Annotated in this window: 43 protein-coding genes (1 of these 43 running past the window's edge); 32 read left to right on the top strand and 11 right to left on the bottom strand. The window is 51.8% G+C overall.

Translation table 11 applies throughout. The annotated features are described in order from the left end of the window. From BMY09_RS15295 to BMY09_RS15270, 6 genes are all read right to left on the bottom strand, one after another. Positions 1–245 (bottom strand): helix-turn-helix domain-containing protein (locus BMY09_RS15295; protein WP_139203200.1); only part of this gene is annotated, 245 nt, incomplete at its 3' end. 175 nt (positions 246–420) lie between these two features. Continuing rightward, on the bottom strand, positions 421–1602 hold the full coding sequence (purT, locus tag BMY09_RS15290; RefSeq protein ID WP_091360073.1) for a formate-dependent phosphoribosylglycinamide formyltransferase: 1182 nt from the start codon (positions 1600–1602) through the stop codon (positions 421–423). 80 nt (positions 1603–1682) lie between these two features. Further along, positions 1683–2417, bottom strand: coding sequence for a sulfite exporter TauE/SafE family protein (locus BMY09_RS15285; RefSeq protein WP_091360071.1), 735 nt, complete (start codon positions 2415–2417; stop codon positions 1683–1685). Between the two features lie 178 nt (positions 2418–2595). Then, positions 2596–3345 carry a DUF3726 domain-containing protein gene (locus BMY09_RS15280; RefSeq protein ID WP_091360069.1) on the bottom strand — a complete coding sequence of 250 codons (750 nt, stop codon included), beginning with the start codon at positions 3343–3345 and terminating at the stop codon, positions 2596–2598. Continuing rightward, positions 3345–5066 (bottom strand): hypothetical protein, encoded by a 1722-nt coding sequence (locus BMY09_RS15275; protein WP_091360068.1) that lies wholly within the window; start codon positions 5064–5066, stop codon positions 3345–3347. The genes BMY09_RS15280 and BMY09_RS15275 overlap by 1 nt, the downstream gene beginning before the upstream one ends. Positions 5067–5401: 335 nt before the next feature. Continuing rightward, positions 5402–6298 carry a LysR family transcriptional regulator gene (locus BMY09_RS15270; RefSeq protein ID WP_091360066.1) on the bottom strand — a complete coding sequence of 299 codons (897 nt, stop codon included), beginning with the start codon at positions 6296–6298 and terminating at the stop codon, positions 5402–5404. A gap of 134 nt (positions 6299–6432) precedes the next feature. On the opposite strand from BMY09_RS15270, the gene BMY09_RS15265 reads away from it, so the two are divergent. From BMY09_RS15265 to BMY09_RS15250, 4 genes are all read left to right on the top strand, one after another. Further along, complete coding sequence (locus BMY09_RS15265; protein WP_091360064.1) at positions 6433–7878, top strand: aldehyde dehydrogenase family protein; 1446 nt, start codon at positions 6433–6435, stop codon at positions 7876–7878. Positions 7879–7923: 45 nt separating this feature from the next. Continuing rightward, entirely contained in the window at positions 7924–8919 is a 996-nt protein-coding gene (locus BMY09_RS15260) for a dipeptidase (RefSeq protein ID WP_175483559.1), read from the top strand. 89 nt (positions 8920–9008) lie between these two features. Further along, on the top strand, positions 9009–10589 hold the full coding sequence (locus BMY09_RS15255; protein WP_091360062.1) for a BCCT family transporter: 1581 nt from the start codon (positions 9009–9011) through the stop codon (positions 10587–10589). A 169-nt stretch (positions 10590–10758) separates the two neighbouring features. Next, positions 10759–11139, top strand: coding sequence for a RidA family protein (locus BMY09_RS15250; RefSeq protein ID WP_091360061.1), 381 nt, complete (start codon positions 10759–10761; stop codon positions 11137–11139). Between the two features lie 79 nt (positions 11140–11218). Here BMY09_RS15250 and BMY09_RS15245 read toward each other — a convergent pair whose 3' ends face one another. Continuing rightward, positions 11219–11758, bottom strand: a complete 540-nt coding sequence (locus tag BMY09_RS15245; protein ID WP_091360059.1) for a VF530 family protein — start codon at positions 11756–11758, stop codon at positions 11219–11221. A 261-nt stretch (positions 11759–12019) separates the two neighbouring features. Between BMY09_RS15245 and folX the strand changes: the two genes are divergently transcribed. Continuing rightward, complete coding sequence (gene folX / locus BMY09_RS15240) at positions 12020–12388, top strand: dihydroneopterin triphosphate 2'-epimerase (RefSeq protein WP_091360057.1); 369 nt, start codon at positions 12020–12022, stop codon at positions 12386–12388. Between the two features lie 12 nt (positions 12389–12400). On the opposite strand, the gene BMY09_RS15235 is transcribed toward folX, so the two are convergent. Next, a complete protein-coding gene (locus BMY09_RS15235) occupies positions 12401–13405 on the bottom strand; it encodes an AraC family transcriptional regulator (RefSeq protein ID WP_217647453.1) in 1005 nt (334 codons plus the stop codon). A 318-nt stretch (positions 13406–13723) separates the two neighbouring features. Here BMY09_RS15235 and BMY09_RS15230 point away from each other — a divergent pair, with 318 nt between their 5' ends. The 12 genes from BMY09_RS15230 to BMY09_RS15175 all read left to right on the top strand — a co-directional run bounded on the left by BMY09_RS15230 (position 13724) and on the right by BMY09_RS15175 (position 24788). Then, positions 13724–14974 carry a dienelactone hydrolase family protein gene (locus BMY09_RS15230; protein ID WP_091360056.1) on the top strand — a complete coding sequence of 417 codons (1251 nt, stop codon included), beginning with the start codon at positions 13724–13726 and terminating at the stop codon, positions 14972–14974. Continuing rightward, positions 14971–15759: an SDR family oxidoreductase gene (locus BMY09_RS15225; RefSeq protein ID WP_091360054.1), complete on the top strand. Its 789-nt coding sequence runs from the start codon at positions 14971–14973 to the stop codon at positions 15757–15759. Before BMY09_RS15230 ends, BMY09_RS15225 begins: the two co-directional genes overlap by 4 nt. A gap of 34 nt (positions 15760–15793) precedes the next feature. After that, the gene (locus BMY09_RS15220) at positions 15794–17035 is read left to right on the top strand and encodes a styrene monooxygenase/indole monooxygenase family protein (RefSeq protein ID WP_091360053.1); all 1242 of its coding nucleotides are present in this window, start codon (positions 15794–15796) and stop codon (positions 17033–17035) included. Between the two features lies 1 nt (position 17036). Next, positions 17037–17567, top strand: a complete 531-nt coding sequence (locus tag BMY09_RS15215) for a flavin reductase family protein (protein WP_091360051.1) — start codon at positions 17037–17039, stop codon at positions 17565–17567. A 66-nt stretch (positions 17568–17633) separates the two neighbouring features. Beyond that, a complete protein-coding gene (locus BMY09_RS15210; RefSeq protein WP_091360049.1) occupies positions 17634–18524 on the top strand; it encodes a SphA family protein in 891 nt (296 codons plus the stop codon). 29 nt (positions 18525–18553) lie between these two features. Further along, entirely contained in the window at positions 18554–19948 is a 1395-nt protein-coding gene (antA, locus tag BMY09_RS15205; protein WP_091360048.1) for an anthranilate 1,2-dioxygenase large subunit, read from the top strand. Then, positions 19948–20451, top strand: a complete 504-nt coding sequence (gene antB, locus BMY09_RS15200) for an anthranilate 1,2-dioxygenase small subunit (RefSeq protein WP_091360046.1) — start codon at positions 19948–19950, stop codon at positions 20449–20451. Before antA ends, antB begins: the two co-directional genes overlap by 1 nt. A gap of 135 nt (positions 20452–20586) precedes the next feature. Next, positions 20587–21606: an anthranilate 1,2-dioxygenase electron transfer component AntC gene (gene antC, locus BMY09_RS15195; RefSeq protein ID WP_091360044.1), complete on the top strand. Its 1020-nt coding sequence runs from the start codon at positions 20587–20589 to the stop codon at positions 21604–21606. A gap of 301 nt (positions 21607–21907) precedes the next feature. Continuing rightward, positions 21908–22489, top strand: a complete 582-nt coding sequence (locus BMY09_RS15190; RefSeq protein ID WP_091360042.1) for an aminodeoxychorismate/anthranilate synthase component II — start codon at positions 21908–21910, stop codon at positions 22487–22489. Positions 22490–22499: 10 nt separating this feature from the next. Next, positions 22500–23534: an anthranilate phosphoribosyltransferase gene (gene trpD / locus BMY09_RS15185; protein WP_091360039.1), complete on the top strand. Its 1035-nt coding sequence runs from the start codon at positions 22500–22502 to the stop codon at positions 23532–23534. Between the two features lie 6 nt (positions 23535–23540). Continuing rightward, positions 23541–24353, top strand: coding sequence for an indole-3-glycerol phosphate synthase TrpC (gene trpC, locus BMY09_RS15180; protein WP_091360037.1), 813 nt, complete (start codon positions 23541–23543; stop codon positions 24351–24353). Positions 24354–24380: 27 nt separating this feature from the next. Then, positions 24381–24788: an OsmC family protein gene (locus tag BMY09_RS15175; RefSeq protein ID WP_091360036.1), complete on the top strand. Its 408-nt coding sequence runs from the start codon at positions 24381–24383 to the stop codon at positions 24786–24788. Positions 24789–24950: 162 nt separating this feature from the next. On the opposite strand, the gene BMY09_RS15170 is transcribed toward BMY09_RS15175, so the two are convergent. Further along, positions 24951–25517: a cysteine hydrolase family protein gene (locus BMY09_RS15170; protein WP_091360034.1), complete on the bottom strand. Its 567-nt coding sequence runs from the start codon at positions 25515–25517 to the stop codon at positions 24951–24953. 129 nt (positions 25518–25646) lie between these two features. Here BMY09_RS15170 and BMY09_RS15165 point away from each other — a divergent pair, with 129 nt between their 5' ends. The 6 genes from BMY09_RS15165 to dnaB all read left to right on the top strand — a co-directional run bounded on the left by BMY09_RS15165 (position 25647) and on the right by dnaB (position 30168). Then, positions 25647–26588: a GlxA family transcriptional regulator gene (locus BMY09_RS15165; protein WP_091360033.1), complete on the top strand. Its 942-nt coding sequence runs from the start codon at positions 25647–25649 to the stop codon at positions 26586–26588. Positions 26589–26724: 136 nt separating this feature from the next. Then, positions 26725–27201: a hypothetical protein gene (locus tag BMY09_RS15160; RefSeq protein ID WP_091360030.1), complete on the top strand. Its 477-nt coding sequence runs from the start codon at positions 26725–26727 to the stop codon at positions 27199–27201. 175 nt (positions 27202–27376) lie between these two features. Next, on the top strand, positions 27377–27820 hold the full coding sequence (rpsF, locus tag BMY09_RS15155) for a 30S ribosomal protein S6 (protein ID WP_091360029.1): 444 nt from the start codon (positions 27377–27379) through the stop codon (positions 27818–27820). Between the two features lie 32 nt (positions 27821–27852). Then, on the top strand, positions 27853–28080 hold the full coding sequence (gene rpsR / locus BMY09_RS15150; protein WP_019622438.1) for a 30S ribosomal protein S18: 228 nt from the start codon (positions 27853–27855) through the stop codon (positions 28078–28080). Positions 28081–28199: 119 nt separating this feature from the next. Beyond that, positions 28200–28646: a 50S ribosomal protein L9 gene (gene rplI / locus BMY09_RS15145; protein ID WP_091360027.1), complete on the top strand. Its 447-nt coding sequence runs from the start codon at positions 28200–28202 to the stop codon at positions 28644–28646. Positions 28647–28785: 139 nt separating this feature from the next. Then, positions 28786–30168 carry a replicative DNA helicase gene (dnaB, locus tag BMY09_RS15140; protein WP_091360025.1) on the top strand — a complete coding sequence of 461 codons (1383 nt, stop codon included), beginning with the start codon at positions 28786–28788 and terminating at the stop codon, positions 30166–30168. 122 nt (positions 30169–30290) lie between these two features. Here the strand turns inward: dnaB and dauA are convergent, their stop codons facing one another. After that, a complete protein-coding gene (dauA, locus tag BMY09_RS15135) occupies positions 30291–32039 on the bottom strand; it encodes a C4-dicarboxylic acid transporter DauA (protein ID WP_091360022.1) in 1749 nt (582 codons plus the stop codon). Positions 32040–32205: 166 nt separating this feature from the next. Between dauA and BMY09_RS15130 the strand changes: the two genes are divergently transcribed. Continuing rightward, entirely contained in the window at positions 32206–32400 is a 195-nt protein-coding gene (locus BMY09_RS15130; RefSeq protein WP_091360020.1) for a CopG family transcriptional regulator, read from the top strand. 220 nt (positions 32401–32620) lie between these two features. Here the strand turns inward: BMY09_RS15130 and BMY09_RS15125 are convergent, their stop codons facing one another. Further along, on the bottom strand, positions 32621–33052 hold the full coding sequence (locus tag BMY09_RS15125; protein ID WP_091360017.1) for an acyl-CoA thioesterase: 432 nt from the start codon (positions 33050–33052) through the stop codon (positions 32621–32623). Between the two features lie 67 nt (positions 33053–33119). Here BMY09_RS15125 and BMY09_RS15120 point away from each other — a divergent pair, with 67 nt between their 5' ends. The 8 genes from BMY09_RS15120 to rlmB form a co-directional block, all read left to right on the top strand. Then, positions 33120–33761: a class I SAM-dependent methyltransferase gene (locus BMY09_RS15120; protein WP_091360014.1), complete on the top strand. Its 642-nt coding sequence runs from the start codon at positions 33120–33122 to the stop codon at positions 33759–33761. Positions 33762–34043: 282 nt separating this feature from the next. Then, positions 34044–36299 carry a GTP diphosphokinase gene (gene relA, locus BMY09_RS15115; RefSeq protein ID WP_091360012.1) on the top strand — a complete coding sequence of 752 codons (2256 nt, stop codon included), beginning with the start codon at positions 34044–34046 and terminating at the stop codon, positions 36297–36299. Then, positions 36299–37111, top strand: a complete 813-nt coding sequence (gene mazG / locus BMY09_RS15110; RefSeq protein ID WP_091360010.1) for a nucleoside triphosphate pyrophosphohydrolase — start codon at positions 36299–36301, stop codon at positions 37109–37111. The genes relA and mazG overlap by 1 nt, the downstream gene beginning before the upstream one ends. Before the next feature lie 23 nt (positions 37112–37134). Further along, complete coding sequence (locus BMY09_RS15105) at positions 37135–37521, top strand: hypothetical protein (RefSeq protein ID WP_091360007.1); 387 nt, start codon at positions 37135–37137, stop codon at positions 37519–37521. A 98-nt stretch (positions 37522–37619) separates the two neighbouring features. Beyond that, complete coding sequence (ppc, locus tag BMY09_RS15100) at positions 37620–40226, top strand: phosphoenolpyruvate carboxylase (protein ID WP_091360004.1); 2607 nt, start codon at positions 37620–37622, stop codon at positions 40224–40226. A 410-nt stretch (positions 40227–40636) separates the two neighbouring features. Next, complete coding sequence (gene adk, locus BMY09_RS15095; RefSeq protein WP_091360001.1) at positions 40637–41293, top strand: adenylate kinase; 657 nt, start codon at positions 40637–40639, stop codon at positions 41291–41293. Positions 41294–41408: 115 nt separating this feature from the next. Continuing rightward, positions 41409–42455 carry a ferrochelatase gene (hemH, locus tag BMY09_RS15090; RefSeq protein WP_091359999.1) on the top strand — a complete coding sequence of 349 codons (1047 nt, stop codon included), beginning with the start codon at positions 41409–41411 and terminating at the stop codon, positions 42453–42455. After that, positions 42445–42861, top strand: partial view of a 23S rRNA (guanosine(2251)-2'-O)-methyltransferase RlmB gene (gene rlmB, locus BMY09_RS15085; protein WP_091359997.1) — the 5' portion only. Its footprint extends 324 nt past the window's final position; only the first 417 of its 741 coding nucleotides appear in the window; it begins with the start codon at positions 42445–42447; its stop codon lies off the right edge, out of view. The genes hemH and rlmB overlap by 11 nt, the downstream gene beginning before the upstream one ends.

Here is a 42861-nt window from a genome sequence, read left to right as displayed (position 1 = left end):
AGGGCCAGAGCTTTTATCGCTTGCTCTTGCCAATAAAGCGTTCGCGATGAGATGCGTTTAGGTCGACTTTTACGATCTCGAAGTCCATTGAGGCCTTCTTGATGATAGCGCCTGATCCAGCGATAGATCAGGCTTTTAGATACCTCGAAAAAGTCAGCCAGGTCGGAGACGGGCACATCTTCTTCAAGATGTTTTTTGACAATTAAAACTCGACTATGGAGGCTAGATTTTGCATTCTTGTGCATGGTTGTTCACTCCTCTGTTTAAAGGGCTATTGATTTCGCAACCAACAGCTTCCTATACAACCGAGTTGTGAACAACCTCTCTGAATTTCACATCTAGCAAGGAAACGAAGTTTCCGTCTAACCACTAGCAAGTCGCGAAGCGGCGTCTGGCGGCTGCTCTTAGGCGAAGCGACGTCTAGTAACTTGTTTTAACAGCCGCCGCGGCGGCTAAAGCCTTTTCCTTAGCATCATCGATATCCGCCCCACGCGCCAGTGCGACGCCCATCCGGCGTGTGCCGTTCACTTCAGGTTTACCAAACAGCCGTAACTGAGTGTCGGGGACGGAGAGGGCAGCTTCCAGATTAGAAAAGCTCAGGTTTTGTGATTCACCTTCGACCAGTATTACGGCAGAGGCGGATGGGCCATGCTGCACAATGTTGGGGATCGGCAGGCCTAAGATAGCACGGGCATGCAGGGCGAACTGGGACAGGTCCTGAGAGATCATAGTGACCATGCCGGTATCATGTGGCCGGGGTGATACTTCGCTGAAGTACACCTCATCACCTTTGATAAACAGCTCAACACCGAAGATCCCCCGGCCGCCGAGTGCGCCGGTGACTTTTTCGGCGATCTCTTTCGCCCGGCTCAGCGCTATCCCGCTCATCGCCTGTGGCTGCCAGGACTCACGATAATCACCATCTTCCTGCCGGTGCCCGATTGGCTGGCAGAAGCTGGTGCCCTGAATATGGCGGATGGTCAGCAGGGTGATCTCATAATCGAAATCGACAAAGCCTTCGACAATCACCCGGCCAGCACCGGCGCGACCGCCTTCCTGAGCGTAGGTCCAGCTGGTTTCAATATCCGCAGCGCTTTTAATGGTGCTCTGTCCTTTGCCGGATGAGCTCATAATCGGTTTCACCACACAGGGCATACCAATCTCGGCAACGGCGTTTTCAAAGTCAGTGAAGTTATCGACAAACTGATAGTGGGAGGTAGGAATGCCCAACTCCTCAGCAGCCAGACGGCGGATACCTTCGCGGTTCATGGTCAGGCGCGCGGCATTAGCGGTAGGTACCACATGAAAACCTTCCTGCTCCAGTTCAACCAGGGTATCGGTTGAGATCGCTTCAATCTCGGGGACGATGTAATCGGGTTTTTCAAGCTCAATCACCCGGCGCAGTTCAGCGCCATCCAGCATTGAAAAGGTATAGGAACGATCCGCTACCTGCATCGCAGGCGCGTTCTCATACCGGTCACAGGCGATCACTTCACAACCGTATCGTTGCAGTTCAATCACCACCTCTTTACCCAGTTCGCCAGAACCGCAGAGTAGAATTTTAGTGGCCGACGAGGAGAAGGGAGTACCGATAGTTGCCATGGGGGAGTCCTGTTGGAAAAGGAGGCATTATATTTCAAGATCGCCATCAGCTCTAATCTTAAAATGACGCGGCCTGGAGATCAGAGCCCCAGCCAGCCGATCATTCCCTTAATGGTCACCATCAATGCCGATGCGCCGGAGACCGCCAGTAGCAGTGGTTTAGCCGAGGTGGTCGTTAGCTTTCCGTCGATCAGGCGTGCCAGGAAAAAGCCTAAAAATAACCCCGGCAGCATTTTCAGGCTGAGGTGAGCTGTATGCCAGTCGAGGCTGCCCTGATGGATCAGCATAATGATAGATACCGGTGTACCGATCAGCAGAAAGGCGGCGATCTCACTGCGGGCGGTAATCCGGTCCTGCTGTTGATACACCAGCGCGATCGGAGGCCCCCCCACGGAGGTGGCGGTACCGGTAACGCCGGACAGAAAACCGGCAATGGTCAGGTTGATCGGTGTGGTGGGAATGCTCAAACGCCACAGACTGAGCAGCACGGCACTGAGTACCGAAAAGCCGAAAAACAGACTCAGGGCATACTGTGGTATTGCGACCAGCAGGGCGGCCCCGCACCAGGCCCCCGGAACTCTGGCAATGATAGCGGGCATTACCCTCTTCCAGCGTAACTCCCGGCGCTCGCGGATCACCATCATCAGCGCCAGTCCGAAACCCACTAACAGAATAGGGCCGGGCACATAGACCGGATCGATCAGATAGAGCAGAGGCGCTGCCACCAAACCATAGCCGATCCCCACGACGGTTTGCAGGGCGATACCGCAGGTTACGATCAGGACGGCCAGCAGTTCCGGCAGGGTATATAGCATGGTTTTGGTGCTGTATCGAGATAAGTGAGTAGCCAGTATGCCAGCGGATGAGATGGAGCGGTATACGTTAATAATGAAAAGATGACCCGGTGGCTGGCGGTGCAACCTGTAACCGGGTCATCGGCAGGGCCAGCCCGATTAACATCAGACTGGCCATACTCTCACAGACATCAAAGAGTTAGCGACCACCCGCTCCCTGCCGGGAACGCTCGCTATTTTCCACCAGAACACCTTCGCCGATTCTATTGATTTCGGCCCACAGAGTTTCATCGATATCGATACCGAAATCGACACTGTGCTCTTTATTGAGCCGGATCTGCTCAGCGCTTATATAACGGGCATTCCGGTTGCCTTTCGATTGCTGCAGTGATGAGGTCAGATCAACCCGTGAACTGCAAACAATCGTCATCGTCTGTTTATCTTCCGCGTTGGCTGGCAGGCTGGTGATCGCTTCACTGTAACTTGGGTAGCGTTCGCCTGCATTAATGGCTGCCGTATGTTCGGTTACCGTCTGATTGCCATTTTTCCAGTAGGCGGCCACACTGATGCCACGGCGACCGCAATCGGTCAGCGCTTTAAGGATAAACATCCGGTTGTGGCAGTTATGCACTGTCACCGTTGCGATGCCGTTTTCCAACGCTTTAGCATGGGCGAGATCGACAGATGCGGCGATACAGTTCAGTGCGCTGCGGCCGTTACTGTCGATAATCGCTGAGGTGCTGTCTTCGTAGATCACAGTACTCAGGGACTTGCTGCTGTCATCGCCAATATAGGGCAGGGCGCGCTGCAACTCATCCAGTCCCTTAAGGCCATGTTTTTCCAGCCAGAGAATCATATTGGCAGCATCCTCATAGTTGCCAACATAGTAACCGGTGGCTTCAAAGCAACGACGCAGGGCGGCTTTCAGCTCAATCATAGATACATGCATCAGAGTTCTCCTTGCTGCGCTGGCGCCAGAGGCATGAACCAGTCATCATTGAATGTGTGACCAATATCTTCCAATAGCGGAGCCCCCTGGAACATGGTATTGCGCACCCATAGTTTTGATCGGGGATCAAACTTACCGACACCAAAAAAGGCCAGTTTAGCTCTTAACAGATGCATGGGGAGTATATCCCGGTCCAGCAGATTAGCCTGTATATCGCCATAGATGCAGCGGTTCATACTCTGAATCCGCCGGACAATACCGCGCAGTTTCGGCTGTGCAACCATAAACCGGGCAGTGGAGTGTTGCGGATGTTCACTGATGTACTGACACAGCTGGTCATAGCATTTGCGTACGGCATAACCCACCCCCAGTGCCATCTGTTTCTCTTTTCCATCCTCCTCCCGGGCATCACCCAGGCGAGGTTCCATTTTTTCTTCAGATCGGTACCAGAAAGTGTCTTTTGCGCCGTCCGCAGAAAAGTCCAGCACCAGCGCCCACTGGTAACGTTGCTCGATGACCTGCTTCAGCTGCTGCAGGGGCATCACCGGGTCCAGATCCAGAAACTCCTCGGCGGTGTGATAATCTTCCAGCTCATCAACCAGTTCTGGGTAGAGTTCCAGCATCACTGACACCAGCATCTCCTGTCCCTGCAGTGAACAGTTTTCTTCACTCCATCTGAGCAGAGCATCCCAGCTGCCGATGCCGTTAGCCGTATGCTCTCGAATCGCTTCCAGATCTTTAAGTACCTGCAGATTATTGGCCGTTTGCCAGGCATCTTCGGTGACGGTTTGTTCCGTATGAATAGCACAGCGTTCCAGTAATTCAGGGAATTGCTGGGTGATACGCTTGTTGATGTTACCCAGCACCCGCACCCTTGCCAGCGCCAGTTCCCGCATCTCTACCCATTGGTTAATCAGTAACGGGTGGTTGATCAGGTAGGGAGCCATACCCAGACCGGTTGAATTGCCGATACCGAAGAAACGTTTAATCTCAGGTAACATCGGATGGTAGGTTTCTGGTGTACGGTGCTGTGCAATATGCTCCGCCTGAAGCAGACTGAAGTTCCGTAGCATCAGACAGACAAACATCTCTGCAGCGAAAGGGCGGTTGAAATCGGGGTGGCGGGTAGACACCTTTTCCCAGTCGGCCATACCCAGCTTACCGCTACCGTAAACCGCAGTGGTTCGATACAGATAGCCTACACGGGCTATCTGGGCGACATCGGGTTGTTTACCACAGGCTAACTGATCAACAACATAGTCGAAATTCCGGGCACTACGATTGGCACGGGAGAGTACGAATACCCGTGCATCGACGCGGCCAGCTTCCTGTTTAGGGACATTCTGGCGCAGTTTTTCCAGGTAGAGATCATCAACCTGGCCATCTACCAGCGCCATGGTCAGATCCCACTTTGTGGCGATCACCCGGTCGTTGCGCTCGTCCGGGGAGAGGTAATCGGAAAACAGAACAAAGCTATAGCACTTATTGGGTGTTGTGATTTCGTAGACGACAGTGCCATAGCCCTGCGGGTCGAGTTCAAAGCGAACCGGTTCGATTTGCCAGCGCTCACGCATGATCCGGCGTACCAGGGTGCGCATAAAACTGAGTCGGCTCTGATGAATAGCGCCCAGACGTTCCAGATCCATAACCTGATCAACCGGGCGCAGTGGCAGTGCATTATCGCCTCTCAGGGAAGCCTGTATTGCAGCAGACGTGGTCATTATTGTTATCCTCATAAATAGCAGCACATCTTTTTATAGTTAACAGCATAGATGTGTCCGAAACCTTCAGGAGTCCAGGCTCCTGTCTGCGCGCTACAGGTTTCGTTTGTAATTATTGTATGCAGGGCGCACTACAGGGAGGAGATAACGGCCATTGTCTGTCATGCCCTGCCTGTATGCGATTTATCATGGGCTATAAAAGGGATCACATACAAATCAGAAGGTTATATCGATTAATAAGCAAAACTTATCAAAATAGCTCAAGCTATTATTTTTTCTATACATCTGAACGATGTTTCAGATGGCAAAGATCTGAAAATTTATTCTGAACCTGCTTACGCCGGGCGACTTCTGGCCAGAATAAAGTCCACCAATGCCTGAGCGGGTGGCGTCAGCGATCTGTTTGTCAGTGTGACGATACCGATTCGCCGCACAACCACCGGCGTACTCAACGGAATAAAGCACAGGGTTTCACTCTCTTTGGGGACCGCATACCGGGGTAGTGTCGTTACGCCAAAACCGGCCTCTAACATGGCGATCAGCGATATCATGTTGGAGATGTAGAATTGCGAGTGCCCGATCAGAGGTCGTGCTTCACTGTCTTCCAGCAGGCGGGAGGTACCGTTACCAATCAATCGATGGTTGCGTAACTCTTTCCAGTGTAACTCTTTGAATTCTGCCAGCGGATGATCCTTTGGACATACCACTCCAATCTGATCTTCCCAGATCGGAATAAAGGTTTTATCGCTGTGTTCCTGTTCATGAAACAGGTGAGCGATACCGAAATCTACCTGTTGATTTTCTACCATCCGGTATACCGCGGAAGAGTTATCGTCAAAGAAACTGATATGCAGATCGGGCGTATTGTTAACAAACTCCAATAACAGCTCGGGTAATACCTGGCTTGCAATGGAAGGCACTGATGCCAGACGCAGATGGCCTGTCTTATGTTCGGCCAGCAGTGTCATATCTTCCGAAATCCGGTCGTGATGTTCGATCAGCTCTTTCGCTTTAGGCAGAAAATACTCGCCAAAGGGTGTCAGCTCTGTCTTGGCTGTTTTGGCGTTACGCTTTTCAAACAGCGATTCGCTGAGTTTATTTTCAAGATCACGAATAGACAGGGAAATCGCCGGTTGAGTGCGGTGAGCTTTTTCCGCTGCAGCATGAAAGCCTTTCAGTTCAGCGACCCAGACAAAGTGACGTAATTGAGTAATTTTAAATTCAGGCAGCATGGCATATCCCTCAGATGCATCGGGAGTCGTTGATAAAGTTTGATAAGGAGGCCTTATCAGTAGATATTATTTATTAATTATTCTTATTAAAGCACAGGGCCTATGATTGATCCATCTACATTCAGGAGGTCGATATGTCTGATTCAGTTTTTCGCAATTACATTGCAGGTGAGTGGGTTGAGGGTAATAAGGGTCAGGTGATAAATATCAGCCCGGCCGATATCAGCGATGTGATTGGCAACTATGCTCAGGCCGATAAGGTGCAGACTGAGGCGGCGATTGCGGCGGCAGCTGTCGGTCAGGCTGAGTGGGCAAAGAGTGGTCTGGAGCAACGTTACTCAGTATTAATGGCGATTGGCGATGAGCTGATCGCCCGTAAAGATGAGTTGGGTGAGCTGCTGGCCCGGGAAGAGGGCAAGACACTGGCGGAAGGAGTGGGTGAAACCTATCGTTCAGGTCAGTTTTTCCACTATTACGCGGCAGAAGTACTTCGCCAGATGGGCGAGACTGCTGACTCTGTGCGTCCCGGTATTGAGATTGAAACCCGTCGGGAACCGGTGGGTGTAGTCGGTATTATCACGCCCTGGAATTTTCCTACCGCTACCGGTGCCTGGAAGATCGCTCCGGCGCTGGCTTTTGGTAACGCTGTTGTCTGGAAACCCGCTAATCAGGTACCCGCATCAGCCTGGGCGCTGACTGAAATCATCTCACGACAGGGACTGCCTGCCGGAACGTTTAATCTGGTGATGGGGCCGGGTTCAGAAGTGGGTGATGTGCTGATCAATTCCCGCGGCATTAACGCGCTGACCTTTACCGGTTCTCTTGAAACGGGTCGTAAAGTGGCTGCTGCTACTGCGATCAATCTGGTCAAGTGTCAGTTGGAAATGGGCAGTAAAAATGCACTGGTTGTGCTCGATGATGCGGATCTGGATAACGCAGTCGAATGTGCGGTGGGTGGCGCTTTTGGTGGTACGGGGCAGAAGTGTACCGCGTCTTCCCGCCTGATCGTCACTGAAGGGATTCATGACCGTTTCGTTGAGGCGATGATAGAGCGTATGAAGAAACTGGTTGTCGGTCATCCACTGAAACCCGGGGTCCATATCGGGGCCGTGGCTGATGCCCGACAGATGGAGCAAAACCTTCACTATCTTGAGATCGCTAAGAAAGAGGGCGGCAACCTCATATTCGGTGGCGAAGTGCTGACTGAGGAGACGGAAGGTTACTACATGCAGCCGGCACTGTTCACTGAAACCACAAATCAAATGACCATTAACCGTGAAGAAGCGTTTGCCCCGATCGCCAGTATTATCCGGGTTAAAGATTATAACGAAGCGTTGGCAACCCTGAATGATACCAACTTCGGTCTGACCGGCGGTATCTGCACAGAGTCTTTGAAATACGCGACAGATTTCAAACGTAACGCCAAAACTGGTTGTGTGATGGTAAACCTCCCAACGGCGGGAACTGATTACCATGTGCCGTTTGGTGGCCGTAAAGATTCAAGCTTCGGGCCGCGGGAACAGGGTAGTTATGCTAAAGAGTTTTATACCGTCGTTAAGACTACCTATATCCGTGGTTAACGGAGGCGACTAATGCAATCAATACAAGAACAACACGCTCAGGCACTGCATTCAGAGTTGATCGTTATCGACGGCCTGCAGTACTCCAACTGGGACCGGAAGATCTTCGAACAGCTGCGTGAAGGTGGCGTAACGATGGTGCATGCCACCATTGTTTATCACGAACAGATCAGGGAAACGCTGACCCGCATTGCCGAGTGGAATCGTCTGTTCGAACTGAACAGTGATCTGATCATGCCGGTGCGCAGTGCCGCGGATATCCGCCTGGCAAAGCAGTTGGGTAAGGTTGGCATCATGTTCGGCGCGCAAAACTGCTCTCCCATTGAGGATGATATCGGCATGATTGAGGTGATGCGTGAGCTGAATCTGATGATCATGCAGCTGACCTATAACAATCAGAGCCTGCTTGCCTGTGGTTGTTATGAGGCAGAAGACAGTGGTGTTACCCGCTTTGGGCGTCAGGCGATTAAAGAGATGAACCGGGTGGGCATGATTGTCGATATGAGCCACAGCGGTGAGCGCAGCACACTGGATGCGATCAAAATCTCTGATCGTCCCATTGTCATCTCCCATGCAAATCCGCTCAGTTTTCATGAAGCAAAGCGGAATAAATCAGATCGGGTGCTCCGGGCTCTGGGAGAGTCCGGAGGGTTATTAGGCTTCAGTCTGTATCCATTTCATCTGAAAAATGGCCCGGACTGCACCCTCGGTGACTTCTGTGACATGGTCGCCAGCACCGCCGATATGATGGGCATTGATCAGATCGGTATCGGCACCGATCTGTGTCAGGAGCAACCTCTTTCTGTCCTGGAATGGATGCGAAATGGACGCTGGTCAAAGTCTATGGATTATGGCGAAGGTTCAAAAAGTAATGCCGACTGGCCGCGACCGCTGTCCTGGTTTCGGGATAGCAGAGACTTCCCGAATCTGACGAATGGACTACTGGAGCGGGGGTTTAGCCGTGAGGATGTGGCCAAAATCATGGGTTTGAACTGGCTGAACTTTCTGGACGCCGGGCTTAAACCGCATTCAACTTTTTAAAGTGTCTATGGCTCAGACCTTGAGAGTTCTGCCTGAGCCATAGGTTTACCTGATAACGAATAAATATAATGATCCGTCAGGAGACTACAATGAATCATACAACGCAAACGGCTGTTGCCGGGCAACAGATATGCAATAACGAGGCTGAGATGGCCGGAAAAAAATTACTGGCAGGTGTTGATCTTCCAGTATTTCTGATCAGTGGTGGTGTGCTGGTACTGTTTGCCGTACTGGCTCTTTATGATATTGAGATGATGTCTGGCTGGGTTAACGCCGCCTTTGCTACCTCCACTAAATATTTCGGTGCTTACTGGCAGATTTTGCTGCTACTAACCTTTGTGATCGGCCTGTTTCTGACGCTGGGACGCACCGGATCAGTGGTGTTGGGCGGCGTGAAAGTCCCCGAGATGCCGCTGTTTCAGTGGGTTTCTGTGATTATGTGTACTTTGCTGGCGGGTGGCGGAGTATTCTGGGCTGCTGCTGAGCCGATGGCGCATTTTACCTCGGCGCCGCCGCTTTTTGCGGCTACTGAAGCGGGTACTGCTCAGGCTGCTTATAACGCCCTGGCGCAGAGTTTTATGCACTGGGGATTTCTGGCCTGGGCAATACTGGGAAGCCTGACCGGTATTGTGTTTATGTACCTGCATTATGAAAAAGGGTTGCCTCTTAAACCCCGCACGCTGCTGTACCCGGTTTTTGGTGACAAAGTGATGAGCGGTCCTCTGGGCGCTATTGTCGACTCCAGCTGCGTGCTGGCAGTGGTTGCAGGCACTGTTGGTCCAATCGGTTTTCTTGGGTTACAGGTCAGCTTTGGTCTGGAGAAACTGTTTGGCATTCCCAATACCTATTCAACTCAGTTGATGATCCTCGCAGGTCTGATCGGTATCTATACCCTTTCTGCGGTGAGTGGCGTCACCAAAGGTATTCAGATTCTTAGCCGGGCTAACGTTATTCTGGCGGTTATTTTGATGGCGTTTATCCTGGTCTTTGGCCCGACAGCATTTATTATTGATGGTTTCCTGCAATCCTTTGGGGTCTATCTGGATCAGTTTATTCCGATGGCAACGTTCCGGGCTGATACCGGCTGGCTGGACTGGTGGACTGTGTTCTTCTGGGGCTGGTTTCTGGGCTATGGGCCTTTGATGGCGATGTTTGTTGCACGTATCTCCAAAGGTCGTACCATCCGCGAGATGATCCTGCTGATCTCTGTCGTGGCTCCGGTAATCACCTGTTTCTGGTTTACGATTGTTGGCGGCAGTGGGCTGGCTTATGAGTTGGCGAATCCCGGAGTGATCTCTGAGCCCTTTACCGGATTCAATCTTCCTGCTGCGTTACTGGCGATTACTGAGCAGTTGCCGATGGGCTTTATGATCTCCGTGCTGTTTTTGATTCTGACAACGATCTTTGTGGCGACTACCGGTGACTCAATGACCTATGCCGTTTCTATGGTGATGACCGGTACCGATCATCCACAAAGTTCGGTCAGAGTTTTCTGGGGTATCATGATGGGGGTTGTTGCAGCTCTGCTGATCTCCATAGGTTCTGGCGGTATCTCTGCGCTGCAGTCATTTATTGTGGTGACTGCGGTGCCCGTCTCGCTGGTGTTGCTGCCTTCGCTTTGGACCGCCCCTCAGATAGCCCGCAAAATGGCGGACGAGCAGGGGCTTTAATTAATACGAAATCCTAGTCCGAACACTGTGTTTGTCCGAGTTCCGAGAAAGCGGACAGACACAGTGCCTGACTTTATTCTTGTTCTTATCGGACAAGCTGCACGGGCAACGCTCAGATAAGTACAGTGTTCGGACTTCAAATTGCTATTTTTTATATAAGTGAATTGCTATGAAACAAGCTGTAAAAACTGACCTGTTTGCCTCCAAAGCCCCGCTTGAGTGGGCGGTTATTGCCAATGGCCAGTTATCAACGGCACAGATCCCGATCAATGCTGAAGGTCAGGTTGTAGAGGGCGGAATTGAAGCTCAGGCGCGCCAGACCATGGAAAACTTTAAACACACCCTTGGTGCGGCAGAGCTGACTATGGATGATGTCACTCAGGTACTGATCTATGTTACCGATCGCGAGTATCTACCGGTGTTTAATCAGGTTTATGCGGAGTACTTTAACGCCCCCTATCCGAATCGTGCTGCAATGGTTGTCGCAGGGTTAGCCCGGGAAGAGATGCTTTGTGAAATTGTTGCATACGCTGCGGTTCCTGGCGCATGAGTCAAATAATGTCTGGCTAAGTCCGTTTAGCTGATAAAAACCGCCTTTGTAGGCGGTTTTTGTTGTTATAGACAGGTCATTATTTCCGCCACTTTGCCCATGGATCATCATCGTAGTCAGATGAGTGGTTCGGAGCATCAGATGATTTTCTTTCGGGTTTCCAGCGCTCCTGCTTATCCCGGGCGTTTTCCTGTTTGCTGGAATAGCCGCCGGGCTTTCTGTTTGCTTTATAGCTCTTGGTTTTGCCATGCTCGGCGGCTTTTTTCGCCTGCTTTTCCCGCATCCGCTCAGCATCTTCCAGACTCAGTTCTGCCGGTTCCCGGGGTGTCTGTCCTTCAGGAATAATCCGGTCTCTGGGTGACAGAGCAAACTGTTCAGATGACACTCTTGGCAGATTTTTAAACTTGTACAGGTAGAACAGTTCGACCTTCTCCCGCGCCCAGTCGGTCTTCTTGAGAAATTTAACACTCGACTCAATACTCGGGTTGGTTTTGAAACAGTTGATATTCAGATAGGCATAGAGAATCTCAAAACCGTAGTGATCAACTATCTGGGTGATCAGTTCTTTTAAACCCAGGCCGTGTAACGGATTATTTTTGTAGTTGATCTTATCGTTCATAATAATGTCCGCTAGTCGGTCGAAAAGTTTAAGGTTTCAGAGTGCGTCATCATACCTGTGACGGCTTAGACAATATAGCCAGGCACCGCTTCAATCGTTGTGCATAGTTGGTATTTATTATAATCGAGATGAACTAGCCAGGGGGATTGAACGTATTCAACCTTTGCAACCGGTAAGTGAAGCAACACGTCTGGAGACTTCATGCCGTTCTGTTAGACTGCCAGACAATAGAGATAAGAAAAAATCGACAAGGACTCAGCAATGCCATCAGTCAGTAATGCCATAATCCGAATTAAAAACCTGCGTTTGCGAACCTACATCGGTTTTAACCCGGAAGAGCGTGAGAAACTGCAGGATGTAGTGATCAATATTGAGATCCATTATCCGGCCGAAAAAGCGGCGATCACTGATGATGTAGAAAAAGCCCTGAACTATAAAGTGGTCTGTAAGGATATTATTCAACATGTAGAGGAGGGGCACTTTCTGCTGCTGGAAAAGCTGGTGGGAGATGTGTTGGAGATCGCCACTGGCCACCCCTGGGTCACCTTTGCCAGCGTCACTATTGATAAACCCCATGCCCTGCGGTTTGCGGATTCCGTGTCACTGACACTGGAGAAATACTGCGATTAAGCGGCTGGCCGATTATCTGCGTTTGGTTTCACTGGGGCGTTCGCCAAACATACGCGAATAGTCCTGACTAAAGCGTCCCATATGGGTGAATCCCCAGCGGATGGCGATCTCCGTTACCGATGACTCAGGATCCTGTTTCAGTAACTCTTCCCGTGCTCTCTGCAAGCGGACAGTGCGCAGGTATTCCATTGGACTGGTTTGACGAAAATCTTTAAAACCCGCATACAGTGTGCGTACACTGACGCCCGCCATATCGGCCAGTATTCCCGGCGTTAGTGCTTCATCAGCGTGACTCTCGATATACTCCTCAACCTTTTTAACATGTCGTGGAGCCAGGCTCCGGTCGGGTGTGTTCATGGCGTCGGTGTAGTTGTGGGGTTGGATAGAGATGAGGGTGTTGATGATCAGTTGTTCAAGCTGCAGGGCGATGGTGGGTTGAGTTGTAATCGAGGGCTGATCCTGTAGCAGATGTGCCAGATACATCATCATGTTGCGCCAGACCGGGTTTCGGTGCCAGTTCATATCGGGCTTAAATCGGAGGGGCCCTCGTACTGATCGTCCCAGAATCTGACTGCAGGCCAGTTCCACAGAGTGCCTGTCAATCCTGAACATCAGCTGGTCGCAATCCTCGCTCCAGATCATTGTCAGTGGATCTGACGGGTTAAGAATGGAGGCGGTGTCTTTATCGGTAGAAACGACATTGCTACCGCTGTAGATGTCTGCCTGACCACTGACCGGCATCTGAATCAGATAAAACTGTTCCAGATTGCCTGGGTCGATAACCACTTCGGCACCATATTTAAGCCGGTTGAAGCGGACATTTCCCAGTGCGACGGAGTGTAATCGGGCATCAAGTTTGGATCCCCGTCCATGGATGTCCAGCAGATGCGGTTTATACATCGCTGAGACCTCTTCCCTGACCTGTTCCAGCGTACCCGAACTGAAGACTAATCGCTCGGGGTCACCTTTAAGTGCATCTCTCAGCCAGGGAGACAACGTTAAGTCGGAAGACATCATTTACTACCCTATTTTTATTAATCTAAGTCAATAGATGGTCTCTTATATATTGCATATTGATGAATATAAATATAGTGGGGTTTCCCCGGGGTTTTGTCCAAATTTCACACACTCATCAATAATCTGCGCTAACTGGATAGTCGCTGCACAGACCGGATGGCCAGCGATTACGGGCCTTAGGCCGTTTTCATGAATCATTGAGCTAAATCATTTTTTTGCACCTTGTGGATAGTCGCCGCATTTTTCGGAGCGTATTTGCCTGCCTGATATTCGAGGATGAATAACGATCCAAGAAAAACAACATTCAGGAGGCGTGCTATGGGCACAATGATAGATATCCAGGCAAAAGACGGCAGTGGCAGTTTCAAAGGTTATCTGGCGGTACCCGCTGCGGGCGAGGGGCCCGGTATTGTCCTGCTGCAGGAGATATTTGGTATCAACGATACCATGCGTAAGGTCGCCGATTATTATGCAGAGGAGGGGTATGTAGTACTGGCGCCTGATCTGTTCTGGCGTCAGGAACCCGGCGTTGAGCTGGAATACAGCCCGGCAGAGTGGGAGAAGGCGTTCGGTTTTTATCAGGGCTTCGATCAGGATCTGGGCGTGGAGGATATCGACGCAGCGATCAGTGTTCTCAAAGGACGGTCTGAGTGCAGCGGCAGCGTTGGTGCACTGGGGTTCTGTCTGGGTGCCCGTTTGTCCTATCTGACCGCCTGTCGTTGTGATGTCGATGCGGCCGTCGGTTATTACGGTATGGGCATTGAAAACCATCTGCATGAGGCGGCGAATATCAGTGGCCGCCTGGTGCTGCACTTTGCCGGTAATGATGAGTACTGTCCGGAAGCCTCGCGCAACGCTATCTATGCGGCTCTGGGTGATCAGGAGCAGGTGGAACTGTATACCTATCCCGGCGTTGATCACGCGTTTGCCCGGGCGGGTTCAGAGCATTATGACAAACCTTCCGCTCTGATGGCGCATCAGCGTTCGGTCACCGCATTCCGTCAGGCGATTGGCCCGCATTACGATCTTTCCTACCTTTGGGATAAGCATTGTGAGTATGAGTTTGATACCCGCAATGTGGATGACACCATGGCAACCATGGTGGCTGAACCCTACGTCAACCATATCCCTAATATGACCGGTGGAGTGGGTTATAAAAATCTCTATCGCTTCTACAAAAATCATTTTGTTGATGTGAACCCTGCGGATACGGCGCTTATCCCTATCTCCCGCACCATCGGCGCAACTCAGATTGTTGATGAACTGCTCTTCACCTTTACCCATGACCGGGTCATCGACTGGATGCTGCCAGGCATTGAACCGACCGGAAAATACGTTGAAGTACCGCTGGTGGCGGTGGTCAAGTTCCGTGGCGATAAGCTGTATCACGAGCATATCTACTGGGACCAGGCCTCTGTACTGGTTCAGATTGGCAAGCTTGATCCTCAAGGCCTGCCAGTTGCCGGACGGGAGTCGGCGGCCAAGCTGCTGGATGAAACACTGCCTTCCAATACGCTGATGCCGAACTGGCCCGATAGTGAGGGGCTGGATCAGGGAGGTGCAAAATGAGCCAGTTTAACGACCGTAGTGTCATCGTAACCGGTGGCGCAACCCTGATCGGAGCCGCCGTTGCTGAGGTGTTTATCGAAGCGGGTGCGAGTGTCACCGTGATCGACATCGATACCGAGGCGGGTGTGGCACTGGCCGATCGTCTTGGTGCCAAAGCACAGTTTGTTGCAGCTGATATCACCGACGATGCTCAGTTAACCGCGGCAATACACAGTGCTGAAAGCCGCTTTGGTGGTGTTGATTATCTGATCAATCTGGCCTGCAGCTATCTGGATGAAGGGCAGGACTCTTCCCGGGCAGACTGGCTAACCGCTCTGGATATCAATGTGGTCAGCGCCGTGATGGCGGCTAATATCGCCCGTCCGCTGATGGTTAAACGGGGTGGCGGAGCCATCGTTAATTTCAGCAGCATCTCGTCACAGATCGCCCAGACTGGTCGCTGGCTCTATCCCGTCAGCAAAGCGGCGATCCGCCATCTGACCCGCAGCATGGCGATGGACTTTGCCGACGATGGCATCCGGGTGAACTCGGTTTCTCCGGGCTGGACCTGGTCCCGGGTGATCAATGAAGTCAGTGGCGGCAACCGGGCTAAGGCGGATCAGGTTGCCTCTGATTTCCATATGCTGGGGCGTCTGGGTGACCCCCGTGAAGTGGCCGAAGTGGTGCTGTTTCTCTGTTCTCCACAGGCCAGTTTTGTAACTGCCGCTGATTATGCGGTTGATGGTGGCTATGCCGCGATTGGTCCGGAACAGCGCAGCCCTGCAATCCCTAAACTCGCTGAATAAGCCAGCCATAAAAATAAAATCTGGAGTAAATGTTATGTCACGCAAAATCGCAATTATCGGTGCCGGTCAGTCCGGTCTGCAGACGGGTATTGGCCTTCTGAAAAAGGGTTACCAGGTCACCATGTTATCCAACCGGACCCAGGACGATATTCGTTCCGGCCGGGTCACCTCAAGTCAGTGTATGTTCGATATGGCACTGAATACCGAAAGAGAGCTGGGGCTTAACTTCTGGGAAAACGATTGCCCGCCGGTCGAGGGTATCGGCCTGACGGTGCCCAACCCCGAACGTCCGGGTGAAAAGCTGATCGACTGGGCGGCGCCTATTGACCACAAAGCGCAGTCGGTGGATCAGCGTCTGAAGATGCCGGTATGGATGGATGAGTTTGTTCGTCTGGGTGGCGAACTGGTGTTCCAGGATGCTGGCATTGACGAATTGGAAGCGCTGGCCGCTTCACACGATCTGGTGTTGCTGGCGGCGGGTAAAGGCGAGATCGTCCGTCAGTTTGAACGGGATGCTGAGCGTTCTGTGTTTGATAAACCACAACGGGCTCTGGCACTCACCTATGTACATGGCATGGAGCCTAAAAAAACGTTTTCCCGGGTAGCGTTTAATCTGATTCCCGGTGTCGGTGAATACTTCTGTTTTCCGGCTCTGACCCTGAGCGGTCCCTGCGAAATCATGGTGTTTGAGGGGATTCCGGGAGGTCCGATGGATTGCTGGGGCGATGTCGAAACCCCGCAACAACACCTGGCCCGCAGCCTGGAGATCCTCAATACCTACTGCCCATGGGAAGCGGAGCGTTGCAAAAATATTCAGCTCACCGATGACAATGGTGTACTGGCCGGTCGCTTCCCGCCAACAGTGCGCAAGCCGGTATTGACGCTGCCTTCCGGGCGTAAAGTGCTGGGTATGGCGGATGCGCTGGTGGTCAACGATCCCATTACGGGGCAGGGATCAAACAACGGCGCTAAATGCAGCAAGATCTATCTGGATTCTATCATCGACCGCGCAGACCAGGCGTTTGACGAAAACTGGATGAAGGATACCTTTGAAAAATACTGGGCTTACGCCGAGCAGGTGGTTAGCTGGACCAACAGTATCCTGCTGCCCCCTGAGGAGCATACCCTCAATCTGCTGGGCGCGGCTCAACAGTCTCCTGATCTGGCTAAGACCATTGCGAACGGTTTCAACAATCCAGTCAATCTGATGCCCTGGTGGACTAATGCAGACGCCTGTAATCAGGTGGTTGCTGAGTTCTTCAAGAAGGAGGCCTGAGATGACTGCGTCGAATACACAATCCATAAATGCTGCACCTGCCATTGAAGTCCCACTGATTGATACCCGGGAGCTGCGCAATACGTTTGGCATGTTCGCTACGGGTGTCACGGCGATTACCGCCGTTGGCGAGGACGATCAGTTGGTGGGGATTACCGCTAACTCGTTTTCATCCCTGTCGTTAGATCCGGCACTGATTCTGTGGAGTCTGGTGCTGACTTCACCCAGCGTGGCGGCGTTTGATGAGGGTAAATATTTCAATGTGAATATTCTCAGTCAGAGCCAGGAGGGGCTGGCAATGCAGCTGGCGACCCGCTCTGAAGATAAGTTTGCTGGCGTAGAGTATCGCCTGAGCCCTACCGGGGTGCCGCTGCTGAATGATGCATTGGCAACCCTGCAGTGTCAGGTGGAGTTTACCCGTGTTGCCGGTGATCACCTGCTGATCGTCGGCCGGGTGCTGGATTTTGACCGGGTCGATACGGGTGAGCCGCTGGTGTTCTATCGCGGTGGTTTTAAGCAGCTTTGTGACTGAAACAGATGCCACTGAGCCCGGCTGAGGTCGGGCTTTGATAATACTAATAATCAGGAATAACAACTCATGAAATGTACAGTTAACTATGCTATCGGATGCCTGATCGGGGCATCTTTAATCACAACACCGGTTCAGGCGACCGAGGGCGGTGGCTCGAACTACCCAATGGGGGCTGAAGATCTGTTGGTGGGTGCACTGCCTCCACCGGGTCTGTATCCGCTGATTTACGCTGAGCATTATGAGGCGGATGACTTTAAAGGCAATGATGGCAAAAGCTTGCCGATCAACTTCAATCTGAAAGCCGATGTGCTGGCGCCACGGCTGCTTTATGTCACCGATAAAACTTTGTTCGGTGGTCAGCTGGTGTTTGCCGGTTTGCTGCCGCTGGTTGATCTGGATGTCTCCGTCATGGGGATGAACGATAGCGAATCTGGTATTGGCGATCTCGATCTGACCGCCGCGCTGGCCTTCCATCACAGTCCTCAGTTTCATACCGCTATCGGTGTCGATGTTATCGCTCCCACCGGTGAATATGACTCATCCCGCCTGGCCAATATTGGCCGTAACTACTGGACTGTTCAGGGTATCTACGCCGCTTCTCACATTGATCCTGCCGGATTCAACTGGGGGGTGAAGGTGATGTATGACTACAACTTTGAAAACGATGATACCAACTATCGGTCGGGTCAGGAGCTGCACGCTGATTACTCCCTGGGTTACGGCGTATCACCCAACTGGGTGGTGGGGGTCGGTGGGTATGCCTACAAACAGATAACCGGTGATGAAGTTAATGGCACCGATATCGGCAATAAGGGACAGGCCTTCGCCATCGGTCCAGCGATTAAATATGACAACGGCAAAGGCTTCTTTTTATCCGTTAAGTATCAAAAAGAGATGGCGGTTGAAAACCGGCCTCAGGGTGATGCGTTCTGGATAAAAACGGTTGTGAAGTTTTAATCAATAAGCAGAGCCAGGAGACAGAAACAATGAATACTCATTCGAAACAAACACTGCTTGAGTGGCGCGATAAGGTTGAAAGCTGGACCGATTTCCGTCCCGAAGAAAATGTATACCGGGTGGCCCGCGAGATGTTCACCGATCGTGACCTGTTCGATATCGAAATGGATCTGATTTTTGAGAACACCTGGATCTATGCCTGCCATGAGAGTCAGATTGCCAACCCCCATGATTTTTTTACCATGCAGGCGGGTCGTCAGGCGATGATCATCACCCGTGATGCTAACGGTGAACTGAGTGCACTGATTAATGCCTGTCAGCATCGCGGTGCAACCCTGACCCGGGTATGTCGTGGTAATCAGTCCACTTTCACCTGTCCGTTTCATGCCTGGTGTTATAAGACCGACGGCCGGCTGGTGAAGGTTAAGGCACCCGGTGAATATCCTGATGACTTTGATAAATCCACCCGGGGGCTGCGAAAAGCGCTGATCAGCTCTTACAAAGGGTTTGTGTTTATCAATCTGAATACAGCCTGCACCGAGTCTCTGGAGGACTTCCTCGGTGATGCCCGCATCGGTTTTGACATGATGGTGGCTCAGTCAGAGAACGGTGAGCTGGAAGTGCTGCCAGGCTCTTCCTCCTATACCTTTGATGGTAACTGGAAGCTGCAGAACGAAAATGGTCTTGATGGTTATCACGTCAGTACTGTGCACTATAACTATGTTGCGACGGTGCAATACCGGCAGCAGCTGGAAACAGAAAAGCACGGTGCCGGCAAAAAAGTGCTCGACTATAGCAAACTGGGGGCGGGGGATAAGGAGACCGATGATGGTTGGTTTGCCTTTAACAACGGTCACACCATTCTTTTCAGTGATATGCCCAATCCAGAGGTTCGCCCTGGCTATGCCGCGGTTATGCCCCGTCTGATCGAAGAGTATGGCGAGAGTCGGGCGCAGTGGATGATGCACCGTCTACGCAACCTCAACATCTACCCGAGTCTGTTCTTTATGGACCAGATCAGTTCGCAGTTGCGGGTTGTCCGACCGGTTGCCTGGAATAAAACTGAAGTGCATAGCTTCTGCCTCGGCGTGAAAGGTGAGTCCGATGCCGACCGGGAAAACCGCATTCGTCAGTTTGAGGATTTCTTTAATGTCTCCGGTATGGGAACACCGGACGATCTGGTGGAGTTTCGCGAAGCTCAGAAAGGCTTTGAAGCGCGTCTGGAACGCTGGAATGACATCTCCCGTGGCTGTGATAAGTGGACCCGCGAGGCCACTGCGAACACCAAAGCGCTGGGGATTAATCCGGCTATCACCGGCACTGAGTTTACCCATGAAGGGCTCTACGTTAATCAGCACTCTACCTGGCAGCGTTACCTGCTGCAGGGGTTGGATCTTAAGCTGCAGCAACAGGAGGCAAAGTGATGACTAATGCAATGCAACACGCGGCTCTGCAGAGTATTGAGCAGTTTCTGTACCAGCAGTCTGAATATTGTGATCTCCAGCAGTGGGATGAATATCTGGCAACATTCGATGAAAACGCCGAATTTCACATCCCTCAATGGGACTCCGAGCATGTGCATACCACGGATCCTAAGCGGGAGATGTCACTGATCTACTATGCCACCCGGGCCGGTCTTGAAGACCGGGTGTTCCGCATCCGCACCGGTAAGTCGGCGGCCTGCACGCCGATGCCAAGAACGTTGCATCTGCTGAGCAATGTCCAGGGCGAGGAGCAAGCCGATGGCAACTGGAAAGTGAAGGTTAACTGGGTGACGCATTTTTACCGTTTCGGCGAGTCTGAAGCCTTCTTCGGCCGGGCAGAGTATACCCTTCGGCCAGACAGCGACAGTTGGAAAGTGCTACGTAAACAAGCAATTTTACTGAACGATAAGATTCGTCATGTGCTTGATTTCTATCACGTCTGATCGCGAGTCAGTCCGGTTATAAGATCGTCAGATCATAATGCAGAGCCCTCTTTTATCCCCTTCGGGGGGCTCTGCAACGGTCTGTCGTGTGTCAACTCCGGCCTTTGAACAGGTGAAGAGTTTGTGAGGTGTTATATGAATAAAGTGGCTTTGAATTTCAGTGATGGCCGCACCCGGTTTATCGGTGTTAATAGTGGAGAAACTGTGCTTGATGCAGCGCTGCGCCAGGGCATTACAATTCCGGTGGATTGCCGTGAGGGAGTCTGTGCTACCTGTAAAGGGCTCTGTAGCTCGGGCAACTATCAGCTTGAATATGTTGATGAGGATGCCCTGAGTGCTGCGGAGCTTAAGCAGGGCGGTGTTCTCACCTGCCAGATGCGGGTGGCATCCGATTGCGCGATAGCGTTTGATTTTGAGTCAACGCTCTGCACCAGCAGTGGCCCGGAAGAGCTGACAGCGGTGATTACCAACGTTGATCTGGTGTCTGAATCGGCCGCAGTCGTCTACATCGATGCTCAGGCACTGGGTGATCAACTGGATTTTCTGCCGGGGCAGTATGCTCATGTGAATGTTCCTGGCACTGACGAGTGGCGTTCCTACTCTTTTGCCTGCGCGCCTAATAAGACTAATCAGCTGCAGTTTCTGATCCGTCTTTTGCCCCAGGGGGTGATGAGTGATTATCTGCGTGAACGTGCCAACCCCGGTGACCGGATGAAACTTAAGGCGCCACTGGGAGCGTTCTATCTGCATCAGATAAAACGCCCGCTGATCTTTGTCGCCGGTGGAACCGGGCTGGCCGCGTTTCTCGGAATGCTTGATCAGCTGGTTGAGAATCCTGAACGTTGCGATCAGCCAATCACGCTGTTTTATGGTGTTACTCAGATGGCCGATCTGTGTGAGATCGAACGACTTCAGCAGTATGCCGAAAAGTTACCCGATTTCACTTGCCATAGCATCGTCATGAAAGAAAACGAGGACTGGCCGGGGACTGTTGGGGTGGTCACCGATCTGTTTGAGGATAGTCATTTCAACAACGGCGAGGTTGATCTCTACCTGTGTGGGCCACCGCCGATGGTGGACGCCGTAAAGGGCTGGCTGGATCAACGGGATATGGCCAATAGCACCATCCATTATGAGAAATTTTCCGCCAGTTAGTCCGCTTTAAACAGCACCTTTCATATTCTCTCATCGACTGTCACTTACAATGCCTGGATATCATAGTGATCGATATCCGGGTATTTCCCCTCAGGCTGTAAGTCATCTTTTCTTCTTTGACCCCTTTCGCTAACGCTTTTCATCGCTCATCAGTGTTATCCAGAATTAGCTTACTGTACTATAATCGGCTGTTCTTCGAGGCCATCTGCTGCTCAGTTTCGATTTCTTAGGTTTATAAACCGGGTAACCTGAATAAGGCTCGATGTTATTAATTATATAAATCAATAGGTTAAATATTGATATGTTGCTAATGATCGATAACTACGACTCGTTTACCTATAACGTCGTGCAATATCTGGGTGAGCTGGGCGCTGATGTTCAGGTGTATCGTAATGATGAAATTACCATTGAGCAGATCGAAGCCCTGAATCCCTCTCAACTGGTGATCTCTCCCGGTCCCTGTACGCCGAACGAGGCGGGTATCTCGGTGGCGGCGATCAAACATTTTGCCGGTAAACTGCCGATCTTTGGTATCTGTCTGGGACATCAGAGTATGGGGCAGGCCTTTGGCGGTGATGTGGTGCGTGCCCGTCAGGTGATGCATGGCAAGGTTTCACCGGTATATCATAACAATACAGGGGTCTTTGAAGGACTGGAAAATCCGGTATCGGTGACCCGCTATCACTCGCTGGTGATCGATAAAAATACTTTGCCAGACTGTCTGGAGATCACCGCCTGGACTCAGAATGATGATGGCTCTGTCGATGAGATCATGGGTGTGCGGCATAAAGAGCTGGATATTGAGGGGGTGCAGTTCCACCCAGAATCTATCCTCACTCAGCAGGGCCATGATCTGCTGCAAAACTTTTTGAATCGAGCATAAGGACGACACAATGGATATCAAAGAAGCGCTGGCGCGGGTAGTTGATCATATTGATCTGAGCCGTGACGAAATGGTTGAAGTGATGCGTCAGGTGATGACGGGTGAATGCTCTGAATCACAGATCGCCGGTTTTCTGGTGGCGCTGCGGATGAAGAGTGAATCGATTGACGAGATCACCGGTGCCGCCCAGGTGATGCGGGAACTGGCAACGCCGGTAAACGCCACCGCTGCACCGTTGGTCGATATTGTCGGTACCGGTGGCGATGGTGCAAACCTGTTTAACGTTTCGTCTGCCAGTGCTTTTGTTGCTGCAGCCTGTGGCGTTCATGTGGCCAAGCATGGTAACCGTGGGGTTTCCTCCAGCAGTGGCAGTGCTGATCTGCTGGAGCAAGCCGGCATTAACCTCGATCTGGGCGCGGATGCTGTAGCCCGCTGTATCGATGACGTTGGTGTCGGCTTTATGTTTGCACCGGGTTTTCATGGCGCGATGAAACATGCCATCGGCGCGCGCCGAGCCCTGGGCACCCGAACCATGTTTAATATTCTCGGCCCGATGACTAATCCGGCCGGAGCGCAGCGCCTGGTGATCGGTGTATTTACCAAAAAACTGTGTCGACCAATGGCTGAAGTGATGCAGCAACTGGGTGGCGAACACATCATGGTAGTACATGCGGATGACGGCCTGGATGAGATCAGCCTGGCAACCCATACCTATGTGGCTGAGCTGAAAGACGGTGAAATAACCGAATACCGTTTGTCACCAGAAGACCTCGGGATTGAAAGCCAGAGTCTGATCGGTCTGGTAATCGATAGCCCGGCTCAGTCGCTGGAGCTGATTAAAAAGGCATTCTCCGGTGCTGAAGATGTTGCAGTTAAGAAGGCGGCGTCTATGGTGGCACTGAATGCGGGAGCTGCGGTTTATCTGAGCGGTCTGGCTGCCAGCCATAAAGAGGGTGTGGCAAAAGCCCTGGAAGCGATCAACTCGGGCGCAGCACTGAAGAAAATGCAACAGCTGGCGGATTTCAGCCAGTCGCTGAAGGACTGAACAACGATGACCGATACACCCACCGTGCTGAAAAAAATAATTGCACGGAAATATGAAGAGATTGCTGAACGTCAGCCGGTAAAGAGTATTGCTGATTTGAAAGCGCAGATTGCTGATCAGCAGGGCAGCGCCACGGATCCCCGTGGTTTTGTCGCGAATATGGCGAAAACACTGGCTGAAGGGCGTTCTGCTATTATTGCGGAAGCGAAAAAAGCCAGCCCCTCCAAAGGCGTGATTCGTGATCCTTTTGTGCCAGCGGATATTGCCCGTTCCTACGAGGCGGGTGGTGCCAGCTGTCTGTCTGTACTCACCGATGCGGATTTCTTTCAGGGCAGCGAAGCTTTCCTGATGGAAGCGCGTGCCGCCTGTTCCCTGCCGGTTATTCGTAAGGATTTTATTGTTGATCCTTATCAGATTTATGAAGCCCGGGCGATCGGTGCTGACTGCATTTTGCTGATTGTGGCAGCACTGGAAGATGCGCAGATGGCTGACCTGAATGCCCTGGCACTGGAGCTGGGTATGGATGTGCTGATTGAGGTGCATAACCTGGCTGAACTGGAACGCTCTCTGCCGCTTGGTAATACGCTGGTGGGGATCAATAACCGTAATCTGCACACCTTTGAAGTGTCACTTGATCACACTTTTGAACTGCTGGATAGAGTGCCTGAGGATCGTATTGTCGTTACCGAAAGCGGCATTCTCTGCCGTGACGATGTCATCGCCATGCGTGAGCACAGGGTTGACAGCTTCCTCGTGGGGGAAGCCTTTATGCGGGCTGCAGATCCAGGTCAGAAGCTGGCCGAATTGTTCGCCAAATAATAATGATTGAAAGAAGATACTGAGACTATGCAAGCAAAAGTAAAATGGGATGGCGATGTCCGTTTCAAGGGAACCACCGGTTCCGGATTTGATATCACCATTGATGGCGAGCTGAAGCAGGGCCCACGCCCGATGGAGCTGATGTTGCTGGGTCTGGGTGGCTGCACCTCATATGATGTGATCGGTATTCTGAAAAAGACCCGTCAGGATGTGGTGGACTGCGTGGCGGAGATCGATGCTGAACGTGCCGATGCGGTACCTGCTGTGTTTACCAAAATCCATGTGAAATTCATTGTTTCCGGTCGCGGCCTGAACGAGAAAAAGGTTGAGCGTGCGGTAAAACTGTCGGCTGAGCAGTACTGCTCAGCATCCCTGATGCTGGAAAAGGGTGGCGTAGAGATTACCCATAGCTTTGAGATTGTTGAGGTGGAATAAGAGCCGTTGCTCGTTGCTCGATAAAAGCCTTCTTTGTATTTGTAGGAGCGGCTTCCAGCCGTGAATTGAAATTCTCACATATTTCTCGCGGCTGGAAGCCGCTCCTACAATTAAAATGGCTGTATTAATTGGGGGCAGTACAGCAGTCAACCCTAGCCCCAATTACTTCATTTCTTCCAGCAAAATCTCCGTATCTTCCACCCTTGCATAGGCAAATCCCAGTGCCGCCATAAATGAGGCGTGCACCTGCTCAGCGGGGATGGTGATGCCATTAAATTCCTGATCCATTGTTGCACAGGCGTCCTGAGCGACGGTGACGTTATACCCCAGATCCGCTGCGGCACGCACCCCGGCATCGATACACATATGGCTCATCGCGCCGGCCACAATCAGATTTTCTATATTCCGGCTTTTGAGGATCTCTTGCAGATCTGTTTCTTTAAAACTGTTTGCTGAGTGTTTCAAAATAACCGGTTCATCGTTTACAGCGGCAACGCTGCTGTGAATCTGAGCGCCCTGCGATCCCGGTGTAAAGAAGGGGGCTTCATCGGTTTCAAACTCATGGCGTACATGGATAACCGGCATCTGCTTCTGACGAAAAGCGGCCAGTAGTTTTGCGCCGTTATCCGTAGCGCGCTGAGTGTTAGTCAGTTCCCATTTGCCGCCGGGAAAATAGTCATTCTGAAAGTCGATTAACAGCAGTGCTGTGTTCGGCTGAACCTGTGTCATAGCGATACCTCTATCAATAATATTGGTTGATATGGCTATTATCTGTTGACTTTGCTCTCTATACTGGAGTCGTTTTTGACATATTAAGAGCAATAAGTGACATACAAGTAACATATAGCGTCGGTATTTATGAAAACAATCAACATTGCGGTTATCGACTATCCCGGAGGGATGAAATCCGCCATCGAAGGGTTATCTGAGCTGTTTGGCATGGCCAGTCGTTTGAGTGAGGAGCGACCAGAGGGAGTGCATTTTGAGATACGAGTGTTGCCGGGTGCTGAGTTAACCGATCTGTCAGCGGTTGTCACCGATACTCCGCAAGTGATTATTTTGCCTCCCTGCATTGAGGGTGGTTTTTATACCGACGAACAACCGGTTCTGAGTGAATGGCTGAAGTCGATGCACGCTGCAGGCGTATTGCTCTGTTCTGTCTGTGCCGGGGCTTTTATTCTGGCACAGACGGGATTGCTGAATCAGCGCGCGGCGACCACCCACTGGATGCTGGCTGATCGGCTAGCTCAACGGTTCCCCGACATCAGGGTGGATGACAGCAAAATACTGATTAATGATGGTGACCTGATCACTGCGGGAGGCTTGATGGCCTGGCTGGATCTGGGGTTGGAACTGGTGGCACAGTTTGGCAGTCCGGCGCTGATGCGCCAGTTAGGCAAGCACCTCGTGGTTGACACCGCCCCCCGTCAGCAACGTTACTACCGCTGTTTTATGCCACCATTTGATCATGGTGACCGGGCCGTTCTGAAGAGTCAGCACTATTTGCAAAGTCATAGTCAGGCCAGTGTGACGGTGAAGCAACTGGCTGAGGAGTGTCATCTGACGGAACGGACTTTTCTGCGCCGTTTTGTCCGGGCGACCGGGTATAAGCCAAAAGAGTATATCCAGCAGTTGCGCATCAGCAAAGCCTGCGACGCGCTTGAAAGCTCAGCTGATAGTATTGAGTTGATCGCGCTGAGTAGCGGATACGACGATGTCAGTGCCTTCAGAAAAGTGTTTATTAAGATCACCGGGCTGACGCCACGAGAGTTTCGGCGCCGCTTTAGTGCACAAACATGACCACCATCATGAATATTCGGTCAGTTGTCATCGTTTTTTGGCCCAGAGGTCGAATAAAAGGCTGAGATGCGTTAGCCTGCGATATTGTGAAAACTCATCCCTACAACACTGTTTCGCTATAATCAGGAGGATTGCGATGCTTTATAAAGGAGTGCTGCTGGCAACGCTGCTGGCTTCACCGATGGCCCTTGCCCAGCAGCCAGAGATCTATCTGCTTGGTGAGTTTACTTATAAAGGTACGCCCATCAGTAAAGCGGTGCTGCTGGAAGATAAGCGGGTTACCGATCTGGAACAGTGTCGCGATTTTGTTCACTATCAGATACGCGGCACCGAACGGGGTAAAAACTACTACCGTCACTATATCCGGGCGCAGAAAACCGGCGTGAACATCGTCCCCCGTTATACCTGTATTCAAACCCGTATGAAGGTCAGTGAATGGAATGACCATGATTTCTACGACAAGGTCTATCTGATCGATCTGCGTGATGGTCTGCAGTTTACTCAGTTTGAAGACACCAACAGTTGTTGGGCTGCCATTCGCAAAGATCCTGATAAACATACCAAAAAGCTGTTCTGCGCAAAAATGAGTCAGTCGATCTCTCCTGCCCGTTAATATCGGTTTGCAATACCTGAGGACAGAAATAGCGTAGATTTGTTTGTGTTTTATCGATCTTCGCGTATAATTTCGCCTCCCGTTGGCTATGCCATTGAGGAAACTAACTCTAACTCCTTGCTTTCTACCGTTTTTCGATGCGGCTGAAGGCTGTATAAACCGTAAGGAGCAATTAATGCGTCATTACGAAATCGTTTTTCTGGTTCACCCGAATCAGAGTGAGCAGGTTCCAGCTATGGTTGAGCGTTATACCAAGCTGATTGAAGAATCTGAAGGTAAAATCCACCGTCTGGAAGATTGGGGTCGTCGCCACCTGGCATACCCAATTAACAAGATCCATAAAGCTCACTACGTTCTGATGAACGTTGAGTGTGCTCAGGAAACTCTGGACGAGCTAACCAACATCTTCCGTTACAACGATGCGGTTATCCGTAACATGGTTGTTCGTCGTAAAGATGCGGTTACTGAAGTATCTCCAATTAAAGCTGCTGAAGGCCGTGAAGAGCGTCGTCCACGTCGCGAAGAGCGTTCTGAAAAGCCTGCTGAAGCGACTGAAGCACCTGCTGCAGAAGCTCCGGCTGCTGATGCGCCAGCTGCTGAAGAAGCTGCTGCCGAGTAATCGGTTTAACCCATATTTAGAGGAGATATACCATGGCTCGTTTTTTCCGTCGTAGAAAATTCTGCCGTTTTACCGCTGAAGGCGTTACTGAGATCGATTACAAAGATCTGGACACCCTGAAAGGTTACATTACTGAAACCGGTAAAATCGTACCTAGCCGTATCACTGGTACTAAGGCTCGTTATCAGCGTCAGCTGGCAACAGCTATTAAGCGTGCACGTTACGTTGCACTGCTGCCATACACTGACAGCCACCAGTAATAACGGTTAACCTGCGGCACATATTCAGGTATGTGAAATATGTGTGCAGGTGATTAAACAAGTTTCAGCCTGTGAGTGTCAGACGCTGACAGGCGAGAGTAAAAATAGAGGTTTGCGAGATGGAAGTTATCCTGCTCGAGAAAATTGGCAAACTGGGTAGCCTGGGTGACAAGGTAACCGTTAAGCGTGGTTACGGTCGTAACTACCTGCTTCCTTTTGGAAAAGCGGTTCCTGCTACAGCGGCTAATCTGGAAGCTTTTGAAGCACGTCGTGCTGAACTGGAATCTGCTGCATCTGAGAAGCTGAACTCTGCTCAGGCGCGTGCTGAACAACTGAACGAAATTGAACTGTCTATCGTTGCTAAAGCGGGCGAAGAGGGCAAGCTGTTCGGTTCTATCGGTACTGCAGATATCGCTGATGCGATCTCCGCTTCAGGTATCGAAGTTGCTAAGAGTGAAGTTCGTCTGCCAGAAGGTGCGCTGCGTACCACTGGTGAGTTCGAAGTTGCTATCCAGCTGCACCCAGAAGTGACTGCTACTGTCGGCATCGTTGTTGTTGGCGAGTAAGCACTGCTTTTGATCTGAATCTTTCAGATCAGCGGGTGAGTTAAGAAGCACTGCGTAGTATTATACTGCGCAGTGCTTTTTTCGTTTCAGGCCAAGGGGATCTGAAGCGGGTATTCTGTGTGTTGAGGTATAAAGTTTTATGGATTATCTGGATCCTGATTCAGCCGATATGGAGGGGGTAAAAGTTCCTCCTCACTCGCAGGAAGCTGAACAGTCCGTACTCGGCGGGCTGATGCTGGATAATAACGCCTGGGATGCGGTTTCAGAGATCGTGCTGGAAGATCAGTTTTACCGTCACGATCACCGGCTGATCTTTCGTACGATTGAGAAGCTGGTTAATAATATGCAGCCGATCGATGTGGTCACCATCTCTGAAGAGCTGGACCGCACCGGAAATCTGGATGCGGCGGGAGGGCTGGACTACCTGGTTGAACTGGCCCGAAATACCCCCAGCGCGTCTAATATCCGTGCCTATGCCGAGATCGTTCGTGACCGGGCGCTGTTGCGCAAGATGATTACCGTTGCCCACGAGATTGCCGAAAGCGCCTTTATGCCGGAAGGGCGTCCAGGTACGGATATCCTCAGTGAAGCGGAACAGAAGATCTTTCAGATCGCCGAGGATCGGCCCAACGAGGGTGGTCCTGTCGGCGTCAATCCGCTGCTGAAAAAAGCGGTGGATAAGATTGATGAACTGTTTAACTCCGAAGGCTCGATGACCGGAGTTACCACCGGGTTTGAAGAGTTGGATAAATCCACCGGAGGTTTGCAACCTTCCGACCTGATCATCGTGGCAGCCCGTCCCTCCATGGGTAAAACCACCTTTGCCATGAACCTGGTCGAAAATGCCCTGATGGCGCAGGATAAACCGGTACTGGTATTCAGCCTCGAGATGCCTGCCGACCAGTTGGTCACGCGGATGCTCTCCTCCCTTGGGCGGATCAACCAGACCCGGGTGCGTTCCGGTAAACTGGAAGAGGATGACTGGCCCCGTCTGACCACGGCTGTGAATATGTTGCGGGATAAGCCGCTGTTTATTGATGACACTGCCGGTATCAGCCCGACAGAGATGCGCAACCGTGCCCGGCGTATTGTTCGGGAACATGGTGATATCGCTCTGATCATGGTGGATTACCTTCAGTTGATGCAGCTGAAAGGGGGCAGTAGTGAGGGCCGTACAGCGGAGATTTCCGAGATCTCCCGCTCTCTCAAGGCGCTGGCTAAAGAGCTGGAATGCCCGGTTGTTGCGCTGTCGCAGCTCAACCGTGCGCTGGAGCAGCGACCCAATAAACGTCCTGTTAACTCAGACCTGCGGGAATCCGGTGCGATCGAGCAGGATGCCGACGTGATCATGTTTATCTACCGGGATGAGGTCTACAACGAGGACTCTCCGGATAAGGGCATAGCCGAGATCATCATTGGTAAGCAGCGTAATGGTCCTATCGGTAGTAATCGTCTGGCGTTTATTGGTCAGTTTACCAAGTTTGAGAACCTGGCTCCGATGGCCTATCAGGACTACGAATAGAAAGTCATCAGAGGCGTTGGCCCTGTGAAAAAAACCGCCATCTCTGGCGGTTTTTTTGCTTTCTGAGCGCTGCCCATCTGAAAACAGGGGATGTCAATAAGCCCTGTTTTGCCCGCGTCTTGTTATTGAGGCAGGGCATTTGCCTGTGTGACTTTGGCACCAGCAACCTCAATCGCTTCAGCCAGCGTCGGTGTGAAAACCAGCGTCTGATCGATTGGTTTCAGTCCCGCTTTAGCGATGTTTTTCAGGGGTTGAAATTGCAGGTCGGCGATAATAACAAAGCTACCCGTCCTGAACTTTGCCTCCAGAAAATGATTCAGCGCAGACAATCCGCCGGCATCCAGTATTGGCACGGCATCCATATAGAGGATGACACGCTGCTTATGCTCGGTGAGCAATAACATTTCCGAGAATATTCTGTCGGCGGCGGCAAAAAACAGCGGCCCGCTGATTTTATATACGCCCCAGTCATCAGGCAGCGTGTCGGGGACATGTTTGCGGTTATCGCTGATCTCGATCACCCGGGTCATCTGGGCGATATCCCGCATGAACAGCAGGGAAGCGAGGACGATACCGAAGGAGATCGCCACCACCATATCGATCATCACGGTCAGAGAGAAACAGGTCAGCAGCACCAGAATATCCCCGGAGGGCGCTTTTTTAAGAAGCTCCATCACTTTCGGCGCTTCACTCATATTCCAGGCGACCATCAACAGCATCGCCGCCATTGAGGCCATCGGTATATACGCCAGCCAGGGCGCCAGTATCAGCAGGCTGACGAGTACTATCAGACCATGAATAACGGCCGCCAGGGGGGACTGAGCACCGGCGCGGTAGTTGGCAGCAGAGCGGGCGATGGCTGCTGTTGCGGTAATACCGCCAAACCAGGGAGTTACCAGATTGCCAACGCCCTGACCCAGCAGTTCGACATTGGAGTGATGGCGCTTGCCACTCATACCGTCCAGCACCACTGCACAGAGTAGTGATTCAATGGCCCCCAGCATCGCAATTGAAAAGGCGATCGGAATCAGTGCTGTCAGTTTATGGAAATCCCAGTCGATCGGTTGCCCATCCGGGCCTGGTTGCAGCCAGGGCCAGTTGAATTCGGGCAGGACCGGAGGAATGCCCTGACCGATGGTGCCATCGGCCAGTTGATAGTTGAAACGGGAACCGATGGTCTGGAGATCAAAGCCGGCATTGGCCAGCAGTAAAGACAGTGCTACTCCGATGGCAACGGCTGGCAGGTGACCCGGAATCGGGAGGCGTAACCGGGGCCAGACGATTAATACCGCCAGGGTTGTGGCCCCGACAATAAACTCGGCGGGTTCCAGAGTGGGTAATGCATTAAACAGGGCGAGTACTTTGTCGATATATTTTTCCGGCATCTCCTGTAGCTCGAGCCCCAGAAAGTCCTTCATCTGCAGGGTGGCGATCACTACTGCAATGCCTGAAGTGAAGCCCAGGGTGACCGGTTCCGGAATGTACTCAATCAGACGACCCAGTCGACTCAGCGCCATCATCACCATCATAACGCCAGCCATCAGCGAGGCGATCAGCAGTCCACTGAGTCCGAACTGCTGAGCCACGGGATACAAAATCACGACAAAGGCCGCAGTCGGGCCGGATATGCTATAACGGGAACCGCCGGTCAGCGGGATCAGAATACCGGCGATGATGGCGGTATAGAGGCCGTACTGGGGTGGTACACCGCTGGCTATCGCCAGCGCCATCGATAATGGAATGGCGATGATGCCAACCGTGATGCCCGCCATCAGATCCTGGTATAGGGTAGCCAGGGTATAGCCCTCTTTAAGGCACTCACGCAGTGCGCTGAAAGGCTTAATACTGTGCAGATGTAAACGATGCGACATGAATAATTGCTCTCGCTAAGCGGTTACAGCGAACTTGAGACGCTGCGGCCGGCAATATGGCCCCGGATTCGATTGAGTGGTTGTTAGAATATAGATTACATTACATGTTCATCAGGGTATAAATCAATGTTAATATGATTAACATAAATAGTTTTGAGGAGTTGTTATGGAGAAGAGAACGGCACGGCTGACACTGCTGATTGACCCGAACAAGAAAGCGACCTTTGAAAAGCTGTGCAATGCAGATGATGTCACTCCTTCGCAAATGGTGCGTAAGCTGATTCGTGATTATATTGAAGAGAAGCTGGGGCCCGAGTGGCGCGATGAAGTCTTTAGTGAAGAGTCGGACGGCGATCAGTGAGTGTTGGACTGCGTCCCCGGCAATGGGACGTTATCCCCCTTTTATAAACAGAAATAGTGTCACAAGGCTGTTAATAACTCTAGGATAACTCTGTGAAAGCCCCATATTATGGGGCTTTACGGCGGTGGGTTAAAATTCGTTCAGGTTGTCGTTTCTGTATTTTTTTCAACCAGTTAAATTGATTTTTTTGAGTAATTATTAAACAGTCAGACTCGAATGTTTAAACCACTTTGATGATTCTGTCTTTAAACCCTTCGGGTACGGTCACCACCTTTCCTTCGGTGTAATCAAAAAAGACGATACCGGTTTTGACATGGGCGATCTCGACCGCTGTCTTCTTATTGCTGAGAAGGTAGTAGATATCGCAGCCATACTTATTGAAGTCGCCCACAGTAATATCAATCTGTATCAGGTCACCGTAAAAACTCTCGGCCTTATAGACGATAACCGAATCGGTCATAATAATGCCTGAACCCTCGATATCCTGCTCTGTATAGTTGTGGGAGTTCAGATAACGAAGTCGCGCTTCATGTACGATGGATAACACAGAATCGTTGCTGAGGTGGCCAGCATAATTGATATCACTGATACGTACCGGTATTTCGGTGGTGAAACTGTAGTTTTCGGGCATATCAATTTTGATACGTGCCATAGGTAAAGCTCCTGAAATGTAAAACAAAAGTACGTAATTTCAGTACAAGAATAGTGGATGCCAAGAGATGAGTCTACGCCGATTCAATCCATATTATCGCTGGCTGTTTCCCTGGTTGCTGGACCGGGTATCGAAGGTGGTCGCGCCTGAAAGGGAGCAGCTACTAAGCTATGCCACAGGGGCCGTGCTGGAGATTGGCGCAGGTACTGGCACCAGCTTTGATTGTTATCCGGGGCAGGTCTCTGAACTATATGCACTTGAGCCTGATACCGGGGTGATGCAGAAAGCCTGCGCAGTTCTGGCAGCTTTACCGGAAGCTCAGCGTAATAAAATTCAGTTATTGGTTGCTGATGCGATGGATATCCCGTTGGCAGATAACCAGTTTGATACAGTAGTTTGCTTTCTTGTGCTCTGTTCCGTGCCTCATCCACAAAAGGTGTTGCAGGAAATTTATCGCGTGCTCAGGCCGGGTGGGCAACTGCTATTCTTTGAGCATGTGTTGTCTGATGACGTTACAGTACAGCGCTGGCAACACCGTCTTAATCCCTTCTGGCGACGGTGTGCCGGGGGCTGCCAACTGAACCGGGAGACCGCAGAGCTTATCTCCCGCGCTGGTTTTGAGGTGCCGCAGCTACAACGCTATCAGCATCACGCCTTTCCGCGGCTGGTAAAACAACTGGTGACGGGAATCGCCGTTAAACCTTCCTGAGATCAGGCCCTGAGTCGGCATAGAGGTGTTGTGGTATCTGAGCACGGTTTTTCTTTTTTACTTATAAAGCTGGTTTTCCCAATCCTGATTGCTGGCAGCATCCCCCGATTTCCACGGAACATACTCGCTATTGCATGGCTGAAATACTAAAATGGGCCGCTGTAAGTGCTATGGATTCATAATATTTTGGCCCCTGCTACTGTTATAACGTGGTCATCAGCAGGGTGCAGATAGCGCAATATGAGTGGCATCACGAAGGTATAGAAGGGAGCGGCTAGCGCTGTGGTAAAAGTACGCGAAGATCATCCAATACATGCTGACGGTAGTGTCGATCTGGATCTGTGGCTGGAAAGGCTGCAGGAGCAGGTTGAAGTTAAGGATATAGATACAGTTCGTCAGGCCTGTCTTTATGCCAAACAGCTGAAAGAGGAAGCTGAACCTTCGGAAGATTCATGGAAAGACAGTGACAGTTATCTCACCGGGCTGGAGATGGCCCAGATTCTTATTGAACTGAATCAGGATCAGGATGCGCTGGTTGCTGCCATCCTGTATCGCAGTGTTCGTGAAAAACGTACCACTCTGGAAGATATTCGCCGTCGCTTCAGTCAGACAATTGCTACGCTGATCGATGGCGTGTTGCAGATGGCGGCTATCGGCAGTCGACAGAACCCCCGGCGTGAGAATGTGCTGGGCCAGAGCGGAAACCCGCTGGACAACGTCCGCAAAATGCTGGTGTCGATGATTGATGATGTGCGGGTAGTGCTGATTAAGATTGCCGAGCGCACCTGTGCTATTCGTCGTGTTAAGAGTGACTCTCGTAAGAAGCGTTATCTGGTGGCGCGGGAGGTGTTTGATGTGTATGCGCCGCTGGCTCACCGGCTGGGCATCGGTCATATCAAGTGGGAACTGGAAGATCTCTCATTTCGCTATCTCAAACCCAACGACTACAAGCAGATTGCGTCATTGCTGGATGAGAAGCGCCTGGATCGTCAGCAGTTCATCGAAGATTCGGTGAGTATTCTTAATGCTGAGTTGAAAAAGGTCAATATTGATGGCGATGTGATGGGGCGGGCCAAACACATCTACAGTATCTGGCGCAAAATGCAGCGTAAGAACATCGCCTTTAACCAGGTTTATGACATCCGTGCGGTACGCATCCTGGTGCCGGAGATTCGTGACTGTTATACCGTGCTGGGTATTGTTCACGGCTTGTGGCGTAATATCCCCCACGAGTTTGATGACTACATCGCATCGCCTAAACCCAACGGTTATCGTTCCCTGCATACCGCGGTATTTGGCCCATCAGGCAAAGTGCTGGAGATTCAGATCCGGACGTTTTCGATGCATGAAGAGGCTGAGTTAGGGGTTTGTGCGCACTGGCTCTATAAGGGCACCGATACCCACTCGCAAAGTTCCAGTTATGAAGACAAGATCGCCTGGCTGCGTCAGGTGCTTGAGTGGACTGAGGATCTCGGAGGCACTGAAGAGTTTTCTGAGGTAATCGGTGGCGATGTGGCCCATGACCGGGTTTATGTCTTTACCCCAGATGGTCATGTTGTGGATATGCCGGTGGGCTCGACACCAGTCGATTTTGCTTACCGGGTGCATACCGAAGTGGGACACCGCTGTCGCGGGGCAAAACTGAATGGCCGGATCGTCCCTCTGACCCGTCAGCTTCAGACCGGCGATCAGGTGGAGATCCTGACCGCAAGTGAAGAGCATCCGCGGCGTGACTGGCTCAACCCAAACCTGGGGTATATCACCAGTGCCCGTTCACGGGCCAAGATTCAACACTGGTTTAAACTTCAGGATAAAGACAAAAACGCCGCCGCCGGTAAGAAAATTATCGACCGGGAGTTCCGTCGTCTGGCGCTGGAAAATGCTGATCTTAATTTTGATCTGATGGCGAAGGCGGTTAATCATCGTTCTGCCGATGATATGTATGCTGCGCTGGGCGCCGGGGATATCCGTCTTTCGCAAGTGATCAACGCCGCGCAACAGCAGGTTGAGACGGATCATCACGATGAACAGCTGGATCTGGCATTGCCCGGCAGCAGTGTTCGTTCTCAGTCCGTTTATGAAGGGATAAAAATACGCGGGGTGGGTAATCTGCTGACGACTATTGCTCCGTGTTGTAAGCCGGTACCGGGCGATCCGATTATCGGTTATATCACCAAAAGCCGGGGAGTCTCTATTCACCGGGATGACTGTACCAACGCTTTTCAGCTGCGTCAGCAGGAACGGGAGCGGATGGTTGAAGTTAGTTGGGGAGAAGAGGGCGAGTCAACCTATCCGGTGGATATCTATGTGGAAGCCTTTGACCGGGCAGGTCTGTTGCGCGACCTGATGATGGTGATGGCAAACGAGAATGTTAACCTGATCGCCGCGAATACTCAGTCGGATAAGAAGAGCAATATTGCCTATCTGACACTGACGATTGAGATCAGCCGTCTCGAGCTGCTGGGTAAAATTATGGACAAGATCAACCAGATTCCAAACGTTACCGAGGTGCACCGACAGCGGAGTGGTACCCGCTGATGCGTTATACCCTTGAAGATCTGCAAACGCTGATGGCCCGGCTGCGGGACCCTGAGGATGGTTGCCCCTGGGATCTGAAACAGGATTTTGCCAGCATTGTTCCCCATACCCTTGAAGAGGCGTATGAGGTGGCCGATACCATCGAACGACAGGATTGGCAGCACCTGCAGGGTGAACTGGGAGACCTGTTGTTTCAGGTGATCTTTTATGCCCGTCTGGCGGAAGAGCAGCAGGGTTATAATTTTGACGATATCGTCGATACCCTGGTAAAGAAACTGATTCGTCGTCACCCTCATGTCTTTCCCGGGGGAACCCTGACCAGTCGGCGCAGTTCCACGGCGTTGGATGAGCAGCAGATCAAGGAGACCTGGGAAGCGATCAAAGCAGAGGAGCGGGGTGAAAAACCACATCAGGAACCCCGGGTGCTGGATGATATCCCAATGGCTCTACCGGCACTCAACCGGGCTGAAAAATTGCAGAAAAGGGCTGCCCGGGTCGGTTTTGACTGGGGGGATGTGCTGCCAGTGCTGGATAAGATCGAGGAGGAGATCGCGGAGTTGCGCGAGGCGATCGCTGCCGGTGATCAGCTGGAGATGGAGCATGAACTTGGCGATCTGCTGTTTGCTCAGGTGAATCTGGCCCGTCACATGGGGGTTAATCCGGAGACGGCGCTACGCTACACCAATCAGAAGTTTACCAATCGCTTTAACTATATTGAAGACCAGGTCGAGCGCTCCTCTGGAGATTGGCAGGCGTTCACCCTTGATGAGCTGGACCACTGGTGGGACGAAGCTAAACGGAAAGGGCTTTAGTCGTAGCCCGCGGGAGATAATCGATGGGATCATTTCAATGGTTTATTGTCGCGCTGATTGTCATGGCTGGGCTGGGGTACTGGAACTACCAGCGCATCGATGGGCAGCGCAAACAGCTGGTCAGCGCCGGATTCCAGATCTCTGATGATCTTAAAGGCAATCCCGGTCTGCTGGTCAGTACCTCCCAGCGTCAGGTGGCGGTCCTGGTGCCGAGTGGATATCTGCGTCTCAGCTTCGATCAGCTAAAAGACGCAGAGATCCGTTTCCGTTCCGGCGCAGAAGTTGAAACCGACTTTCGCATCGCCCTGTTACTTGAGGGTGCACCTGTGCCGGAGGTCGAGATTCGCTACTCCAATGAGCATACTGTTGAAATAGCCCTGAAGAAACTGCAGCAGTTAACCGGTCTTTAAGACGTTGGCGCTGACGAACTGAGACTAAGATAGTATTTGTGCTTTGCACAAACTATGTAGTATCAATAGAACTTCGCAGAGATGACAGGGGACACTGAATGACAACGCTTCATGAAGACCTGAGGGACGATGTCCGGATGCTCGGTGACTGTCTGGGACAGACCATTGTTGAGCATAAAGGCCAGCTGTTTCTTGATAAAATTGAAAAGATCCGGGCGCTTTCCAAGGCGGCCAGATCATCGGGCAAGCCTGTCGATGATGAACTGCTTAAAACCCTCAGTGAGCTGGGGGATGATGATCTTCTGCCGGTAGCCAGAGCCTTTACTCAATTTCTCAACCTGTCCAATATCGCTGAGGAACATCATCGGGTGCGTCGTCGTTCAGGTATTATGGATGTCTGTACCAGTGACTCATTCTGTGGCCTGCTCGGCCGGTTGCAACAGCAGGGTTTATCAAAAGAGCAGATCGCAGCAGCGGTGCGGGATATGGATGTTGAGCTGGTTCTGACAGCCCATCCAACCGAGGTTAACCGGCGCACGCTGATCCAGAAGTTTGATGCCATTACCGAATGCCTGCAAAGGATCGATCGGGGAGAAGACCTGTATCACCGGCTGCATGAACTGATCAGCCAGGCCTGGCACACAGACGCCATCCGCAAGCAGAGACCGACGCCAGTGGATGAAGCGAAGTGGGGATTTGCGGTGATTGAAAACTCCCTTTGGGAGGCGGTGCCGGTATTCCTGCGGCATATCGATAAGCAACTGTTTGATGCGACCGGTGAACATCTGCCACTGAGCAGCTCGCCGGTGCGGTTTGCCTCCTGGATGGGGGGCGACCGTGATGGCAACCCTAATGTTACCTCCGTGACCACCGAGAAAGTCTTATTGCTGTCCCGCTGGATGGCGGCTGATCTGTATATCAAAGATATTGACCGCTTGCGCAGTGAGCTATCGATGAATGAGTGTAGTGCGGAGTTGCGCGAGCGGGTGGGTGATCATCCTGAGCCCTACCGTGAACTGTTGCGTACGGTATGCACCCATCTGACGCAAACCAAGCGCTGGACCACTGAGCGTCTTGAGGGGCGACCGGTGGAAAAAGAGGGGGTGTATATCTATCCCCGGCAACTGCTGGAACCCCTGTTACTGATCGATGCCTCGTTGCGCAGCTGTCATATGAGTGTGATTGCTGATGGTTTGCTGAGTGATACGATACGGCGGGTGGCGTGCTTTGGTATGACTCTGGTGAATCTGGATATTCGCCAGAATTCTGATCGTCATGCAGAGGTGATGGACGAGCTGACGGGCTTTTACGGTATCGGTTGTTACAGCGAGTGGAGTGAAACCAATAAGCAGATGTTTCTGCTGAAGGAGTTACAGGAGAAGCGTCCTCTGTTGCCCCGCGAGTGGTCTCCCTCGGAGAATGTTCAGGAGGTACTGGATACCTTTAGCGTGGTCGCCCGGGAAGAACCGAACTCTCTGGGATCCTATGTTATCTCCATGGCCAGTCAGCCATCGGATGTATTGGCGGTTATCCTGCTGCTGAAAGAGAGCGGTATCCATCATAATATGCGGGTAGCGCCGCTGTTTGAAACGTTGGACGACCTGGATAACGCTGAAAACTGTATCCGTCAGTTGCTGGCTATCCCCTGGTACAGAGATTACACCGGGGGGCACCAGGAAGTCATGATCGGTTATTCCGACTCATCGAAGGATGCAGGGCAGTTGGCGGCGGCCTGGGGGCAGTATCGGGCTCAGGAAGCGCTGACCAGTGTATGTCAGGAATACGGTGTTCACCTGACGCTGTTTCACGGCCGTGGCGGCACGGTTGGTCGTGGTGGCGGCCCCAGCCATACGGCGATTCTGGCACAGCCCCCTGGGTCTGTGGCCGGCAGTCTGCGGGTGACTGAGCAGGGTGAGATGATCCGGTTCAAGTTTGGTGTGCCGGAGATTGCGGTACGAAATCTCGAGCTGTATACCTCGGCGACCCTGGAGGCAACTCTGGCGCCGGCTCCCGGGCCGAGACCCGAGTGGCGCCAGTTGATGGATGAGATGTCGCTGGCAGGCCTGACCGCCTATCGCGATGTGGTACGCTTTGATCCTCAGTTTGTCCCCTATTTCCGCTCGGCAACCCCGGAGCAGGAGCTGGCAAAACTACCTCTGGGCAGTCGTCCGGCGAAACGTAAGGCGGATGGGGGTGTTGAAAGCCTGCGGGCGATCCCCTGGATCTTTGCCTGGACACAGATCCGCCTGATGTTGCCAGCCTGGCTGGGCAGTGATGTCGCCCTGCAGCAGACACTGGATAAAGGTCAGTTTGAACTGGTGCAGACGATGCGCAGGGACTGGCCGTTCTTCCGCTCCTATATGGATATGCTGGAGATGGTGATGGCCAAGGCAGATGCCAACATAGCCGCTTACTATGAAAAACGGCTGGTGTCTGAAGAACTGGCGGTGCTGGGGGCCGATCTGCGCTGTCGCCTGGCGAAGACCATTGAACTGGTGAAAAAGATTAAGCAACAGGAGACGCTGCTGGAGCATAGTCCGGTGATCCGTCAGTCGATTGAGGTGCGCAACCCCTATATCGATCCATTGCACTTTCTGCAGGCAGAACTGCTCTATCGCGACCGCAATCACCCGGATGCCCGGCTTGAACAGGCGCTGATGATTACCATGGCTGGTATCTCGGCGGGTATGCGCAATACCGGATAAACGCTGAGTGGGCCTGCTCAGGCAAGGACAGGGACGCTTTGCTCAGGTGGGGGGACGAATGGCGGCGATGCCCCGTAAGCCGGGGTATCGCTGGCATGAGGTTTTGATAACTTCGGTCAACAAAAGCAGATGTTATCCTTTTAGGGGGTTGCTACCTTAGCCGGTTTTGACTAACCTCGAGCGTTCGTTTTTCACGACATTGTGTAGTAAATATTACAATGCAGAAAAATTGTCTCCTGCAATTGGTAGAATTAGAAATTGGTAGTAGGCCGAATGTCCAATTGTGAGTAGCAGGCATAGAACGATATTGTGACATATTGCCACTCAGAAAAATTTCAGCCGGTGGTTATCTAATGAACGGCCGGCTTCAAGATTTTACATTATAAAATTAGAAACGGAGCAATCCTTACATGCGAATTATTCTTTTGGGTGCACCGGGTGCCGGTAAAGGTACCCAGGCTCAGTACATCTGCGAAAAGTACGGTATTCCCCAGATCTCCACCGGCGATATGCTGCGTGCTGCGGTAAAAGCGGGTACCCCTCTGGGTATCGAAGCTAAAAAAGTCATGGATGCCGGTGGTCTGGTGTCTGATGAGATTATTATTGGTCTGGTAAAAGAGCGTATCACTGAAGCTGATTGCGCTAACGGCGCTCTGTTTGACGGATTTCCACGCACCATCCCTCAGGCTGATGCGATGAAGGATGCCGGTGTGGCTATCGATGCGGTTGTTGAGATCGATGTTGCTGACGATGAAATCATCAAGCGGATGGCTGGCCGTCGTGTTCATCCGGGTTCCGGCCGCACCTATCACGTTATCTTCAACCCGCCTGCTGTCGAAGGTAAAGATGATGTCACCGGTGAAGACCTGGTGCAGCGTGAAGATGATAAAGAGGAGACGGTTCGTCAGCGTCTGGATGTGTACCATGAACAGACCGCACCGCTGATCACCTATTACAAAGGTTGGGCTGAAGAGTCGCCTGCTGATGCACCTAAATACAGCTATATTCCCGGTGTCGGCAGCGTTGAAGATATCCGTGATGCGGTATTTGCGTCTCTGGAAAAATAAGCCGTTGGTGTGAATATAAAAAAACCGTTGCTTTGATCCCTGAATCAAAACAGCGGTTTTTTATTGCCGGTTATTCCGCGATAATAGCGCTTTGCCTGTAATCGGAAATAGATAGATGTCTCTCCCCAAAACCGCAATACTGCTGGTTAATTTAGGTTCACCGGATCAACCCACTCCTGCCGCGGTGCGTCGCTATCTTAAAGAATTTCTCTCAGATCGCCGGGTGGTAGAGGGCGATGGGGTGATGCGGCTGATCTGGTTAACGGTGCTCAACGCTATTATCCTGACCTTCCGTCCCCGTAAGGTGGCAAAATTGTATGCATCGATCTGGGATCAGGATTCCCCCCTGCGGCTGATACTCAATCAGCAGGTGGCCGCGCTGCAACTGGCGCTGCAACAAACGATACCGGATCAGGATATGCAGGTTTTTTCCGCCATGACCTATGGCAATCCGGGGCTGACGGCGCGCCTGGAAGAGCTGACGGAGTCGGGTTACAGCAAGATTCTGGTGCTGCCACTCTATCCCCAGTACTCGGCAACCACTACCGCACCGATCTATGACCAGATCGCCCGTTTTCAGCTGAAGACCCGCAATTTTCCCGATATCCGGGTGGTTCATGATTATCATGATCATCCGCTCTATATCCGCGCTCTGGCAGATTCGGTTAAGGCCTTCCGCGCAGAGCATCCTGAGAGTGGTAAACTGGTGCTCTCCTATCATGGCATTCCTCAGGAGTATGCCGATAAGGGTGATCCCTATCCGGAACACTGTTATCGCACCTCTGAACTGCTGGCAACAGAGCTGGGCCTGAGTGACGGACAGTGGCAGACCACCTTTCAGTCCCGTTTTGGTCCTAAAGCCTGGCTGCAGCCCTACACCGATAAAACCCTTGAGAAACTTGCTAATAGCGGTACAAAACAGGTTGAGATCATCTGTCCCGCCTTCTCTGCTGATTGTCTGGAAACCCTGGAAGAGATCGCCGTGGAAAACAGGGATGTGTTCATGCAGGCTGGAGGTGAGCAGTATCAGTATATCCCGGCACTGAACGCCGACCCCGGGATGATCCGCCTGCTGGTGGCACTGGTAAAACAGAATAGTTGCGGCTGGGTTTGTCAGACCTGTAACAGTAACGAACAGAATGAGACAGAGAATGCGTCCTGAATATATCTTCGGTATCCACGCGGCTACCACCACCCTGCAACGAGACAGCAAGCGGGTTAAAGGGATGTGGGTTCTGAAAGGGCGTGTCGATGCCCGGATGCAGAAACTACTGGATCTGGCGGCAGAGAAAAAGATCACTGTCGAGTGGGTCAGCCGTAAAGAGCTGGACAATATGGCGCAGGACGGAGTACATCAGGGGGTTGTGGTCGCCTGCGAACCGATTCAGGCGAAGAACGAACAGTTTCTTGAGGCGATGCTCGATAAGCTGGAAGAGCCCGCGTTTCTGCTGGTGCTGGATGGCGTCACGGACCCCCACAATCTGGGCGCCTGCTTGCGTACCGCGGATGCCGCTGGTGTCCACGCGGTGATCGCGCCGAAAGACAAATCAGCCCCGTTGAATGCCACC

It is taken from the genome of Amphritea atlantica (assembly GCF_900111095.1).
In the GTDB taxonomy this organism is placed as follows: Bacteria; Pseudomonadota; Gammaproteobacteria; order Pseudomonadales; family Balneatricaceae; genus Amphritea; species Amphritea atlantica.
This window is presented reverse-complemented; position numbering and strand designations above follow the sequence as displayed.

Coding starts and splice junctions, on each gene's coding strand:
- BMY09_RS15255 (WP_091360062.1), top strand. CDS start 9,009: ATGAATCATACAACGCAAACGGCTGTTGCCGGGCAACAGATATGCAAT.
- folX (WP_091360057.1), top strand. CDS start 12,020: ATGCCATCAGTCAGTAATGCCATAATCCGAATTAAAAACCTGCGTTTG.
- BMY09_RS15170 (WP_091360034.1), bottom strand. CDS start 25,517: ATGACACAGGTTCAGCCGAACACAGCACTGCTGTTAATCGACTTTCAG.
- antB (WP_091360046.1), top strand. CDS start 19,948: ATGACTAATGCAATGCAACACGCGGCTCTGCAGAGTATTGAGCAGTTT.
- BMY09_RS15275 (WP_091360068.1), bottom strand. CDS start 5,066: ATGACCACGTCTGCTGCAATACAGGCTTCCCTGAGAGGCGATAATGCA.
- antA (WP_091360048.1), top strand. CDS start 18,554: ATGAATACTCATTCGAAACAAACACTGCTTGAGTGGCGCGATAAGGTT.
- BMY09_RS15165 (WP_091360033.1), top strand. CDS start 25,647: ATGAAAACAATCAACATTGCGGTTATCGACTATCCCGGAGGGATGAAA.
- mazG (WP_091360010.1), top strand. CDS start 36,299: ATGCGTTATACCCTTGAAGATCTGCAAACGCTGATGGCCCGGCTGCGG.
- rpsR (WP_019622438.1), top strand. CDS start 27,853: ATGGCTCGTTTTTTCCGTCGTAGAAAATTCTGCCGTTTTACCGCTGAA.
- dnaB (WP_091360025.1), top strand. CDS start 28,786: ATGGATTATCTGGATCCTGATTCAGCCGATATGGAGGGGGTAAAAGTT.
- BMY09_RS15190 (WP_091360042.1), top strand. CDS start 21,908: ATGTTGCTAATGATCGATAACTACGACTCGTTTACCTATAACGTCGTG.
- BMY09_RS15250 (WP_091360061.1), top strand. CDS start 10,759: ATGAAACAAGCTGTAAAAACTGACCTGTTTGCCTCCAAAGCCCCGCTT.
- hemH (WP_091359999.1), top strand. CDS start 41,409: ATGTCTCTCCCCAAAACCGCAATACTGCTGGTTAATTTAGGTTCACCG.
- BMY09_RS15175 (WP_091360036.1), top strand. CDS start 24,381: ATGCAAGCAAAAGTAAAATGGGATGGCGATGTCCGTTTCAAGGGAACC.
- BMY09_RS15210 (WP_091360049.1), top strand. CDS start 17,634: ATGAAATGTACAGTTAACTATGCTATCGGATGCCTGATCGGGGCATCT.
- BMY09_RS15120 (WP_091360014.1), top strand. CDS start 33,120: ATGAGTCTACGCCGATTCAATCCATATTATCGCTGGCTGTTTCCCTGG.
- BMY09_RS15270 (WP_091360066.1), bottom strand. CDS start 6,298: ATGCTGCCTGAATTTAAAATTACTCAATTACGTCACTTTGTCTGGGTC.
- antC (WP_091360044.1), top strand. CDS start 20,587: ATGAATAAAGTGGCTTTGAATTTCAGTGATGGCCGCACCCGGTTTATC.
- BMY09_RS15245 (WP_091360059.1), bottom strand. CDS start 11,758: ATGAACGATAAGATCAACTACAAAAATAATCCGTTACACGGCCTGGGT.
- BMY09_RS15130 (WP_091360020.1), top strand. CDS start 32,206: ATGGAGAAGAGAACGGCACGGCTGACACTGCTGATTGACCCGAACAAG.
- BMY09_RS15105 (WP_091360007.1), top strand. CDS start 37,135: ATGGGATCATTTCAATGGTTTATTGTCGCGCTGATTGTCATGGCTGGG.
- trpC (WP_091360037.1), top strand. CDS start 23,541: ATGACCGATACACCCACCGTGCTGAAAAAAATAATTGCACGGAAATAT.
- rpsF (WP_091360029.1), top strand. CDS start 27,377: ATGCGTCATTACGAAATCGTTTTTCTGGTTCACCCGAATCAGAGTGAG.
- purT (WP_091360073.1), bottom strand. CDS start 1,602: ATGGCAACTATCGGTACTCCCTTCTCCTCGTCGGCCACTAAAATTCTA.
- BMY09_RS15285 (WP_091360071.1), bottom strand. CDS start 2,417: ATGCTATATACCCTGCCGGAACTGCTGGCCGTCCTGATCGTAACCTGC.
- BMY09_RS15225 (WP_091360054.1), top strand. CDS start 14,971: ATGAGCCAGTTTAACGACCGTAGTGTCATCGTAACCGGTGGCGCAACC.
- dauA (WP_091360022.1), bottom strand. CDS start 32,039: ATGTCGCATCGTTTACATCTGCACAGTATTAAGCCTTTCAGCGCACTG.
- BMY09_RS15280 (WP_091360069.1), bottom strand. CDS start 3,345: ATGCATGTATCTATGATTGAGCTGAAAGCCGCCCTGCGTCGTTGCTTT.
- trpD (WP_091360039.1), top strand. CDS start 22,500: ATGGATATCAAAGAAGCGCTGGCGCGGGTAGTTGATCATATTGATCTG.
- BMY09_RS15160 (WP_091360030.1), top strand. CDS start 26,725: ATGCTTTATAAAGGAGTGCTGCTGGCAACGCTGCTGGCTTCACCGATG.
- adk (WP_091360001.1), top strand. CDS start 40,637: ATGCGAATTATTCTTTTGGGTGCACCGGGTGCCGGTAAAGGTACCCAG.
- rplI (WP_091360027.1), top strand. CDS start 28,200: ATGGAAGTTATCCTGCTCGAGAAAATTGGCAAACTGGGTAGCCTGGGT.
- BMY09_RS15220 (WP_091360053.1), top strand. CDS start 15,794: ATGTCACGCAAAATCGCAATTATCGGTGCCGGTCAGTCCGGTCTGCAG.
- BMY09_RS15235 (WP_217647453.1), bottom strand. CDS start 13,405: ATGATGTCTTCCGACTTAACGTTGTCTCCCTGGCTGAGAGATGCACTT.
- BMY09_RS15215 (WP_091360051.1), top strand. CDS start 17,037: ATGACTGCGTCGAATACACAATCCATAAATGCTGCACCTGCCATTGAA.
- BMY09_RS15230 (WP_091360056.1), top strand. CDS start 13,724: ATGGGCACAATGATAGATATCCAGGCAAAAGACGGCAGTGGCAGTTTC.
- ppc (WP_091360004.1), top strand. CDS start 37,620: ATGACAACGCTTCATGAAGACCTGAGGGACGATGTCCGGATGCTCGGT.
- BMY09_RS15125 (WP_091360017.1), bottom strand. CDS start 33,052: ATGGCACGTATCAAAATTGATATGCCCGAAAACTACAGTTTCACCACC.
- BMY09_RS15265 (WP_091360064.1), top strand. CDS start 6,433: ATGTCTGATTCAGTTTTTCGCAATTACATTGCAGGTGAGTGGGTTGAG.